The organism is Anaerobacillus sp. ABD4_527 (assembly GCF_056160805.1).
Map to the genome: position 1 here is coordinate 1 of NZ_JBSWXZ010000004.1, position 57,671 is coordinate 57,671.

A 57,671-nucleotide genomic window follows, 5' to 3' on the forward strand; every position below is an offset into this window, starting at 1 on the left:
ATTCGGAGATCTATGAGGATCCAGCATCGCGCAGCTGACGAAGAAGTTCGCCGCTTATCGCGCCCCGTATGAGAACACGGAAGTTAAGCTCTTCAGCGCCGATGGTAGTTGGGGGCTCTCCCCCTGCAAGAGTAGGACGTCGCTAGGCAAATGAGAAGTCAGAGCATTGAGCTCTGGCTTTTTTGTTTTGTCTGAATGCGGGGTTGAGTTATCAGGGTTCTTGAAAAAGTGGTTTCGCGGATATAATCTCAGAATCGCGGATAAATGGCTCGGTTTCGCGGATATAAATCGAAAAGCGCGGATATATCATGATTATCGCGGATATAATGGAAATTTCGCGGATATCCACCGGATCGCTCGCCCTCAGAAGGTTTTATCTAAATGTGCTTTTAACAAATCAATCGTTACAAACAACGCTTCGCTGATAAAAACGTAAAAGCGCCGATAAAAGTGCCTTTTTCGCTGATATAATTCTCGATTTCGATGATATCTGCTCAGTAATCGCCGATATATCAGCAATTTAGCCGATAGCAGGCCAAAAAGCAGCTCCCCAAGCACCCAACAGTACCTGAACTAATCCCAAACCCACCCCAACCCTCAAAAAACCACTAAAAAAACAGCTACCGCCCCAACAAACGATAGCCGCTCTCCTTCTATTCTTCACCCGCCTCAGCATCTTTGATCTTCAGACGCTTCTTATCTTCCTTGGAATCGATCAAGCGGTGAAGGTGAATCATCAGAATACCTCGCTTATACGTCGCATCGATCGGCTTCTCTCTTACTGGGAAAGGCAGCTCGACTATTCGTTCAAATGGTCCGTGCTTATACTCTTCCTGTACATTTCGGTACCCTTTCAGAACCATCTTCGTCTGGCCTTTTACTTTAAGGGTCCGGTAATGGATATAGACATCCACATCCTCAATGTTCGAAACACCAGGGAGATAAACGGTACAGATCAATTCATTACCCGATTCGTACAGGTTCACAAGGGGTCCATTTGATACGAACATATCCTGAAAATCCGTCCAGAAATCATCTCCCATGAATTTGTTCATCTTGTTTTTCCAATCGTACATCTGACTCCAGTAGTCTCCCATGACGTTCCCTCCTGGGCTTTTTGACAGTATATGCTTCTTCGGAAACTTTGTTAAAACGAGGGTCGTTTAGAAAATAGAAAAAAGTGAATGGAATAGAAAGGACGGATAAAATCAAGCTTGGAAAATTTTTTAAGGAAATTCAAAAAAGAACGCATGCGGTTTTATTATTCGACGTGTTATGCTAGGTAAAGTTGAAGTTTTATGATATTGAAAGATGAAGGAGGATCAGTATGTTAGAAAATGGGTTAGTGATGGTAGCCATAATTTTTCTCATTAATATTGTTTATGTATCATTTCTTACGATGCGAACAATACTCACTTTAAAAGGACAGCGTTATTTAGCTGCAGCAGCAGGAACAATGGAGATTGCGATCTACGTTATCGGGCTTGGACTTGTACTAGATAACCTTGGTGAAATACAAAATATAATCGCTTATGCACTTGGTTTTGGTGTCGGTATCATCGTTGGAATGAAGATCGAGGAGTATCTTGCGCTCGGGTATATTACGGTCAATGCCATTACGACGAAGCTCGAGGAAGACATTCCAAATAAGCTAAGAGATGTTGGATATGGCGTTACGCATTACCTTGCCCACGGAAGACAAGGGGAGCGTCTCGTGATGCAGATTCTAACATCAAGAAAGTCAGAACGAAAGCTGTATCAAGCCATTGAAGAACTTGATCCGAAAGCATTCGTTATCTCGTATGAGCCGCGTACCTTCCATGGAGGGTTCTGGGTTAGAAAAATTCGGAGGTAGTGTATGGAGAAAAAGCCAAAGAAAAAGAAATTTGAAGTTATGGAAGACGAGTCTTTATCGGATTGCCTGAAGAGAATGGACGATGAAGGGTATATGCCGGTAAGACGTACGGAAGAACCTGTTTTTATCGAACGAAAAGGTGCAAAAGAACCAGAATTATATGGAAGAAAAACAGTGTTCGAAGGGAAATTGAAGTAAAAGACGAACGTTATAATTGAATACAAACGCATCGTTCGATTTTTCGTTGACATTTGAATAATCCTCTTGTTACTATGAAAGAGGATAACAAATCGATACCTCATATAATCTTGGGAATATGGCCCATAAGTTTCTACCCGACGACCTTAAATCGTTGGACTATGAGGGTGAAGTCGTATTCTGTTCATTTCTGTGTTTACAGAGTTGGATGATGATTTTTCGCCCGGGTAGAAGCTTCTTCTAAAGGTTATAGGAGAATTCTATTCGGGCTTCTTTTTTGTTTAAATAAATCGAAAACGAACCTTCCAATAAGGAGGATATAGCATGCAGGCACAAATTGGCGTGATCATGGGGAGCACATCTGATTGGGAAACGATGAAACACACGTGTGATGTTTTGGATGAATTACAACTACCGTATGAGAAGAAGGTCGTTTCTGCTCACCGTACACCGGAATTAATGTTTGAGTACGCGGAAGATGCGAGGGGCAGAGGGTTAAAAGTCATCATTGCTGGTGCAGGAGGCGCAGCTCACCTACCAGGAATGGTCGCAGCGAAAACGACACTTCCTGTCATTGGCGTTCCGGTTCAATCGAGAACGTTGAACGGATTAGATTCCCTTCTTTCGATTGTACAAATGCCAGGTGGTGTACCGGTAGCAACAGTCGCGATCGGAAAAGCTGGTGCGAAGAATGCTGGCTTATTAGCAGCTCAAATTCTAAGCACGTTCGATGAAGGTGTTGCATCTCGTCTTGAGGACTATCGTTTGAACATGAAAGAATCGGTACTAGAAAGTAGTGAGACACTATGAGCAAAACGATTTTACCAGGAAGTACAATCGGAATTCTAGGCGGCGGTCAGCTTGGAAGAATGATGGCACTGAAAGCGAGAGAGATGGGCTACCGAATTGCGGTTCTTGAACCGAAGAGTGGGTCGCCTTGCGGTCAAGTTGCAGACGTTGAAGTCGTGTCAGGGTATGATGATCTAGACGGTGCGAGAAAACTTGCTGAAGTGAGCGATGTGATTACATATGAATTTGAAAACATTGCCCATGAAACGGCGAAGTGGCTTGAGGAGAATGCGTATATGCCTCAAGGCGGCGAATTGCTTCGAACGACACAGGATCGCTTTGTAGAGAAAACATCGATTCAAAACGCGGGACTTGAGGTTGCTCCTTTTCAGAAAGTGGATTCGAAAGAAGAGCTTGTCCGTGCATGTGAAGAGATCGGTTTTCCAGCAGTCTTAAAAACACGTACTGGTGGTTATGACGGCAAAGGACAATGGGTCATCAAAGAGAGTGGCGATATCGAAGGAATTGCGTTTCCTGACGCAGCCTGTATCGTTGAAAGCTGGGTTCCATTCCAAAAAGAGCTATCCGTTGTTGTGACGCGTAGCATAACTGGCGAGATGACTACATTCCCCGTTGGAGAGAATATTCACGTGAACAACATCCTTCATCAAACGATCGTACCTGCTCGTATCGATGAATCGATTCAGCAAAAAGCGAGCGAAATCGGAAAGAAGCTGGCTGAAGATATCGACCTTGTTGGGACGCTTGCGGTCGAGCTTTTCCTTGAAGGAAACGAATTGTATGTGAATGAGCTTGCACCAAGACCTCATAACTCTGGTCATTATACAATGGAAGCCTGTGAAACATCACAGTTTGAGCAACATATCAGAGCGATCTGTGGTTTACCTCTAGGGGCGACGGAGTTATTGAAGCCGGTCGTGATGGGTAACATACTCGGCCAGCATGTTCAGCCTCTTATGGAGAGCATGAGTGAGCTCAAAAGTGCTAAACTTCATTTGTACGGCAAAGATGAAGCGAAACAGAATCGAAAGATGGGTCATATTAATTTTCTAGCTTCAACGACTGAGGAAGCAGAAAAACGAATGGCGCAATGGAAATTATGGCAGTAGGACAATTGACTAGGAGGATTTAACATGATTGAACGTTATACTCGCCCTGAGATGGGTGCGATTTGGACAGAGGAAAACAGATATAAAGCGTGGCTTGAAGTAGAGATCTTAGCATGTGAAGCGTGGGCAGAGCTTGGAATCATTCCGAAAGAAGACGTACAGAAAATTAGAGAGAACGCTGACTTCGACGTAGCGCGTATTCATGAGATCGAAGCAGAGACACGTCATGACGTTGTTGCGTTCACACGAGCTGTTTCAGAAACACTTGGTGAAGAGCGCAAGTGGGTTCATTACGGATTAACGTCGACTGACGTTGTTGATACGGCTCTTTCTTATCAGCTGAATCAGGCGAACGATCTATTGATGAACGATATTGAGAAGTTTATCGATGTCTTGAAAGAGAAAGCGCAAGAACATAAATACACAGTGATGATGGGAAGAACTCACGGAGTACATGCTGAACCAACAACATTCGGTTTAAAGATGGCGCTGTGGTATGAAGAAATGAAGCGTAACTTGGAGCGTTTCAAACATGCTGCTGATGGCGTTCGCTTCGGTAAGCTTTCAGGGGCTGTCGGAACATATGCAAATATCGATCCGTTCATTGAACAGTATGTATGTGAAAAGTTAGGGCTGCAGCCTGCACCGATCTCGACTCAAACGCTTCAGCGTGATCGTCACGCACACTATATGTCGGCTCTAGCATTGATCGCGACTTCGATTGAAAAGTTCGCAGTTGAAATCAGAGGCCTTCAAAAAAGCGAAACGCGTGAAGTTGAGGAGTTCTTTGCGAAAGGGCAAAAAGGCTCGTCAGCAATGCCGCATAAGCGTAATCCAATCGGATCTGAGAACATGACGGGAATGGCGAGAGTGATCCGCGGATACATGACAACAGCATATGAGAACGTACCACTCTGGCACGAGCGTGATATTTCACACTCCTCAGCTGAGCGTGTCATTCTTCCTGACGCAACGATTGCTCTGAACTATATGCTTAACCGCTTCTCAGGTATCGTTTCGAAGTTAACCGTGTTCCCTGAGAACATGAAGCGTAATATGACGAGAACATATGGATTGATCTACAGTCAGCGCGTGTTATTGTCTCTTATCGACAAAGGCATGACTCGTGAAGAAGCCTATGACCTTGTTCAGCCGAAAGCGATGGATGCATGGGAGCGCGGCATTCAGTTTAGAGAATTAGTTGAAGCTGATCCAAAGATCACGAACCAGCTGTCTGCTTCAGAGATCGAGGATTGCTTTGATTACAATTACCATCTGAAGCCAGTCGATATGATTTTCGAACGTCTAGGGTTATAAATCACACGTATCGGAGGAGATCACCATGGGGAAACAGGAGTTGTTGTACGAAGGAAAGGCAAAGAAGATTTATGCGACAGAACATCCTGAGGTCGTTCATGTGGAATATAAAGATTCCGCGACGGCTTTTAACGGAGAGAAGAAAGCGACTATTACAGGTAAAGGGCGACTGAACAACGAAATTACGAGCCTGTTGTTTGATTATTTGAAAGAAGCTGGGATCGAAAGTCATTTTATCGAGAAAGTTTCTGAAACGGAGCAGCTTGTAAAGCGTGTGACGATCGTTCCACTTGAAGTGGTCGTCCGAAATGTCGCAGCAGGGAGCTTTTCTAGAAGAACTGGAGTAGACGAAGGAAAGCTGTTGAAGCAGCCGATCGTTGAATTCTATTACAAAAACGACGACCTTGGTGATCCTCTCCTTACGGTTGATCACGTGCTTGAGCTTGAACTTGCCGATGAAGAGACGGTTCAAGACTTAAAAGAACGTGCACTGCTTGTGAATGACCGCCTAAGAAGCTATTTCCTTGAGCGGGACGTAACGCTTGTTGATTTCAAGCTTGAGTTCGGCGTTACACCGTCTGGTGAATTGATGCTTGCAGATGAAATTTCACCAGATACTTGTAGACTATGGGACCGGAAAACGAATGAAAAGTTAGATAAAGATGTGTTTCGAAGAGATATAGGAAATTTGACCGAAGCTTATGAAAAAATCTTAACTCGTTTAGGGGGATCCGCATCATGTACAAAGTAAAAGTTTATGTAACGTTAAAAGAGAGTGTGCTAGACCCGCAAGGTAGTGCTGTGAAGAATTCACTTCATAGCCTTTCTTATAGTGAAGTAGAAGATGTACGTATCGGTAAGTATATGGAGCTTACGTTGAATGAGACGGCGAATGTAGATGAGCGCATTAAAGAAATGTGTGAGAAGCTGCTTGCGAATACGGTGATCGAGGACTACACGTATGAAGTCGAGGAGGTCGTCGGGCAGTGAAATTTGCGGTGATCGTGTTTCCAGGTTCGAATTGCGATGTAGACATGTACCATGCGATTCAAGATGAGCTTGGCGAAGAAGCTACTTATGTCCGATACGATGAACAGAGTCTAGCAAACTATGATGCGATCCTTTTACCGGGTGGTTTTTCTTATGGTGACTATTTAAGGAGCGGCTCGATCGCCCGTTTTGCTCCGATCATGAGCGAAGTGGTAAAAGCTGCTGAAGAAGGAAAGCCAGTGCTTGGTGTATGCAACGGATTTCAGATTTTATTAGAAGCTGGCCTTCTTCCTGGAGCGATGAAACGAAACAAGAACTTGAAGTTCATGTGTCGTCCTGTAACGCTTGTTGTTCAGAATAATGCGACCATGTTTACGTCAGCTTATGAAAATAGTGAAGAAATTACGATTCCGATTGCACATGGAGAAGGAAACTACTATTGTGATGATGCGACTTTAGAAGAGTTACAAACATCTGGAAGAATCGTTTTTACCTATAAAGATAATCCAAACGGCTCGATCGATGATATCGCAGGAATCATCAATGAGAAGGGCAATGTCCTCGGGATGATGCCTCACCCTGAGCGTGCGGTCGATCACTTGTTAGGAAGTGAAGATGGCTTGAAGATGTTCAAATCACTACTACGTAACTGGAGGGAATCCCATGTCACACATGCATGAACCAACACCTGAGATGATTAAAGACCAGAAGCTTTATAGCCAGATGGGTTTAACAGATGAAGAGTTCGGCATGGTGGAAGAGATTCTTGGCCGTACCCCTAACTATACGGAAACGGGTTTGTTTTCAGTAATGTGGTCTGAGCACTGTAGCTATAAGAACTCTAAGCCTGTTCTTAAAAAGTTTCCTGTTACTGGTGAGCGCGTTCTTCAAGGTCCTGGTGAAGGAGCGGGAATCGTTGATATCGGTGACGAGCAGGCGGTTGTGTTTAAGATTGAAAGTCATAACCATCCATCTGCAATCGAGCCTTATCAAGGAGCGGCAACAGGTGTAGGTGGAATCATTAGAGACGTGTTCTCGATGGGCGCACGTCCAATCGCTCTATTAAACTCGTTACGTTTCGGAGAGTTAAGCAATCCGAAAGTGAAATATTTGTTTGAAGAAGTGGTTGCAGGAATCGCTGGGTACGGAAACTGTATCGGTATTCCTACAGTAGGTGGAGAAGTTCAGTTCGATTCTTCATACGATGGAAATCCTCTTGTGAACGCGATGTGTGTTGGGTTGATTGATCATAAAGACATCCAGAAAGGTGTCGCGTCTGGCGCTGGAAACACCGTGATGTATGTTGGTGCAAGCACAGGACGAGACGGCATCCACGGTGCAACCTTCGCATCTGAAGAATTGACAGATGCTTCTGACGAAAAGCGACCTGCCGTACAAGTAGGTGATCCGTTTATGGAAAAACTTCTTCTTGAAGCATGTCTCGAGCTTGTGAAAAGTGATGCGCTCGTCGGCATTCAGGACATGGGAGCGGCGGGTCTTACGTCTTCTGCTTCAGAAATGGCGAGTAAAGCAGGCATGGGAATCGAGATGAACCTTGATGAAGTCCCGCAGCGTGAAAAAGGCATGACGCCATACGAGATGATGCTATCTGAATCACAGGAGCGTATGCTCGTTGTTGTGAAGAAAGGTAGAGAAGCTGAGATCAAAGAAATTTTTGATCGTTGGGGTCTTTTATCGAAGGAAGTCGGTGTCGTAACAGACGATAAGAAGTTCCGTCTTCTTCATAAAGGCGAGATGGTCGCTGAAGTGCCAGTCGACGCTCTTGCTGAGGAAGCACCGGTCTATCATAAACCATCGCGCATTCCAGAGTATTTTATTCAAAACCAGCAGCTTCATAAGCCGATTCCAGGGGTAGAAGATCCGAAAGAAATGCTGTATACATTGCTAGGTCAGCCTACGATTTCAAGCAAAGAGTGGGTCTTTGATCAGTACGATTATATGGTTCGAACGAATACCGTCGTAACTCCAGGATCAGACGCAGCCGTTGTGCGTGTAAGAGGTACACGAAAAGCGCTAGCGATGACAACAGATTGTAATTCCCGATACCTGTACCTTGATCCTGAAGTTGGTGGGAAGATTGCTGTTGCTGAAGCAGCACGTAACATCGTTTGCTCAGGTGGTGAGCCACTTGCGATCACGGACTGCTTAAACTTTGGGAATCCTGAAAAGCCTGAGATCTTCTGGCAGATTGAAAAAGCAACGGACGGTATGAGTGAAGCGTGTCGTATGTTAAACTCGCCCGTTATCGGTGGTAACGTATCCCTTTACAATGAGACGAATGGCGTAGCGGTTTATCCGACGCCAGTTGTTGGAATGGTAGGACTAGTTCATGACCTTGATCATGTTACGACTCAGCAGTTTAAAGAAGAAGGAAACTTGATCTACTTACTTGGTGAAACAGGCGAGGACTTCGGAGGAAGCGAGCTTCAGAAGGTTATGGATGGGAAGATCTCGGGGCAAGCGCCTTCGCTGAATCTTGAAGTGGAAAGAGAACTTCAGCAACAGGTTCTTTCAGCCATTCAAGATGGACTCGTTCAATCGGCGCATGATGTTTCTGAGGGTGGCTTGAGTGTTGCGCTTAGTGAATCGTTGATCGGAACAGATCTTGGAGCGATCGTTCGAATCGAAGGCGATGTGACGACGTCGCTGTTCAGTGAGTCTCAATCTCGTTTCCTCATCACGATCAAGGGTGAACACCAGCAGGTCTTCGAGCAGAGAACCGGAGCGAAGCTCATCGGTGAAGTAACCGGTACTGGCATCTTGACGATGATGCATGAAGAAGAAAATCATCTATTTGATGCACCGGTCAGTGAGCTCGAAGCGGCCTGGAAAGGAGCAATTCCATGTTTGGTGAAATCAAAGGCTTAAACGAAGAGTGTGGTGTGTTTGGTATCTGGGGTCACCCAGATGCCGCTACGCTCACGTATTACGGGCTTCATAGTCTTCAACATCGCGGTCAGGAAGGTACTGGGATCGTCACGACTGATGGCACGAGACTTAACCTTCATAAAGGGCTTGGGCTCGTGAACGATGTCTATGGAGCGGACGATTTAAAGGCACTCGATGGCAATGCAGCGATTGGTCATGTTCGATACTCAACGGCAGGAGGAGGAGGCTATGAAAACGTTCAGCCTCTTTTGTTTCGCTCACAGAATGGTGGATTGGCGCTCGCGCATAATGGGAACCTTGTGAACGCGAATGCGTTGAAGCATCAGCTCGAAGGTCAAGGGAGTATTTTTCAAACGACTTCAGACACAGAAGTGCTTGCTCACTTGATCAAGAGAAGCGGGTATTTGAACCTTAGAGAAAAGGTAAAGAACGCTCTTACGATGGTAAAAGGGGCCTACGCTTTTCTAATGATGACAGAAAACGAAATGATGGTTGCTCTCGATCCGCATGGCCTGCGACCACTTTCTTTAGGTCGACTAGGAGAAGGATATGTAGTTGCCTCTGAAACCTGTGCGTTCGATCTCATCGGAGCGGAATATATTCGTGATGTGGAGCCAGGTGAACTTCTTATCATCAATGACGCAGGCATCGAATCGGACCGTTTTTCTTCCCCGATGTCGCGTGCGATCTGCAGTATGGAGTACATTTATTTCTCAAGACCCGATAGCAATATCGAAAACATCAATGTTCACACGGCTAGAAAGAACCTCGGTAAACAGCTCGCGCAAGAAGCTCCGATCGAAGCAGATATCGTGACGGGTGTTCCGGATTCTAGTATATCTGCTGCGATCGGATATGCAGAGGAATCGGGTATTCCGTATGAGATGGGTCTGATCAAGAATAGATATGTAGGCAGAACGTTTATTCAACCTTCACAGGAGCTAAGAGAACAAGGTGTGAAGATGAAGCTTTCGCCTGTTCGAGGCGTTGTTGAAGGAAAGCGGGTCGTTATTGTGGATGATTCGATCGTGCGTGGAACGACGAGTAGAAGAATCGTGAAGATGTTAAGAGAAGCAGGTGCAAAAGAGGTTCATGTTCGCATAAGTGCACCTCCGATCGTTAGTCCTTGTTACTATGGGATTGATACGTCCAATTCTGGTGAGTTAATCGCAGCGAAGATGAGCGTTGATGAGATTTGTGAAGAAATCGGTGCAGATACGCTAAGTTTCCTATCAACAGATGGAATGACAGAAGCAATCGGTAGAGACGATGCAAGCAGCTCGTGCGGACAATGTCTAGGCTGTTTTACAGGGTCGTATCCGACTGAGATTTATCCTGATACCGTACATCCATACGAAAAAGTCTAACTGGGGGTTCATTATGGCGGATGCTTATAGAAGTGCTGGAGTAGATATTGAAGCTGGTTATGAAGCAGTTAACCGAATGGAAACGCACGTAAACAAAACCGTTCGACCGGGCGTTATGGGAGGTCTAGGTGGTTTCGGAGGGATGTTTGATCTATCTGAACTTCCTTATGAAAAGCCAGTTCTCATCTCAGGAACCGACGGCGTGGGTACGAAGCTCATGCTTGCGATTCAGATGGATAAGCACGATACGATCGGAATCGATTGTGTCGCTATGTGTGTGAATGACGTAGTCGCTCAAGGTGCTGAACCTCTTTACTTTTTAGATTACATCGCGACAGGTAAACTCAAACCTGAGAGGGTTGAAGAAATCGTAAAAGGCGTTGCCGATGGTTGTTCGACTGCTGGGTGTGCCTTGATTGGCGGTGAAACAGCAGAAATGCCTGATATGTATCAGGAAAATGATTATGATCTTGCTGGATTTACGGTTGGGGCTGTCGAAAAGTCTAAACTGATTCAACCGACTGATGTGATGGAAGGGGACGTTTTAGTTGGCCTTGCATCAAACGGTATTCATAGCAATGGCTTCTCCCTTGTTAGGAAAGTAGTAAAAGAGAGCAACATGGATCTTAATCAAACGTTTGATCAACTCGGTACGACGCTTGGAGAAGCCTTGTTAGCTCCTACTCGTATCTACGTAAAGCCGGTCTTGAACGTACTGGAATCTTATCCTGTTCATGGGGTTGCACACATTACAGGTGGTGGCTTCGAAGAGAACATTCCTCGTATGCTACCTGAAGGCCTCACAGCTCAAATCGATTATGGCTCTTGGCCGGTACCACCGATCTTTGACCTGATTGAAAAGAAGGGGAACTTATCTCGACGAGAGATGTTCACCACGTTCAACATGGGCATCGGAATGGTTCTAAGCGTCCCTGCTTCTGAAGCTGTTAACGTGATCAAACAGCTTGAAAAAGACGGTGAGCAAGCATTTGTGATCGGTCGAGTAACAAAAGGTGATCAAATCAATTTTGGCGGTGGTGATCTATCGTGAAGTTAGCAGTTTTTGCATCTGGGAGTGGATCGAATTTCGAAGCGATCGCATCTGAAATCGAAAAGGGTGCACTCGATGCCAAAATCGCATTAGTGGTCTGTGATCGCCCTGGTGCCAAAGTAGAAGAAAGGGCAGAACGCTTCGGCATTCCTGTCCTTTCCTTTTATCCTAAATCCTATAACTCAAAAGCAGAGTTTGAAGCCTTCATTCTTCAGCAGCTGAACGATGCAGGCGTCGAATTAATCGTTCTTGCTGGATACATGAGGCTGATCGGATCAACGCTTCTTCGTGCGTATGAAGGGAGAATCATCAACATCCATCCATCTCTTCTTCCTTCTTTTCCTGGAAAAGATGCGATCGGTCAAGCCCTAGAAGCAAAAGTGAAAGTCAGTGGTGTGACGGTGCATTATGTCGATGAAGGGATGGACACGGGGCCGATCATTGATCAAGAAACGATTCGCATCTCAATAGAAGATACGAGAGAAGAAGTTGAGAAAAAGATACAGGCTGTTGAACATCAGTTATATCCAGCCGTTATTAGAACGCTTCTTAAAAACAAAACAATTGGTAGCAGGAGGTAAGACGATGACGATCAAACGTGCACTAATCAGCGTATCAGATAAAACAAATATTACCGAGTTTGCAAAGGGATTATCAGAAAAAGGGGTCGAGATCATTTCGACTGGAGGCACAAAACGTGCTCTTGAGGAAGCGGGCATCGATGTTATAGGAATCTCAGATGTTACGGGCTTTCCTGAAATATTAGACGGACGTGTAAAAACCCTCCATCCGAATGTACATAGTGGTCTTCTAGCTGTTAGAGATAACGACGACCATCAAAAGCAACTAGAGGAGCATAACATCACACCGATCGACATGGTTGTTGTGAACCTATATCCATTCCAAGAAACCGTCGCAAATCCTGATGTAGCTTACAGTGACGCGATCGAGAATATCGATATCGGCGGACCAACGATGTTAAGGTCAGCTGCTAAGAATCATAAAGACGTGACGGTTGTCGTTCATCCTTCTGACTATGAGCGTGTGCTTCTTCAAGTCCAGGAGAATGGGGATACAACAGGCATACTCCGTCAGGAACTTGCAGCAAAAGTATTTCGTCATACCGCTTCCTACGATGCGATTATTTCAGAGTACTTAACGGGAAAATCTGGAGAAGAAGAGCCAGAGTCGCTTACTGTAACGTTTGAGAGAAAGCAAACCCTTAGATACGGAGAAAATCCGCATCAGAAGGCTGTATTTTATAAAAAACCTCTATCGAAAAATGCATCGATCGCATCTGCAAAACAACTGAACGGTAAAGAGCTTTCTTATAACAATATTAACGATGCGAACGCGGCTCTTAATATCGTTAGGGAATTTGAAAAACCTGCTGTTGTTGCGGTTAAACATATGAACCCTTGTGGAGTTGGTACGGGTGAAACGATTGTAGAGGCGTATCAAAAGGCATACGAAGCAGACTCTACATCGATCTTCGGCGGTATCGTCGCATTGAATCGTGAAGTCGATGAGGAAACGGCACTGAAGTTGAAGGAAATTTTTCTAGAGATCATTATGGCACCTTCTTTCACTGAAGAAGCACTTGCTGTTTTGACTAAGAAGAAAAACCTTAGACTATTAACATTGGATGTTCAGGCGTCTGGCGGAGTGGAGCATCAGCTTACATCTGTTAACGGCGGGCTGTTGCTGCAGGAACAAGATCAATACGGAATCGATGAAGCAGATTTAACCGTACCAACCGATCGAAAACCTACGGATGAAGAGTGGGATGCGCTGAAACTTGCTTGGAAAGTAGTTAAACACGTGAAATCGAATGCGATCGTACTCACGAACAAAGATCAAACGGTTGGCGTTGGAGCTGGACAGATGAATCGCGTTGGTGCTGCTAAGATCGCGATCGAGCAAGCGGGTGAGAAGGTGAAAGGTTCTGTCATGGGATCAGATGCGTTCTTCCCAATGGATGACACTGTTGAAGCTGCTGGAAAAGCGGGCATCACAGCGATCATCCAGCCTGGAGGATCGATTCGTGATGAAGATTCGATCAAGAAAGCGAATGAATATGGTATCACGATGGTGTTCACAGGCATCCGACACTTTAAACATTAAGAGGGAGGGAATTCGATGAAGGTATTGATAATCGGACGAGGCGGTCGAGAGCACGCGATGGCTTGGAAAGCGGCAGAGAGCGCTTCTGTGGATCAAGTATACGTTGCACCAGGGAACGCAGGCATGGAAGCTGTTAGTCAGCTCGTGCCGATCGATGAAGGCAATCACGATGGGCTTATTGCTTTCGCAAAAAAAGAAGGCATTACACTCACTTTAGTCGGTCCAGAGCAGCCGTTGTTAGATGGAATTGTAAATCGATTTGAGGAAGCGGGTCTTCGCGTATTCGGTCCTACGAAAGAAGCTGCGTTAATCGAAGGAAGCAAAACGTTCGCGAAAGAGTTGATGGCAACAAACGGTATCCCGACCGCAGATTCACAATCCTTCACGGATTACCAGGAAGCTCGAAAGTATGTTGAAAAGGTCGGTGCACCGATCGTACTGAAAGCGGATGGACTTGCAGCCGGAAAGGGTGTCGTCGTTGCGATGACGTTGGATGAAGCACTCGATAGTCTTCATAATATGATGGTCAACAATCAGTTTGGAGAAGCTAGTGAACAAGTTGTTGTAGAGGAGTTTCTTGAAGGTGAAGAGTTTTCGCTCATGGCATTGGTGAATGGGGAAGATGTTCATCCTCTCGTTATTTCACAAGATCATAAGCGAGCATTCGATGGAGATAAAGGTCCGAATACGGGTGGAATGGGCGCATACTCACCAGTTCCCCAAATCGCTGAGTCAGTGGTAGAAGAAGCGATTCAATCGATTTTACTTCCAGCTGCAAAAGGGATGAAGAAAGCAGGTAGGACGTTTACTGGCGTTCTGTATGCCGGGTTAATCCTGACGAAAAACGGTCCTAAAGTCATTGAGTTCAATGCAAGGTTCGGGGATCCTGAAACACAGGTCGTCCTGCCTCGTCTCACATCAGACTTCATCGAAGCCATTCAAAGCGTATTAGACGGTAAAGAGCTTGAGCTCAAATGGAGTGAGAAAGCTGTGATGGGAGTTGTCATTGCGTCAGGAGGGTACCCTGGTGATTATGAAAAAGGGAAGACCATCACAGGTTTGAACGATGTGACTTCACTTGTGTTTCATGCAGGTACCGACAAGAAAGGCGATCAGTTTGTAACGAATGGTGGGCGCGTGTTACTGCTATCGGCTTCAGGAGAAACTCTCCAAGAAGCTAGTGCTTCAGTTTACGAAGATCTTCAGAACGTGCAGGTAGAGGATGGATTTTATAGAACAGATATCGGACATCGAGCTATTTCACACGTTTCTTCTTGATGTAAGCAAACGATATAGCAATAATACTACCGATCAATAATGTGTAGATGACCCAAGTGTCTGTAATGTATTCAAGCACAACGTTACCTCCTTTTGTTATGTTACGAAAACTTCCCTGGAATCAGGGAAGTTTTTTTATAGCCATGGTTAAGAGGGGTTAATCACTTTTTCAAGGGCTGTTTCATCAGGATCCCGATTTTCTTCTTGGTTCATCAGGTCGACGATCGGGCAGTATCGCGTATGACCTTCTGCGATCTTCAACGCTCCTGCTGCTGCAAGCAAAAGCGACGTTGAGACGTTTTCGTTTTTACAAAGTTTTGCGGTAGACCAGGAGAGGAGTGTAAATCCTGCAGTTAAACGAATAAATGCATTCATCATGCTGATGTTCGGTTTCATTTTAAAAACTCCCTTCAGTGGTTTAAAACAGCACTATCAACTTTTCTAAATTATGTTAAAATAGAGAAAACTTATTGAAACGAGGGTTGGACATGCCTAAGCGAAACTATTTATGGACGAAGCAGCAATTGAGACAACAAGTACAGGTTGTGTCCGGTGAACTGCCTCCATCAATCGTCTTAACAAATGCAACGTATTTAAACAACGCATTAAAAAAATGGATCACCTCACATATATGGATCTATAAAGATCGAATTGTATACGTAGGAGATGAATTGCCTGAAAAACATTCAGCAACAGAATGGATCGATTGTGAGGGATCGTATCTTGTACCAGGATACATTGAACCCCACGCCCATCCGTTTCAACTTTATAATCCCCTATCACTTGCGCGCTATGCATCTAACAGGGGAACCACCACCATGATCAATGACAACTTGTTTTTTCTATTAGGATTGCCACAAAAGAAAGCGCTTACAATGTTAGATGAGTTGGATAAGTTTCCGGTCTCGATGTTTTGGTGGGCAAGGTACGATTCTCAAACGCAGCTGTTGAATGCAGAAACCATCACGAATAAGAAAATTAAGGAATGGCTCGCCCATCCGCTCGTTATTCAAGGTGGTGAACTTACTGCGTGGCCTGACGTTATTGCAGGAGACGATGAGATACTGGAATGGATGCAAGAGACACATAGGTTGGGTAAACCGGTAGAAGGCCATCTCCCTGGCGCTTCGTTGAAGACATTAACGAAGATGGGACTTTATGGTGTTTCCTGTGATCACGAAGCGATGACTGGAGAAGAGGCTCTCCGTAGACTTGAGATGGGCATGATGACGTCTCTACGGTATTCTTCCATACGTCCTGATTTGCCAGTCATCCTCGAATCGCTGATTGAAAAAGGGGTAGATTGTTTTGATCGAGTGATGATGAACACCGATGGATCAACGCCTTCTTTCCTTGAGCAAGGGTTCACGGATAAGCTCATATCCATCGCCCTGGAAAAAGGAGTACCGGTAGAAGATGCTTATGCGATGGTGTCATATAATGTCGCAAACCACTACGGTATAACGGATACACATGGTATGATAGCACCTGGAAGGCTTGCGCACCTCAACTTTTTGGAATCAAAGCACAATCCAACACCAGTCTCTGTTCTCGCTCGAGGAGAATGGATTAAGAAGGATGGCGAAGAAGTATATGACGAGTGGTCATTCGATTGGGAAGACCATGGTCTTGTTCTAAACGAACAGAACTGGGGGTTAGAGGAAGACGATTTAACTTTCTCAGGTCCAGCTGGAATCGAAATGATCAACGCCGTTATCACAAAACCATATAACCTTTCATACGAAACGGCGGTGGATGAACTCCCTACAGATCACGATGAGAGCTTTATGATGCTTCTTAGTAAGGAAGGCAAGTGGCGAGTGAATACCATTGTGAAGGGTTTTGCCAATAAGGTAAAAGGCTTTGCGAGTAGCTTCTCGAATTCTGGTGATTTTATATTGATCGGTAAAAAAAAATCAGACATGGTTGCTGCTCTAGAGCGAGTGCGGTCGATCGGTGGTGGAATAGTCCTCGTTGAGGATGGTGAAGTCGTTGTTGAAATTGAACTGCCTTTGATGGGCAAAATGTCACCGTTACCACTTGAAGACGTAATCGAACAAGAGAAGAAGATGGTGACTGAATTAAAAGAACGTGGCTATCCATTTGGCGATCCTGTTTATAGTTTGTTGTTCTTTTCTTCCACACATCTTCCGTTCGTAAGGTTGACTCAACAAGGAATTTATGATGTAAAGAGAAAGACGGTACTTTTTCCTGCGATAATGCGGTAAAATATAAAAGGGAAGACTTTATAAGCGAAGGGGGCGTGAAGACGTGGGGAAATTGCGCGTCTCACTGGCAGTTATTTTGTCTGTAGGATTACTCGCTGGCTGTTCACAAAAAGATACCGCTCAGAAATCTGGAGCAGAATCAGCCGGTGTTGAAGAATCGTCCATGAATAAAGAAGTTGATCAAATTCAAGGGGAAAAAGCTCCTCTTACCGGGGTGGCTACTGAAAATAGCGATCAGCGTGTCATCAGTATCGTTGTGAATAATCACCCGAAAGCAAGGCCGCAGTCTGGACTTCATAAAGCAGATATCGTATACGAAATGCTTGTAGAAGGTAAGATCACAAGATTGTTAGCGATTTACCAAAGTGATTATCCAGACATTGTAGGACCAGTTCGGAGTGCGAGAGATTATTTTATTGAATTAAGCGCAGGCTTTAATGGGATTTTCGTAGCACATGGTTATTCGCCTTCTGCTCAAGCGATTTTGAATTCAGGCGCAGTCGATCACCTGAATGGCATGCAGTATGACGGAACGCTGTTTGAACGAGCTTCATTCAGGAAAGCGCCACACAATTCATATATTACGACTGATAGTATAAAAAAAGGTGCAACTGAGAATGGGTATGAACTCATGCAGATTGTTGAACCACTTACATTCGGCGATAAAGAACTAATTTCAGAAGAAAAGTCATCAGTAGCAATCGGTTACAGCAATACGTATCGCGTAGCGTATCGATACAACGATGGAGTATACAAGCGATTCGTGAACGACGAATTGATGGAAGACCGAGAGACAAAAGATCCGATCGCATTGGAAAATGTACTGATCGTTGAAGCAAATCATCACATCATCGATGATTATGGCAGAAGAGCGATCGATATAGAATCTGGCGGAGAAGCCATTTTATTACAAGAAGGTGTAAAAAAGGAATTAAAGTGGAAAAATGAAAATGGACGCATTACCGCGGTGAAAGACGGAAGTCCTGTTCCACTTGTTCCAGGAAGAACTTGGGTAAATATCGTACCTGATCTAACTATGATTACTAGTAATCAGTAAGGAGAGTGCAAATCTATGCAAATTGACAAACTACGAGGGAAAACACTCGATCAACTTTTTGAAGCGATTCTTTCATTAAAAGATTTAGAAGAATGCTATCTATTTTTTGATGACCTTGCAACAGTGAACGAAATTCAGTCGCTTGCACAGCGTTTAGAAGTTGCTAGAATGCTTCGCGAAGGCTATACGTATCATAAGATCGAGACAGAAACTGGTGCAAGCACAGCGACGATTTCTCGTGTGAAACGTTGCTTGAACTATGGAAATGATGGTTATCAAATGACGCTCGATCGCGTGCATAATAAAGATTAATTGCTTTATGAAAGATGGGCCGGTTTACGGCTCATTTTTTTGTTTTCGGGGAGAGGATGAATGGCGTGTTCATGTGATGCAATTGAGACATAAATCGTCTCACTCCCAAGGGCTCCAACGCCCTGCGGATTTAAACGGGCCCACTTCCGCTTTTCGAGTGTCTAGCTGCAGTGGGCAGGCTCTCGATCGCTTCACCTTTCAACCTGAACACAAAAAGCGTGTTCAATTTGAAAGGCTCCAGCGCTTGTCGAGCCTAACCGCCCACTTCCGCTTTTCGGTGATCCAGCTCCAGTGGGCAGGTCCTCGGGTCGCTTCAGCTTTTCAAATGAACACAAAAAGCGTGTTCCCTTGAAAAGCTTCCAGCGCCTTTCGGACCTAAGCGCCCACTTCCGCTTTTCGGTGTTCCTCTGATATAATCCAACTTATGAGGAAAAGTAGGAGGAGCGGTTTGATGTTTGATTATAGTAGTTGGAAGCATGTGTTTAAGCTTGATCCTAATAAGGTGATTGAAGATCATGATCTGGAGTTGATTTGTGAGTCGGGTACGGATGCGGTGATCGTTGGCGGGTCTGATGGTGTGACGTTAGACCTTACGCTTGATCTGCTTGCGAGAATTCGTCGGTATGCTGTGCCTTGTGCGCTTGAGGTGTCTTCAGTAGAAGCGGTTACGCCGGGATTCGATTTTTATTTCATTCCGACCGTGATGAACACAAAGGACAGTCGATGGGTCACTGGATTGCATCATGAAGCAGTGAAAGAATTTGGTGAGGTCATGAATTGGGATGAAATCGTTATGGAGGGCTATTGCATCCTTAACGGTGATTCGAAGGTGGCTGCATTAACGTCTGCTGAAACGGACCTTGCTACTGATGATGTTCTGGCATATGCTCGGATGGCAGAGAAAATGTTTAAGCTGCCGATTTTTTACGTGGAGTACAGCGGCACTTACGGAGACGTTGAACTTGTTGAAAAAGTGAGCGATGTGCTAAATGACACACAGCTTTTCTATGGAGGCGGGATCGATTCTCCTGAGAAAGCTAAAGAGATGGCTGCTCATGCTGATACGGTGATTGTTGGGAATAGTATATATGACGATGTGAAGAAGGCATTGAAAACAGTAGCTGCTGTTAAAGGAAATTGATTCTCTCCTATTGGTCGGGTAAAATAGGGATTAGAACATATGTTTGTAAGGGGTGCGGAACATGCAACGATTAGTTGATAAATTATTAAACGGATTGAATCCTGAACAGCAGGAGGCGGTCAAGCATACGGATGGCCCGCTATTGATCATGGCTGGAGCGGGAAGTGGGAAGACACGGGTTCTTACGCATCGTATTGCGTATCTACTCGTAGAAAAACAAGTTGCGCCTTGGAATATTCTCGCGATTACGTTCACGAACAAAGCTGCAAGAGAAATGAAGGATCGTGTTCATTCGATTGCTGGTCCAGTGGCAGAAGACATCTGGATTTCAACATTCCACTCGATGTGCGTACGAATATTGAGAAGAGACGGCGATCGCATTGGAATCAATCGTAACTTCACGATTTTGGATTCTGGTGACCAGCTAACGGTTATAAAGAAAATCCTTAAAGATCAAAATATAGATCCAAAGAAGTTTGATCCTAGAAGTATTCTAGGAAATATCAGCTCAGCAAAGAATGAACTTTTAACACCTGAAGAGTATAAAACGAAAGCGAAAGGTCCTTTTGAAGAAATCGCTGCAGATGTGTATGAACAATATCAGAAGCAGCTTCGTAAAAACCAGGCGCTAGATTTTGATGATCTCATTATGCGTACCATCACACTATTTAAGAAAGTACCTGAAGTCCTTCAATACTATCAGCGAAAGTTTCAATATATCCATGTGGATGAGTACCAAGATACGAACAAAGCGCAGTATGTACTCGTTAAATTGATGGCAGAGAAATATCAAAACCTTTGTGTTGTAGGAGATTCTGACCAGTCGATCTATCGTTGGCGTGGTGCGGATATCCAGAACATCCTCTCATTTGAAAAAGATTATCCGAGCGCACGCGTGATTCTATTGGAACAAAATTATCGTTCAACGAAGAAGATTCTTCAAGCGGCAAACGTTGTGATCGACAACAATATGAATCGTAAACCTAAGAAGCTATGGACGGATAATCAAGATGGGCCATCGATCACATACTATCAAGGGAACGATGAACATGATGAAAGCAGGTTCGTAACAGGAAAGATTCTTGATATGGTGAAGAGTGGCAAGCGCACAAATTCAGAGATCGCCATTCTTTATCGTACGAACGCCCAGTCGCGTGTTATTGAGGAAATACTCAACAAATCCAACATCACGTACAATATCATCGGGGGAACAAAGTTCTATGATCGTAAAGAGATCAAAGACTTGCTTGCGTACTTACGTTTGATCGCAAACCCAGACGATGATATCAGTTTGCTTCGAATTGTGAACGTACCGAAGCGAGGGGTAGGTGCTTCTACGATGGACAAAGTTGCACGTTACGCTGCTGATCAAGATATCTCTATTTTCACGGCTCTACAAGAAGTAGAACAGATGGGACTTAGCGCGCGTTTTACAAAAGCACTTGGAAGCTTTGGAAGCTTGATCGCAAACTGGACGCAGATGCAAGAGTACCTTGCTGTGTCAGAGTTAGTTGAGGAAGTTCTCGATAAGTCTGGATACCGCGATTCACTTAGAAACGAAAACACGATCGAAGCGCAGTCTCGATTAGAGAATATAAATGAATTCCTTTCTGTTACTCAGGAATTTGAAAAAGCGAGCGAAGATAAAAGCTTGATCGCGTTCTTAACGGATCTAGCTCTCGTAGCGGATATCGATAAGCTCGATGAAGACGAAACGGAACAAAAAGAAGCGGTTACGCTCATGACCCTTCACTCTGCAAAAGGACTTGAATTCCCTGCAGTGTTCCTAATTGGTATGGAAGAAGGGGTTTTTCCTCATAGTCGTTCACTTTTTGAAGAAGAAGAGATGGAAGAGGAACGTCGCCTTGCGTATGTAGGGATAACGAGAGCGGAAGAAGAGCTCTACTTAACAAATGCTCGGATGCGTACGTTATATGGTAAAACAACTACGAATCCAGTTTCTCGTTTTATTGGAGAAATTCCTGAAGAACTGTTGGAAAAAGAGGGACAAGAAAAGCCTACACCGTTCGGATCTAGTACAAACTCCCGTTCAAGTAGACCTGCTGCGCCTAAGAAACCTCGTCGTCCACAGCTTACGTCAACCGGTGGAGAGGCGCTTGCATGGAAAGTGGGTGACCAGGCGAGCCATCGTAAATGGGGTGTTGGAACGGTCGTCAGCGTTAAAGGTGAAGGAGATTCAACCGAGCTTGATATAGCGTTTCCTGCTCCAGTAGGCATCAAGCGACTACTCGCTAAGTTCGCCCCTATCGAGAAAGAATAGCGATCCTGAAAGGTGAGGGTTTCATAGTGGAAAATGAGAATGCCAGTAAGCGTATTGAAGAACTTAGAGAACTACTAAATAAATACAATTATGAGTACCACGTGTTGGATAATCCAACTGTGCCTGACGCTGAGTACGACAGAATGATGGATGAGCTCTTGAAGCTAGAGGAAGAGCACCCTGATCTACGTACTGAAGATTCCCCTACACAGCGAGTCGGGGGTCCACCATTAGAAGGATTTCAAAAGGTTGAGCACCGAGTCCCGATGCTTAGCCTTGGAAATGCTTTTGGTGAAGAAGACTTACGGGATTTCGACCGACGTGTACGTGACCGTATAGGCGAAAACTTTTCATATGTATGTGAACTGAAAATCGATGGACTTGCTGTGTCGCTAATTTATGAAGATGGTAGGTTTGTTCGTGGTGCAACCCGAGGTGATGGCACGATTGGTGAAGACATCACACAAAACTTGAAGACCATCCCTGCTATACCTCTTCGTCTTAGTGAACAGGTAAGCATGGAAGTACGTGGCGAAGCGTACATGCCGAAGCCTTCTTTCGTGAAGCTAAATGAAGAGCGTGAAAAGAATGAACAAGATTTATTCGCTAACCCAAGGAATGCGGCTGCAGGGTCACTTCGTCAGCTAGACCCGAAGATTGCAGCTAGTCGGAATCTATCGATCTTCGTATATGGAGTAGGCACCGTAGATGGAAAAGAAATCGACTCCCATTCGGATGGACTCGATTATCTTAGTGACCTTGGATTCAAAACGAATCCTGAATGGAAACGTTGTGATACGATTGATGCTGTTATCGACTATATTGAGGGCTGGTCTGAACGAAGACCTGACCTATCCTATGAGATCGATGGGATCGTTGTAAAAGTCGATTCACTCGAACAGCAAGAAGAGCTTGGTTTCACCGCTAAAAGTCCTAGATGGGCGATCGCATATAAGTTTCCTGCAGAAGAAGTTGTCACGAAGTTGCTTGATATCGAGCTTAACGTAGGGAGGACGGGTGTTGTAACTCCAACAGCGCTGCTTGAACCAGTTTTAGTTGCTGGTACGACTGTACAACGTGCTTCTCTTCACAACGAAGATCTCATTAAAGAAAAAGATATTAAAATCGGTGATTATGTTGTTGTGAAAAAAGCCGGCGATATCATTCCAGAGGTCGTCTCAGTGCTTGAAGAGCGTCGAACTGGAGAAGAGCAAGGGTTTGCGATGCCTGAAACGTGTCCAGAGTGTGAGAGTGATCTCGTGCGTCTTGAGGAAGAAGTGGCACTTAGGTGTATTAACCCAAAATGTCCTGCCCAGCTTCGTGAAGGATTGATTCACTTTGTGTCAAGAAACGCAATGAACATCGACGGTCTTGGAGAGCGTGTGATTACGCAACTTTTCAGAGAAGAACTCATTCATGATGTGGCAGATATTTATCAGCTAACGCATGAACAACTGATCGAACTAGAACGAATGGGCGAGAAGTCTGTAGCCAACTTATTAGAAGCCATCGCTGTTTCAAAAGATAATTCGCTAGAGAAGCTATTGTTTGGCCTTGGCATCCGACATGTCGGGTCGAAGGCAGCAAAGACACTTGCACAGCAATTCGGTACGATGGACAGCATGATGGAAGCTACTGTAGAAGACCTTGAAGCGATCAATGAAGTCGGTCAGAAGATGGCAGACTCTGTTGTGAGATATTTCCAGAACGAAGAAGTTCATGAACTTGTTGATGAGCTTAAAGCTGCTGGGGTCAACATGACGTATAAAGGGCCAAAGCCTGTTTCTGTAGAAGACATCGATTCCGTATTCGCGGGAAAAACCATCGTTTTAACAGGTAAGCTCTCGCAAATGAGTCGTGGGGATGCAAAGAAGAAGCTTGAAGAACAAGGAGCAAAGGTAACGGGCAGTGTAAGTAAAAGCACTGATTTACTCATTGCTGGGGAAGATGCTGGTTCCAAGCTTGAAAAAGCTGAATCGTTAAATATAGAAATATGGGATGAAAACAAATTCGTCGAAGAGTTAGCAAAATGAGGAGAGGGAATTAATGCGAAAGATGCGAGCGATCATCGGTAGTATGATGGCTCTTTCGCTGGTTTTATCAGGCTGTGTTCCTAGTTTCATGAAGGACGAGCAGGATGACACAGTGGAAGTGCCTAATTCTAAGGATGAAGAAAGTGAAGAAATGATCGTCAGTGAAGATATTAAAACATCTGAAAAGTATTACCGTTCCGTACTTGAGAAAAAGGGAGATAAGAACTCTCTAGATGCTTCAGAAGTAAGAGGGCTTATTACAGCTGGAGTAGATAACAGACTCGATGTGGATTCTCTTGAGATGGGCCTGATCCGTCTTTCTCAAGAACATTTTGATCCAGAGAAGTACTTTTTTAAAGAAGGTCAGCTATTTGACTCTGAGCAGATTCACAATTGGCTGTATCGAAAAAAGGGAGACAGCGAGGGACTTAACCCTGCTTTAGGAGTAGAGGATGACCCTAGTCAGCACGAGAAAGTCATTCAGGCTGAGAAAAACAACCCTAAATTCCTATCCTTTATTCATGAACAAGACTACTATGTTCAAAACAAAGATGATGAACTCCAACTAGGTGGTATTTCGATTGCCTTATCCTTATATTCTGAGTATCCCTATTCGGTGTTAGATGAAGAAGGGTTGAAGTACACTGGTAACGTTAAATTAAATCGTGAAAAAGTTATTCAGCAGGGTAAAGAAGCGATCAAGCCGATCATAAAGAAAATCCGTGAAGAACATGATGTTCCTGTTATGTTTACGCTCTTTATTGAAGAGCCGAGACAATCGGTCGTTCCTGGAAACTTTGTTGCTAGCACAATCGTTGAAGAAGGAAAAGCGAGTGCAAGTTCTTGGAAAGATTTAAACGAGGAATACGTGGCATTTCCATCTGACAAAGCAGAGAATGAGTTTCCAGCTGATGCTGAAAAGTTTGCAGACTTTACTCGTGAAGTTCAGGATTTCTTCCCTAACTTTGTAGGAGTGATCGGTGCTGGCTTTTATAAGCAGGATGAACTTCGACAGTTGAAGGTGGAAATTCCTATTCAGTTTTATAGTAAAGCTGAAGTAATTTCATTTACGCAGTTTGTTACTGGGCTTGTTAAAAAGCGAAACGATACGTTCCAGCAGAATTTACCGGTATCGATTTACATCACGAGTAATGGAAAGCCGGAGAGTATCATCGTAAAAGACCCGAATCAAGAAGAACCGTTCGTTCATATCTACAGCTAATGAAAAAGGCTTCTACGGAATTTCCGTAGAAGCCTTTTCGTGTTATTCGCTCAGTGCTTTCTCTAGTGTTTCAATATTCTTCTTCATGAGAGAAAGGTAAGTTTCTTCATTCTTGATATCATCTTCCGAGAGTACAGATAGGTTATGGATGCGAAGTGTTTCTAGGCCTAGTTCTTTCTGTACCGTTTTTGCAGGCTTAGGGGTAACGTTTTGCTCGAAAATCATATATTCCAAGTTAAACTGTTTCGCGGTCTCAATAATTTCTTCCAACTGCTGTTGCGTTGGTTCTTGTGATGGAGAAAGGCCTGTAACGCTCAATTGTTCGAGCCCGTAGCGCTTTTCCCAATAGCCATAAGCATCATGGGAAATGAGAAATTCTTTTTTACCTGCATTACTTACCAGCGCTTTGAATGATTCATCTAACTCAAGTAAATCATTTTCAAGCTCTGTAAAATTCGCTTCAAACGCTTCTTTTTGGTCGGGTTTTAATTCGACTAGAGCATCTTTAATGTTTCTTGCTTGCTCAATCGCAAAAATAGGATCGATCCACACATGAGGGTCTACATTACCATGGTCATGATCGTGGTGCCCTTCATTTCCTTCATCATGGCCTTCGTGGTCCTCGTGTTCATCTTCATGGTCGGCATGCTCTTCGTGACTTTCTTCTGTTTCAGCAAGATCAATCCCTTTTGAAGCTTCAAGGGTTGTTACGCCTTCATTCTCTAAAATATCTTTAGCTGTATCTGCAAAACCTTCTAGACCTGCACCATTGAAGATAAAGAGGTCAGATTCTGCTAGCTCAGTCATTGTTCTAGTTGTAGGGTCGAAACTATGAGCATCGCTTCCTGGAGGGAGGATCGACTCAGCTTTAACTGCATCGCCCCCGATTCGCTCAGCGAAGTATTGAGTTGGATATAACGTTGTATAAATCGTAAGCTTACCTTCAGCTTGTTCAGTGTCATCAGTCGCACAACCAACTAACAGCATCATAGATAAAGTTAGCAGGAAAGCTATTGAAACAAATTTTTTCATAATAAACTCCTTTTTCCCGTTTACTGTTAACTGTAGTTCATTATATAGGAAAATAGTCTACTTGCAAATAGTAATGTTTCCGATTTGTGGCTTAAAAAAATGAGACTAAAATCAGGGGTTTAGTAGAAAGTGATTTAGGATACATCCAATATATAGCAATAAAAAACATACGATTCTATCAAAAATTGTGGCAATATTTTCTTTGTTTGAAGAATTGTGTTATCACATGATAGAATGGTAGATGTGAAAACGTTTTAATCGACAAGGAGGCTGGATTTACATGGTAGTACCTTACAAACATGAGCCATTTACAGACTTTACGGTAGATGAGAACCGTAAAGCGTTCGAGGCAGCGCTTAAGCAAGTTGAAGGCGAACTTGGAAAAGATCACGATCTTCTCGTAGACGGTGAAAGAATTAGCACCGAGGATAAGATCGTTTCTATTAACCCTGCGAACAAGGAAGAAGTCGTAGGGAGAGTTTCTAAAGCGAATCAAGATATCGCGGAAAAAGCGATTCAAGCTGCTGACAAAGCTCTTGAAGGCTGGAGAAAATGGTCCGCTCGTGCTCGTGCGGATTTACTATTCCGTGCTGCAGCGATCGTACGCCGTCGTAAGCATGAATTTTCGGCGTATCTAGTAAAAGAAGCTGGTAAGCCATGGAAGGAAGCAGATGCTGATACAGCTGAAGCGATCGACTTCATGGAATACTATGCACGCCAGATGATTGATCTTGGCGAAGGGAAACCAATAAACAGTCGCCCGAATGAACATAACCGTTATGTTTATACTCCGGCTGGTGTGTCTGTCGTTATCCCACCTTGGAACTTTGCGTTTGCGATTATGGCTGGAACAGCAGTAGCTCCACTCGTAACGGGTAACACCGTTCTACTGAAGCCTGCAAGTGCGACACCTGTAATCGCTGCTAAATTCGTAGAAGTGCTTGAAGAAGCAGGACTACCTAAAGGTGTACTTAACTTTGTACCAGGAAGCGGAAAAGAAGTAGGTGACTATCTTGTAGATCATCCTAAGACTGCATTGATTTCATTTACTGGTTCCCTTGAAGTAGGAACACGCATTTATGAGCGTGCTGCAAAAGTTCAACCTGGGCAAAAGCACCTGAAAAAGGTAATCGCTGAGATGGGTGGTAAAGATACAGTAGTCGTTGATGATACTGCTGATCTTGAACTTGCTGCTGAAGCGATCGTAGTTTCAGCATTCGGATTCTCTGGACAGAAATGTTCAGCTGGTTCCCGTGCCGTTATCCATCAAGATGTATATGACGAAGTACTCGATCGTGTCGTGAAGCTTACGAATGAGCTTTCTGTAGGCGAAACGAAGAAGCCTGATGTGTATATGGGACCAGTGATCGATCAAGGTGCTTATGACAAGATTATGAGCTACATCGAGATCGGTAAAGAAGAAGGCCGTCTCGTTGCTGGTGGTACTGGAGATGACTCGAAAGGGTTCTTCATTCAACCAACTGTATTCGCAGACTTACACCCTGAATCTCGAATGCAACAAGAAGAGATCTTTGGGCCAGTTGTCTGCTTAACGAAAGCAACAGACTTTGATAACGCTCTTGAAATCGCCAATAACACTGAATATGGACTTACGGGTGCTGTGATTACAAACAACCGTGAGCACATCGAGCGCGCGAAGGAAGATTTCCATGTAGGTAACCTTTACTTCAACCGTAATTGTACTGGCGCAATCGTTGGATACCATCCATTCGGTGGGTTCAAAATGTCAGGTACTGACTCCAAAGCGGGTGGCCCTGATTACTTGATCCTTCATATGCAGGCGAAAACAATTTCTGAAATGTACTAGGATATATGAGATTAAATAAGCACTCTCGCAATGTTCGAGAGTGCTTTTCTTTTTTTGTTTTTACGTTTTGCATGTATTGAATTAAAACGGGATATTATAAAAATGCTTAAATCACTAAAGAATATTTCAGAAACAAGATTAACATTTCAAAATGGTGGGTAAATGTTACTAGAGTGTGTCTTATCATTACATATTTCTCAATTAATTTTAATTAATTTAACTGAATACTTATTCTAGATCGTTCTATATGGGAGTGTATGGAAGGGTAATTATGAATAATTATTCATAAAAAGGTTTATGATATAAGATTTTCATTGTTCTGAAAAATATTTTATGATATAGTAATCATTGGTTTGTAAAAGGACTTATGGTCTATATCGAAAATTTAAATTCTCAGGAAAATGCATACCTGTGAATAATGACTTAAAGGAGGTGAAAGTGTGGAATACACCTTAACAACAGCAACTTGGTTCTGGCTGCTTATACCGATGCCTTTATTAGTCATACTATCCATAATTACATTTTTTACCGAAAGGAGAGAATAGTACTAGATGAGTATTGAAACGCCTACGTTAGTCACATTTATAGTATATCTTGTCGGAATGCTTGCAATCGGTCTAATATCTTACCGACTAACAAGCAACTTATCAGATTATGTTCTTGGAGGAAGAAGATTAGGTGGATCTGTTGCAGCACTTAGTGCGGGTGCATCAGATATGAGTAGTTGGCTCTTACTCGGACTGCCTGGTGCAATGTACGCAGGTGGTATGAGCCAGATTTGGATCGGGATTGGGCTCGCGGTCGGAGCTTACCTGAACTGGCAATTCGTTGCAACACGTCTTCGTCGTTACACTGAGGTAGCAAATGATTCCATTACGGTTCCAGATTACCTTGAAAATCGTTTCCGTGATAAATCAAAAGCTCTTCGTGTTATCTCAGCAATTGTCATTCTTGTATTCTTTACATTCTATACGTCTTCAGGTCTAGTTGGGGGCGCAATCCTGTTTGAAAGCTCGTTTGGCATGAGCTACGAAAGTGCTTTGTGGATCGGTGCAATCGTAATTATTTCTTATACGTTCCTCGGCGGTTTCTTAGCAGTTAGCTGGACGGACTTCTTCCAAGGAATCTTGATGTTCCTAGCTCTAGTTGTTGTACCAATCGTTGCGATCTTTGAAATGGGCGGTTGGGGTGAAACAGTGAATCAAGTTGGTGAGATCGATACAACTTACCTTGATATCTTCACTGGCATGAGCTTCATGGGTATCATTTCCCTTCTTGCTTGGGGACTTGGTTACTTTGGACAACCTCACATCATTACACGTTTTATGGCAGTTAAATCTTCAAAAGAAATTCCTAAAGCTCGCCTAGTTGGTATGACGTGGATGGTTGTTTCTCTATTCGGTGCGATCTTCACAGGTTTCATCGGTATCGCATTCTTCTCAGGTGGTCTTGAGAACTCTGAGACGGTATTTATCGAATTTACTCAAGTTCTATTTAACCCTTGGGTATCAGGATTCTTGCTTGCAGCAATCCTATCTGCAATCATGAGTACGATTGACTCTCAGCTTCTTGTATCTTCAAGTGCTGTTGCAGAGGATTTCTATAAAGCAATTCTACGTAAGAATGCTAGTCAAACTGAGCTAGTATGGGTAGGTCGTATTGCTGTACTTGGAATTGCATTGCTAGCAATCCTTCTAGCTTATAACCCGGAAAGCTCTGTACTTGGTCTTGTAAGTTATGCTTGGGCAGGATTTGGTGCTGCATTTGGACCAGTAATCATTCTAAGCTTGTTCTGGAAACGTATGACTCGTAACGGTGCACTTGCAGGTATCCTTGTAGGTGCTGCGACAGTTATCATTTGGAAGCAGCTTTCAGGTGGTCTGTTCGACCTTTACGAAATCGTACCAGGTTTCATTCTTTGCTGGATCGCTGTATTGGTATTCAGCTATGTTGGTAAAGAACCTGGAGAAGAAATTGAAGCAGAATTTGATGAAGCGAAATCTTCTCAAGTTTAATTGTTACACTGGGACTCACTCCAATTGGAGTGGGTCTTTTTTTGTTCTTATACAAGTACTTCGAACAGTGAGGGCAATATAAGGTGTGTTAAACAAACGTTTGATTGAATCTGCTTAATATTGACAAAACGGCATTCTGTTGCTTAATGAAGTCTGTTTTTGGTATCATCTATATATTGCAGGTTGTTCGAATTTTACGGAGGTGAAAGAGATGTCCAGAATTACAAATGAACAGGTTAAGCATGTTGCGAACCTGGCGAGACTTGAAATGGAAGAATCAGAAGTCGAAAAGTTTACAACTCAGCTCGATGACATCATTTCGATGGCAGAGCAGCTGAATGAACTAGATACAGAAAATGTTGAACCAACTACTCACGTTCTCGATCTGAAGAATGTTCTTCGTGAAGACAAGGTACAGCCGTGGCTTTCACGTGAAGATGCACTTAAAAACGCACCAGATCAAGAAAACGGACAAGTGAAGGTTCCATCAATTTTAGAGTAAGGGAGGTACGAGATACCGATGTTTGATAAAAGTATAAGCGAGCTTCATAGCTTGCTACACAAGAAAGAACTATCCGTTAGTGAACTTGTTCAAAGTTCATTTGATCGTATTAACTCGGTTGAAAACAAAGTAAAAGCATTCATGACCTTGAATGAAGAAGGGGCTATGCAGGCTGCAAAATCCCTTGATGATAAGCTTGGAACGGAAGATGCAAGGGGTCTACTTTTCGGACTGCCGATCGGGGTAAAGGATAACATCGTCACGAAAGGTCTTCGTACAACAGCTGCGAGTCAGCTATTAGGAAATTTTGAACCATTACATAATGCAACTGTCGTTGAGCGTTTGCAAGCAGCTGAAACGGTTACAGTTGGAAAGTTAAATATGGATGAGTTCGCAATGGGTTCTTCAAACGAGAATTCTGGTTTCTATGCGACGCGTAACCCATGGAATACAGACTATGTACCTGGTGGCTCAAGCGGTGGCTCTGCTGCATCTGTAGCAGCTGGAGAAGTATTCTTCTCACTTGGTTCTGACACTGGGGGATCGATTCGCCAGCCGGCAGCGTTTTGCGGTGTAGTTGGGTTGAAACCAACATATGGTCGTGTTTCTCGTTTCGGATTGATCGCATTCGCATCATCTCTCGACCAAATTGGTCCGATCACAAATACTGTAGAAGACAACGCATATCTTCTTCAGACGCTTGCTGGGCACGACAAGATGGACTCTACTTCAGCGAACGTTGATGTTCCTGATTATCTTACAAGTCTTACTGGAGACGTGAAGGGTCTGCGTATTGCGGTTCCAAAGGAATACCTTGCTGAAGGTGTAGATGAAGATGTGAAGAACAAAGTTCTTGCAGCATTGAAGAAGCTTGAAGAACTTGGTGCGACATGGGAAGAAGTTTCCTTACCTCACTCAAAGTATGCTGTTGCAACGTACTATCTGCTTTCTTCTTCTGAAGCATCAGCAAACCTTGCTCGTTTTGATGGCGTAAGATATGGCGTACGTGCAGAAGCAGATAACCTTCTTGATATATATAAGAAAACTAGAAGTGAAGGCTTCGGTGAAGAAGTGAAGCGTCGGATTATGCTTGGAACGTTTGCACTAAGCTCAGGTTATTATGATGCTTACTATAAAAAAGCGCAAAAAGTTCGTACGCTAATCAAGAACGACTTTGAAAAAGTGTTTGAAGACTACGATGTCATAATTGGACCTACAACTCCGACACCTGCATTTAAAGTGGGCGAGAAGATCGATAATCCACTAACGATGTATGCAAACGACATTCTGACGATTCCGGTTAACTTAGCTGGCGTACCTGCTATCTCTGTACCTTGTGGATTGTCGAATGGCCTACCTGTCGGATTACAAATAATCGGAAAGCATTTTGATGAGAAAACTGTTTATCGTGTAGCTCATGCTTACGAACAAGCAACTGATCATCATAAAGCTAAACCAGAGCTGTAAGGGGTGACGACTGAAAATGAATTTTGAAACAATCATCGGTCTTGAAGTTCACTCGGAACTAAAGACAAACACGAAGATATTCTGTAACTGTTCAACGAATTTCGGTGCGCCTCCTAACACGAACGTGTGCCCGATTTGTCTAGGACACCCTGGTGTTCTGCCTGTCATGAACGAACAGGCTGTTGATTTCGCAATGCGTGCTGCTATGGCACTAAACTGTGAGATCGCAGAAGACACGAAATTTGACCGTAAAAACTACTTTTATCCTGATAACCCGAAAGCGTATCAGATCTCTCAATATGATAAGCCGATCGGTGAAAATGGCTGGATCGATATTGAAGTAGACGGGAAGACAAAGCGAATTGGGATTACGCGTCTCCACCTAGAGGAAGATGCAGGTAAACTGACTCACGTTGATGGGGAGAATCATTCTCTCGTTGACTTTAACCGTCAAGGTACACCTCTTGTTGAGATCGTATCTGAGCCGGATATCCGTACACCTGAAGAAGCGTATGCTTATCTCGAGAAGTTGAAGTCTATTCTTCAATACACAGAAGTATCTGATTGTAAGATGGAAGAAGGCTCACTTCGTTGTGATGCGAACTTGTCACTTCGTCCATACGGGCAAGAAGAGTTTGGAACGAAGACAGAACTTAAGAACTTGAACTCATTCGCTAACGTTCAAAAAGGTCTTCAGTACGAAGAAGTACGTCAGGAGAAAGAACTTCTTGCTGGAAACGTAATCGGACAGGAAACGCGCCGTTATGATGAAGCGGGTAAGAAAACGATCCTGATGCGTGTGAAGGAAGGGTCAGACGACTACCGTTACTTCCCTGAGCCGGATCTTGTTCGTCTTTCGATCGACAAAGAGTGGATGGACCGCGTTCGTGGAGATATTCCTGAGCTTCCAGATGCGCGACGTGAGCGCTATGTAAACAAGTACGATCTTCCTGAGTACGATGCGAAGGTTCTTACTCAGTCTAAGAAGATGTCCGATTTCTTTGAAGTCGCAATCGAACAAGGCGCAGATCCAAAGCAAGCTTCTAACTGGTTGATGGGTGAAGTGTCTGCCTACTTGAACGCGAACTATAAAGAAATTGACGAAGTGGCTCTTACACCAGAAGGTCTTGGCAAACTGATTGCATTGATCGAAAAAGGTACCATTTCATCTAAGATCGCGAAGAAAGTCTTCAAAGATCTTATTGAAAAAGGTGGCGATCCTGAACAAATCGTTAAGGACAAAGGCCTCGTTCAGATTTCTGACGAAGGCGAGCTACGCGGAATCGTTACAGGTATTCTTGATGAGAACGAGCAATCGATCGAAGACTACAAGAATGGTAAAGACCGTGCGCTTGGTTTCCTAGTTGGACAAGTGATGAAAGCAACAAAAGGTAAAGCGAATCCTCCAATGGTTAACAAGTTAATCGTTGAAGAAATGGATAAGCGATAGAGTGATTTCGAAAGCCCTCCTTGATTGGAGGGCTTTTTTATTTGAAAGGCTCCAGCGCTTGTCGGGTCTAATCGCCCATCTCCGCTTTTCGATGTCCAGCTGCGACTCGCAGAAACTGCGATATTTCACTCTTTCAACAGAACACAAAAAGCGTGTTCTATTTCAAGAGTTCCAATATCTCCGTTTCTAAACGCTCGTCTTCGCTTTTCGATGTCTAGCTGCAGTAGTCAGGTCCTCGATCGCTTCACCTTTTAATCCGAACACAAAAAGCGTGTTCAAATTGAAAGGCTCCAGCGCTTGTCGGACCTAAACGGCTACTTCCGCTTTTCACATGTCCAGCTGCGGTGGGCAGAAACTGCGATATTTCACTCTTTCACCTGAACACAAAAATCGTGTTCAAGTTCAAGAGTTCCAATATCTCCGTTTCTAAACGCCCACCTCCGCTTTTCATTGCTTTTTCCACCTTAAACGAATATAATCATATCTGAGGTTAATAGGGTTGAGACGGTCACGGTGATGTGGGCGTTTTTTGTTTGTTAGACATTTTTTATTAGTTTTTTCGTTCGAATTTGTCGAGCGGATGAGGCTTTTCAAATAATATAAAAGAGACTATTATTGGGTTATAATGGTAGCATAGAATAGAGATATAGAAGATAGGATGATGAAGGATGAAACGTGCTAGACTGATCTATAATCCCACGTCCGGAAGAGAACAGGTGAAGCGTTCGTTACCATATATATTAGAGCGTCTTGAAATAAACGGATATGAAACATCTGCACATGCGACGACTTGTGAGGGAGACGCGACAAAAGCGGCTCGTATCGCAGTTGAGAGAAGGTTTGACCTTGTCATCGCAGCTGGCGGAGATGGTACGATTTATGAAGTGATCAATGGAATTGCTGAGCAGCCGTACAGGCCGAAACTCGGTATTATCCCTGTTGGGACAACGAATGACTTTGCTCGTGCGATCGGAGTACCTAGGACGGTTGAAGGTGCAATGGATGTGCTATGCGAAGGTCTTGAAATGCCGATCGATATCGGTCGCGTAAACGATCATTATTTCATTAATATTGCCGGTGGTGGACGTTTAACGGAATTAACATATGAAGTGCCTAGTAAGCTGAAAACGATGCTAGGTCAGCTTGCTTATTATATGAAGGGTATCGAGATGCTTCCATCGATCCGTCCGACGAAGACTAGAATCGAGTATGACGGAAAATTATTCGAAGATGAAATCATGCTCTTCCTCGTATCGAACTCGAACTCGATCGGCGGTTTTGAGAAACTAGCGCCTCATGCGTCTCTTAATGATGGTCTATTCGATCTAATGATCTTGAAGAAAACCAATATCGCAGAGTTTATTAGAATCGCAAGCAGCGCATTACGAGGAGATCATATCAATGATCCGAACGTTGTTTATAAAAAAGCGAGCCGTATTAAAGTAGAAGCCGTTGATAAAATGCAGCTTAATCTTGATGGGGAATACGGTGGACCACTCCCTGCGGAGTTTACAAACCTCTATCGTCATATCACGATGATCGTTCCATCAAAAACGAACAAGAAACATTCTACAGATGAAGAAGCGATGAGAAACACCTTACCTGAGGAGGAGAAGTCAGAGAGTTGATCTCTGGCTTTTTTACTTGGTGCAAAACTACCCAATTTCTATATCGATTCACACTGTGGTACAATTTTTGTACATGACATTGAACGGAAAAGGACTGAAAATATGAGTATCCAGGAAACACCCGTAAGAAAAAACGACATAGTCGAAGTTGAGTTTAAGGATCTTTCGCATGATGGCGCTGGTGTTGCTAAAGTAGAAGGCTATACACTCTTTGTTCCGTATGGCATCCCGGGAGAAAAAGCTAGAGTGAAAGTAGTCAAAACGAAGAAAGGCTACGGATTCGGTAAGATTCTCGACGTATTGGAAGAAAGTGAAGAACGAAACACGCCGCCGTGTCCGATTTTCTATAAGTGTGGAGGATGTCAAACTCAGCATATCACGTATGATAGTCAGTTGAAGTTTAAACATAAACAAGTAAAGGACGTCATGGAGCGTATCGGAAAAATCGACGTTCCTATTCATGATGTGCTCGGAATGGAAGATCCGTGGCGGTACCGAAACAAAGCCCAGGTCCCTGTTGGGGAAGAAGGTGGCAAGATCGTTGCCGGTTTCTATCAGCAGCGCAGCCACAAAATCATCGACATGGATCAGTGTCTGATTCAAGAGCAAGAAAATGATCATGTACTAAAAGTGGTCAAGGGGATTGCTGAAAAATATGGCATCCGTGCTTACGATGAGCGCACGCACCGTGGGACATTACGACATGTTGTTGCAAAGTACGGGAAACAAACGAAGGACGTCATGGTTGTCCTTGTTACAAAACAAAAAGACTTACCGAACCGCAAAAACATCATTCGTGATATCACGAAACAAGTTCCTGGTGTGAAATCAATCGTTCAAAATGTAAATCCAAAGCGTACGAACGTCATCTTTGGTGACGAAACACGGGTTCTTTGGGGAACTGATTACATTTACGATACGATCGGTGATATTAAGTTTGCGATTTCCGCGCGCTCGTTTTATCAGGTGAATCCTGATCAAACGAAGGTACTTTATGATCAAGCGCTCCAGTATGCGGGATTAACTGGAGAAGAAACGGTCATCGATGCGTATTGTGGCATCGGAACGATCTCCTTATTCTTAGCTCAACAAGCAAAAAAAGTGTACGGGGTGGAGATCGTGCCTGAAGCGATTGAAGATGCGAAGCGAAACGCCGAATTGAACGGCATTACGAACGCAGAATTTGAAGTAGGCGAAGCCGAAACCATCTTACCGATGTGGAAAAAGCAAGGCATTGAACCAGATGTTTTTGTCGTAGATCCACCTCGTAAAGGCTGCGATGAGTCTCTATTAGAGACGATTCTTGAAATGAAGCCAAAAAAGGTCGTTTACGTATCGTGTAACCCTGCTACGTTAGCAAGAGACCTTAGAATCCTTGAAGATGGCGGGTATGAGACAAAAGAAGTCCAGCCGGTCGATATGTTTCCGCATACGACGCACGTGGAGTGTGTAACCTGGTTGGAGCAAAAGTAACAGTTTAAGAATGGAATTTTTTAGAGAAAAAAACAGGTGATTTAAAATAGAAAGAGAATGACTACTTAATTGAGAATTCGTAAATTCTCATAATAAGAGTCATTCTCTTTTTTTATATGTACTAAACTCACAATCATACAAACCACTTGAACTTACATAAGGAGAGGTGGGACGGTAAATTTTGATGCGGATCTTAAAGAATGAAGATGGTGGAGTCTTAGTCCTTGTCACTGTGATGATGGTAGTCCTGTTCGCATTTGCTGCTCTTGTTGTAGATGTTGGATTGGTTTATCAAACAAAGGGGAACCTTCAAAATGCTGCAGATGCAGCTGCTTTAGCGGGTGCGCAAGATTTACCTTCAACAACCTCGGCTAACAGTGCAGCTGTTCAATACGCACAACAAAATAATGTGAACGGCTCCAATACTTCGGTTACAACTCCATTTGACGGAGACGAAACAAAAATCGAGGTGGTAACAACAAAGACCGTTCCATTTATGTTCGCTAAAGTGTTAGGATTTACTGAGACTGAGGTTAGTGCACGAGCTGTTGCCAAGAAAACTTCTCAGCTTGGAGGATTTGCTGTTTTTCAAGGGGGGAAAAAAGAGCTTATTTTTAACGGAGGCGGTATCTCTGTGAATGGCTCAGTTCACACGAATGGTACCTTCAAAGCAAACGGTGAGGGGATCAGCGTGAGCGATATTGCGCAAGCTGTAGGCAGTATCATCATAGATGGTAGTCCTATCACAATTACTAACCAAGTAAAAGGTGCAGATCATCAACCTTTATCTGATTATGTACAGAGCATTGGGCTTCATCCTGGGTTGGTTAATTCTGAGTTAGGATCAGCAGTGACTGTTTCAGGAGACAAGGAGATCAGCTCAAATCCTAGTCAAAACATCTATGCTAAAGGAAAAGTTGAGATTAAGAAAAGCGGTTTGCATCTTACACATTCCATTATTGCAGATGGGGATATCTACATCGACGCAGAAAACCTCGTACTGGATAGTCCGATTATCTACTCAAAGAATGGAAAAATCGAAGTGAAAAAAGGAAACGTTGTCATCAATGGAACGTTGTATTCACCAAAGAGTGAAATTATAGTAAATAACAGTGGAGCACCGGTAACTGTTAATGGAAGCATCATTGGAGACTTTATCAGATTAAATGGACCAGGAATTAGTGTTAATCGTAAAGCCTCGTCTACAAATGGAGTAGTTCGTTTAATACAGTAAGTAGTTCACATAAAATATAAAGAGCACTTCATTAAAATGAGTGCTCTTCGTTTATTTTATCTTGCTAAGGCGTCTCGGTCTGCTGCCATGGGAGGCTGTTCAAGCCATCGTTTTTCAATGAGCAGCTTAACGCCATCATCTGAGAAGTTCGCAATCTCTGTCACAAGTCTCGCAATGTCTAAGCCGATATCGTGTCTGAATGAAGATCCTAAGCCTAATGCGTAATTTAGTAAACTCCCAGCATTCGCGAATGCGACATGAAATAGCATTAATCTTTCAGAGAAAGGTGCAACTTTGGATTCTAATACCTCAGGGTCCCAGAGCTGAGGCGCTGGTAAGTGATCTTTGTTGAGAAGATCCTGCAAAATCTTAATATTTTTGTGAGAAAGGTCTCTTCCGCGAATCATGTATTTCTTTATTTCTTCGCATGTCACTGTCTGACTAAAAGCCATCATAAGCGATTTGCCGAGCTGATTAGAATCTAAGTTTACATACATCGCTGTTATTTCTGTAGCGGTCATCGGTCGCTGTTTTCCAATCAATTTATGTAAAAAGTCTTTAGACTCTACAAACTTTACTTCTTGAGGAATTGGAATAAAAGGTGCTCGAATAATAAAGCCTTTTGCTAACAAGCAATTCATTGCATCTTGATAAAGCTCACTACTATCATCGATACATTCGTCGAAGTATGTTCGGATGTCTTCTCGAAACGAGACTGTTAATGCGTTAGCGAATTGTACCAAATTTATCCGCGTCGTTTCTTTAAGATAAAAAAGATAGAACTTATCAGTGAAAATGGCCGGTGCATCTTTGACATCATTTTCTCCAAAGCCATTCGGAATTGCAAAATTCTCTTTCTTAAAGATTTCTGTTAGTTGTTTTATATGTTTTTGAGTAATTGTTTGTGCTTTCTGCAGTAATTCTTCTATTCGCTTGTCGTTCACATTCGTTAAATAGTGTGTGTAGACGCAGTCTAACAGTGTTTCTCCGATATAGTTTTTCCACAGCTCACCTAGTTCCGTAGAAGTTAAGGTGATAGATCTACCGTCTTGAGTATCCAATTAAATCACTCTCCTTCCTGCTTAGTTTTTCCATCAAAAGTAAGGTTATGCTTTTTATATTCCTAAGTAGATGCTGCTCTTTTTGAAGGTTTTTCTTACGATGAATAGTAGAAAAAAAGCCGATATCCAATTGGATATCGACCATAAAACTATTAACAAATCGGTTTTATTTGTCCGCGGATTTCACCTGCTAAATTCTGCTCAGTGTGCACGTTGACATAAGTTTTACCTTTTTCCATCTTCTTAATAAGATCTCGTACATTTTTTACTCCAACATTATTCCGTTCAATATCATCGTCAGTAATAACCCCTGTCACAGTTCCCTTACGTGTAGAAATGCCATTTTGATCAGCAAGCGTTGCTAGGTCTGCACCAAAAAGAAATGCAAGAACTGGCCCGTTTTTGCCTCTTTCTCCAAAATGAATGTGAGCTTGTACAAAATTTTCGATGTTTTCTACTTCTAAAAAAAACCTAAGCTCAGTTTGTCGCCTATTTGAAACAAATTTAGCAACTCCCCTAGCGTTTGATCTTACTGGAGGTACTTCATTTCGTCCTCTTAGCATTGCAAAGAATCGATTTCTCACCTTATCACCTCCTTTTGGAGGATTACCACATTATATTCCGTTCATATAAATGTGTATAGGTGAGGGACTAGCGTTTAAATGATTGTGTTTAAAGGATGAAAACGATTAGTATTATCTTTCTTTTCTTTGCAGCTTTTTAAGGAAAAACTCATACCCATACATAGCAGCAATCAAGATTGCCCCTCCCAAACAATACCCACCAATGACATCAGTGAAATAATGCTCTTCTGTAATCAGACGACTTAATCCGATGACTACGACTAAGATGAGTGCGACGATCAAACTGATTTTCTTAAATGTTGAACGCTTCACATATTGAAAAAGGAAGTAGACGATTAATCCGTATAAGATGACGCCCATCGTGACGTGTCCGCTCGGAAAGCTATATCCTTCCGCAACTGCACCTTCCACTGAGGGGCGATCTCTTTGAATAAGGACCTTAACGTACTTATAAGAGTAGTTACCGATGACCACAGCAAAGGTTACTGTGATCAAGCCTAGGATGTTCTTTTTAAACGCTAACACGATTACAAATAAAACTAATAGAGTCACGATAAAAGGTTTAGAGGCGATGTGGGAGACAGCTTCTAAAATTTCAACGGTAGTACTTGGTGATTTTGCGAAAATGTTAGCAACACCTTCATCGATTGCTGGAGTGCGATTGTTTGAGACGATGAATGCTAGAATGATTCCGATGCTGATCAAGCTGATGAAAAGGACCGGATATAGAAGTTTTCTTTCCATGTGTTCCTCCTAGATGATGTAGCACTTTTAACAGTTAATCAAACGTTTGTTTGAAAAGAAAGTAGGGGGCTACTTCCTTTTCATAACGTGATTGGTCTGAAGTTTGGAAACGGTTGATTCGCTTCCTTAAGTGACGAGAGGGTGGTCATTTCTGCGACATCCATGAACCTTTCCCATACTTCCATCACGACATCTGATTGATGAGCCTCATCTTTAGCAGCGATGGATTTCCATTGAAATATTTCTAGAATGGTTCCATCGTTTGCTTGTAAGTGAAGAGGTGTTTGCTCTGTAATGAGACCTTCTCTTCGTAATGTTGGTAAGTGATCTTTTACTACCTTTTGTAGATCCTCTTCTTTACCCGGATGAGGGCGATAGAGTGCGATAGAAACTGTTGGTTCAGACATTCTTTAGCCTCCCTTAATCGTTGTATACAATAGCTCAACTTCTTCCATTACCATTTCCCATGCTAGAGATGTTGGATCTGTCAGCATAAAATGTTCAGCTTGAGGTAGTTCTACTAATTTCACAAAGTCTCCTGCTTCCTGAGCTTCTCTATGATACTGACTACTGATTCCGATTGGCACGTGGATATCCAGCGCACCATGGACGAGTACTTGATGAACATCCAAAGGAAGAAGTTCGATAGGAGACGCATCTTTGTATCGTTCAGGGAATTCCTTCGGGGATCCTCCTATTAAGTCAGCTGTAGGGTTGTTCGGCTCGAGTGATAACGTTTCATCGCGGTATTCATGAACTTCGTGCATCAGTTCGAGGTCAGTCACACCTGCAAGACTGATGACGCCGGCGATTGGTAAAGGCTTGTCCGTATGTAGCGGGCTTTCGCTTCTGATCTTATGCCTAGCAGCTAACCAGGTCGCAAGGTGACCTCCGGCAGAATGACCGATCGTAATAACATTGCTTAGATCCAGCGGATGTTTTTCCTTAAGAGCATAGAGGTGGTCAGCTGCTTTCGAGACATCAGTTAACGTTTCTGGCCATGTTTCACCACGTTCTGATACTCTGCGGTATTCAATGTTCCAAGTTGCGATTCCTTTTTCGGTCAACGCTTCAGCAACGCCTGTCATTAAATCCAGCTTGAATGGCTCCCGCCAAAACCCGCCGTGAATAACGATCGCAACCGGGTGAGGGCCATCGCCTTCAGGTATGCGTAGTTCTCCAAACTGGTTTTCATCGTTTCCATAAAATAATTTCTCCATCATGTCACCTCGTTATGTTTGTTCTCCTATTATTATCTCATATCGGTGCCAATCGGTTCACGATAAAACTCCCCAACCGTATCTCGATTGAGGAGCTCTGATTTAAGGTTAAAAAATATAGATGAGGCTATTTACATTTAATAGTAATACTGATGAAGTTATTTATAATCATAAATGAACCCGTGTTGCCTCCGCCTGAGCCAGAGACTGTTTTACTAGCAGAGATCGGGGAAATGGTATGAGCGCATTGGACAACGGTACCACTGTTGTTCTCAATGATAACTGGTCCTTTAATTATACAAGGCATGGTCTCACTCTCCTGGTTTATCTATAATAGTATATGGACAAACAGTGAGAGTGCTTGGACAAGAGACCTATTGTGATCGCCTAAATTAAGCGAAATACTACATACAGGAAGGAAAGCGTTTATGTTATATAACTTTAACCCGTTTCCAATATTACATTCCGACCGTCTATGTCTTAGAAAGTTATCGATGAACGATGTCGATGGGATTTATGAGTACCATCGCACGAAACAACATTTTCCATACGTGGACATGCCTGAACACCAAAGCGTTGAAGACAGCCGTCACTATATCAACAAGATGAACAAAGGTGTTGATGAGAATAAATGGGTGATCTGGGCAATAACAGAAGCTTCTACGAATAGCATCATCGGTACGATTTCCTTATGGAACCTTTCAAAAGATGGCCGAAAGGGAGAGCTAGGCTATGGGTTACATCCAGGTCATACTGGAAAAGGACTTATGGTAGAAGCTCTTGAAGAAGTGCTTCATTATGGATTTCATACGATGGGGCTCGAAACGATCGAGGCGTATACGAATAAAGATCATCAGCGTTCGATCTCATTATTATAAAAGAGTGGCTTTTCGAAGATAAAAACAATCTCTGAAAAAGGGCCGAGTGGGGAGTATCTCCAGCTTGCGGTTTTTGAGAAAACTTCTGATAATGGTTAAAACGCTCAGTCGCTGAGCGTTTTTTTATGTCACTCTACCAATAATGAAACGGATTAAAAGAAATATCCTCGATCGTTGTAAAAGGAATTGAGATCAAGGCAGCCCCAAGAAAGAAGTAGCTCGTATCTTCTTCTTCTTTTTGCTTACTACCAAGAGGGCGTAGATAAACGTGTGTTTCATCTACTTGGTCAATATAGCCATGATAAACATAATCATCGTAACAGAGGATCTTTACACATTTTCCAATGTTGTTTGTGAACACATCATAATAGGACATGCTTCTCCTCATTTCTAATAGAGGTTGAAAAGCAGGGAGAGCACTACTTCCCACTGTACGATTAGAATATGAAAGGAATAGGGAAAGCGTTCAATTTGGGGTGAAAGGTAATCAATTTTTAAACGAAAAGGAGCCAGGCATATGCCTGTGCTCCTTTCACTAAAGTATTCCGATTAAAGCTAATCCGAACAAAAAGATACTAGCCAGAACAATTTTTCCTACGAGAGGAAGGGTTTCCTTACCGTTCGTATTAATTCGTTCTTCCTCTTCATTAACAGTTTCTCTATATTTAGGATCGCAGCATCCCACTAAGCAACACTGTCCCAGCCTGTGATGTCTTCTTCTAAAGGAATGTTTGCTGCACGTTGCTTACGAGCGGCGAAGAAGAAGCTGATGATTACACCGATCGTGATGATCGTTGCACCGATATAGGCAATGTTAATCGGTAGACTAAAGCCAATCGGGGCATACAAAATATACGTTGTTGTTGCCATCGTGATGAATACTGCCGGAATCATCGCGATCCAGTAGTTTTTCTTAGCGATGAAGAGGTACATCGCCCCTACCCACAATGCGATCATAGCGGTGGATTGGTTTGCCCATGAGAAATAGCGCCAGAGCAACGTGAAATCGATTCTAGTTAAAGCAAATGCCACAGCGAATAATGGTAGTGCAATCCATAGGCGATTCGTAATTTTTTTCTGAGAATACTTGAAGTAGTCTGCGATAATCATACGAGCGCTTCGGAATGCTGTATCACCAGAGGTAATCGGTAGCACGATTACACCGAGTACTGCCAGTGTTCCACCGATCGCGCCAAGCATCAGTGTTGAAGCTTCACTTACGATAGCAGCTGGTCCACCACTTGCAAGTAGTTCGTTTAATCCAACTGGCCCATTAAATAGACTCATAGCAGCAGCAGCCCAAATCATCGCGATGATTCCTTCTGCGATCATCATCCCGTAGAAGATTCGACGTCCTTGCTTTTCGTTTTGAGTCGTTCTTGAAATAATCGGAGTCTGCGTCGCATGGAAACCTGATAGAGCACCACAAGAAATCGTTAAGAATAGAAGTGGGAATATCGGTGCGCTGTCAGGGTGTAAGTTTGTAAGACTGATTTCTGGAATTGGAGCGCCAGTAAAGACTAGACCTGCGCCAACTCCTAGGGCACTGATCAATAGTAGTGCACCAAAGATCGGGTAAAAGCGCCCGATGACTTTATCGATCGGCAATAGAGTTGCGATAATATAATAGATGAAGATTGCTCCAAGGATGAGTCCCATCGTGACCCAGCCGTTCATCATGTTGTTTAGTAGTCCTGCAGGTGCGGTAACGAATACTGTACCCGTCAGTAAGAGAAGGAGTACAGCAAAAGCGTTTACGACATGTTTCATGACTTTTCCTAGAAACTTCCCTGCGAGCTCTGGTAAGTGAGCGCCGCGGTTTCGTATCGAAATCATTCCAGTTAAATAGTCATGAACGGCTCCTGCAAAAATACACCCAAACACGATCCAAAGAAATGCCACTGGACCATAAAGAGCGCCTAGAATCGGTCCGAAAATTGGACCTACTCCTGCGATGTTCAAGAGTTGGATGAGTGAGTTTTTAGGTGTGTTCATCGGAAGGTAATCGACACCGTCTTGATGCGTGTATGCCGGTGTGTGTCGCGTGCTGTTCACACCGAACGTTTTTTCAACGAATTTACCGTAAGTAAAGTAGCCTATTACGAGAAGTACGATTCCTACTAAAAATGTAATCATGATAACTCCTACCTTTCCGTTCTTTGTATGCGTTTACATAAATTATAGGAAAGATAGGACGAAAGTGGGGAAGATTTGAACAAGATGTAGAAAAAAGCGGGTGACATGTATGTGAAAGCGTTTAACATGCAATCTATAATTCGAGACGTGATCGAAGAGACTTCACATAATTCCGACTGACAGCAAGCTTTTCTTCTACACCTTCTAATTCGAGTTGGTAAGCGCCGTTAAACCATGGTGTTAGCCTTGTAACATACATCAGGTTAACGATATAGCTTTTGTGAATGCGAAAGAATGGGTGTGTAGATAATCGGTTTTCTAATTCTTTCAGTGTCGTTTTGACTTCGAAGGCATTGTGCTCAAGATAAATTCTGGACACGCGGTCGTCACGGCAAATGTATAGGATATCGGTCGGATCGATGTAATGGATGTCGCCATCAGTTTCGATGGATAATTTCCCTTTTTTCATTTGTGGTGAAGTCACTTCAGTGTTGGAAGTTACCAGTTTTTCAAGACGCTTGATCGTTTGTTCGAGCTGTTCTTCATCGTAGGGCTTTAACAAATAGTCGACGGCCTCATAACGAAACGCTTCAGCTGCAAATTCAGGATAAGCAGTCGCAAATACGATGAAAGGAGGTTTCTTAAGCTCAAGAAGTGCTTTAGCGGCGTCCATTCCATTCATCGCTGGCATTTCTACATCTAGAAACACAACATCAGGCTGAAGCTGGATCGCTTTTACGACAGCTTCTTGCCCTGAGTCTGCTTCGCCAGTAATTTCGATCGAATTAAATTCACCAAGAAGGTGAACGAGTTCCTCGCGGCTATATCGCTCGTCATCGACAACTAATGTTTTAATTACATTCATTCGTTATTCCTCCATAGATGGGATCAAAAAACGGACGATTGTTCCGTTGTCTTGTTCACTAGAAATCTGAAGGCTGGCTCGTTCTCCGTAGAGCATGGTAAGACGGCGGTTCACATTATAAAGACCGAGTCCAGTGCCACTCTCTGAGTCCAATGGAGCATTACCGATTTCTTTTATTCTGTGCTGCGGAATTCCTGCTCCGTTATCTTTCACGCTAACAAGGGTTTCGTTCTGTTGGCAGATGATGCTGATTTCAACGATGCAGTTCGAATTTTTGTTTTTAATTCCGTGCTTAATTGCATTTTCAACAATAGGCTGCAGCGTTAGCGGTGGAAGTTTTCGATACAGCGTTTGTTCGTCAATCTCATAGTTTACACGAAGTCTGTCTACGAAACGTGCTTCTTCAACCTCAAGGTATGCTTTTACATGTTTCAATTCCTGGTTGAGGGTGGTCATATCAGCCGTTGTCCCTGATAAGTTTTGTCTAAGAAAATGAGATAGCGATAGTAAGAGTTTTCGAGCCTTTGCTGGTTCAGTTCTAACTAATGAAACGATGGTGTTCAGTGAATTAAATAAAAAATGAGGACTAATTTGAGCTTGCAGCGCTTTGATCTCTGCTTCTTTTGCAAGCTGGTAGGCATTGTCCGCTTCAGCTATTTCGAGCTGGTTACTTAATAGAACGCTAAGGCCTGTAACGAGTTCAGTGATGACATTCGTGATCTCTTTTTCAGATTGAAAATAAAACTTTAGTGTTCCGATCGTCTCGCCCCGTTGCTTCAATGGAGCTACAATCGCCGCGCCAAGGGGACAATTTTCATCGGCACAATGGATTGTGCGGTCGTTTGCGATCATCATGTCGCCATCTTGAATCACGTCTCTCGTAATACTCGTTTGAATCGTGTTTCCTGCTTGGTGATGATCGTCTCCCATCCCAACATGGCTTAAGATATGGGTTTTGTCCGTAATGGCTACAGCGCTCCCCTCGACTTCTCGATGAAGAATTCGGCAAACTTCTGTTGCGGAGACCGTTGTAAGCCCTTTTCGCAGATGGCCGAGCGTTTGATCTGCGATACGAAGCGTTTTTTGGGCTTGAAGCGCACCAGCCTTTTCTTCTTCGTTCACGACGTTCTTGATGATCAGTAAGAAGAGGGCGCAGCCGATACCGTTCGCTAAGATCATTGGGAGGCCGATGACTTCTACTAGCGCTAATGCGTTCTCAAATGGCTTAGATAGTCCGAGGATGATGAGCATCTGAACTGCTTCTGCACCAGCACCGATCATAAAGGCAGACTGAAGTTTGACGTGACGATTTCGTTTATGAAGAGCTCCTGAGATTAACCCCGCTATGATAGCTGCTAATCCGCATGCAAGAGCTGTAAAGCCTCCGAGGAAGTACCGGTGCGCACCTGCGATAATACCAGCACCAATTCCGACGCGATAACCTCCTAGTAGTCCTGCGAGCACAACGCCGATGACCCTTGAATTCGCGATGGCTTCATCTGAAGAGACATCGAGCGGCCATGCATTGAATTGGAAGGACTCTGTATTGAACGTAAGTCCAGTATATGTACCGATGATGCCAAAGAAACCAAAGAAGCCGATCGCAACATACTGCTGTCTTCTAGCAAGACGCTCACTGTAGATCATGTCTCTAAAGAAGCGAAAGCGAGTCAACACAAATGCGATCGTTACGATTATACCGAGGCGCTCAAGCATCGTTAATAGCAGTTCAAACATCTGGCTACTCCTTTCTGGTGCCTGTCACCACCCGTATTGGCTCGAAGAATGTCGAATAATAGAGCGGTTTCTTTTCATTATACTGGTTTTTACGGGTGAGGGAAAACAGGCGTTAAACAGCATCCTAAATTTAACAATTATGATAAAGTGAGAATTGTAGTCTAGTAAGAATATCGAGGAGTGATTCGATGGCGATTAAATACAACGTTTGCCTTCAATGTGGTGCGAAACCAGCAGCAAAAATCATATATGGAATGCCAACGCATGATGTGAAACCTAAGGTAGAGAGGGGAGAAGTTGTACTGGGCGGATGCTCTCTCCCTGAATCGAGCAAGGATTACCACTGTAAGAGCTGTGGATTCGAATGGTCGAGAGAAGAAGCGGTGGATCACGCTTACCAGAAGATTACTAGCATCAAAGCAAACGTTGGTGGCTTCTTCGGGAATAGCTATGAAATCGACTGGCATATACGAACAGGCGAGGTAACGCATTTACAATGGGAGAATTCAAGAGAAGAAGAGCCCATCAGATCGAACACAAACTGTGATCCATCCATAAATGCTCTTCAATCTACAAACCTCCTAAGATGGAAACGTAACTACCAACCAGAAGAAATGGTGTTAGACGGCACCTCCTGGAGTGTGGAGATCAGAACAGAGGATAAGGTCATCAGGAAGCACGGCTCCAATGCCTATCCAGAAACGTGGGAAGAGTTTTGTGGGTTTATGGAACAGGTGTCAGGGAAAACGTTCAGATGAGCCAATAAGTCGATGAGCATACATATAAAGCAGGCCATTGGCCTGCTTCAGCGTTAAGTATTATCCGCATAATTCTGCGAGAATTTTTTGTACATTGTAGATGCTGTCATCCTTCTTAAACTGCTTTGAGATCGTAGGAGCTTGCGATCCTGATATCCATATTTTCAGTTCTGCATCGAGATCAAAGTGTCCAGCCGTTTCAATTGAAAAGTGTGAGATGCTCTTATAAAGGACGGAATGGTACTCGATTTTCTTTCCTGTCATGCCTTGTTTATCAACAAACAGTAGTCGCTTGTCTGTGAAAACAATCAAGTCACGTACAAGTTTGAATGCCGCATTAACTTCTTCTGACTCTGCAAGGATGTTTGATAGTTCTTTTTTTACCTCACCTTTGTCCATCGTCGATGCATTACCCATGAATCCGCTGAGAATACCCATTGCTATTCCTCCTTTCAATCGTATTTTATCAAACGTGGTGACAGGTACCACTCGATTGGTGTCGAAAGGAATAGAGAATGTTTTAAACAATACGAGCGTATTGTGTTAAGTGAATCCAATCTATGTGAGAGTGTGTAAGGAGGGAGAAGCTATGGCATTCCTAAAGCTTGAAGACGGCGTTGAGCTTTACTACGAAGATGTTGGAATGGGAGACCCGATTCTCTTTATTCATGGCGTCTGGATGAGCAGTCGTTTTTTTAAGAAACAGCTTCCATACTTCAGACAGAAGTACCGAGCAATATCGATCGACTTAAGAGGACATGGGCAATCGTCCCATGCAGATTCTGGTCACACAGTCGCCACCTATGCGAAGGACTTGAGGGAATTTATCAAAAAGCTCGATCTCAGAGACGTGACGCTAGTCGGCTGGTCGATGGGAGCGTTTGTTATTTGGGAATACATCCATCAGTTTGGTGAAGATGGAATAAAAGGAACTGTGATTGTAGATGAGCTCGCCTCAGACTTTAAATGGCCAGATTTCGAAATCGGTGCGTTCGATCTCCCTGCATTATCAGGAATGATGCAGCAAATTCAAACTGACCAGAGAGGATTGCTACAAGGATTCTTACCGCTAATGTTCAAAGAGGAAGTTTCAGAAGAAGAGTTAGAGTGGATGCTTGAGGAAACAACGAAGCTACCAGCGTCAATCGCTAGCGCCATCTTATTCGATCAATCGATTGTGGATTGTCGTCCTTATCTTACTGAAATAACAAAGCCGACGCTGTTATGCTTCGGTAAGGAAGAGAAGTTAATACCTGTTGCAGCAGGAGAACATTTAAATAAAGAAATCAAACAGTCTAAATTAGAAATATTTGAGGATAGCTGTCACTGTCCTTTCTTGGAAGAACCTGAGCGGTTTAATGAAGTTGTAGATCAATTTATAAGATCACTTAAATAATGATCTTCATACGTGATGAGGAGAGGCACCTTTTAAGGATGCCTTTTCTCATTGGAAAAAAGTATTCAAAATATTCTCTGAAAAAGTGTTGCTATGTCATATTAGGTAATATATAATAACTTCAACGAAAGCGCTTTCGATAAAGAGGAGATAACCATGATAACAATCTATGACCTTGCGAAAAAGACTGGATTTTCTTATACGACGGTCTCTAAAGCTTTAAATAATTATCCTGATGTTAGTCAAAAAACAAGACAAGCTATACTACAAACCGCAGCTGATTTGGGATACTTACCTAATGCACATGCGCAATCTCTCTCTACGAAAAAATCCTGGACAATCGGTGTGATGTTCTCAGAAGCAAATGAAGTTGGCATGAAGCATCCGTTCTTTAGTGCAGTGATTGAGAGTTTTCGAAAGCATGCTGAGAAAGAGGGCTATGATTTGATCCTCGCTTCTAGGAATCTGAGGAACAGAGACACGAGTTACCTAGAACATTTTCTCTACCGTGGAGTCGATGGCATTGTTGTCATAAGCTCTGATCCTAACGATGAACAAGTTCAAGAAATGATTAACAATCATATCCCGATCGTCGTAATCGATATGACGAACGAAAATTGCAGCGTAATCCTATCAGATGATCTATCTGGAGGAAAACTTGCCATCAACTACCTTCACTCATTAGGACACACGAAGATTGCTCATATTTCAGGTGACCCTACAATTCATGCAGGGAAAGAAAGAATTGAAGGATACAAGAAAGCAATGAGTCAATTGGGATTACCTGTCCCTAATTACTATCTTGTGAATGGCGGCCTTTTTTCCATTAAAGAGGGAAGCGAAGCCATGTCGAAGCTACTGGATCTACCTGATCCGCCAACAGCGGTTTTCGTAGCTGGTGACCATATGGCAATCGGTGCTATGGAGCTTGCCAAATCGAGGGGAGTTAGAATTCCTGAAGACATCTCGATCATTGGATATGATGATATAGAAATGGCTAGCTATGTAACTCCAAAACTCACAACGATACGACAGGATACAGATGTTCTAGGCGTTAGAGCAGCACAGATATTAATCAAACAGATGATTCAGAAAAAGAAGATCGTGACAGAAGAAATCATTCCAGTACAGTTGATTGAGAGAGAGTCCTGTCTACCATTAAAAAAATAAAACAAATTTTTTTAACCCAAAACGAAACCGCTTTCGAAACGAAACATCTTTTTATTTTATGGTAATCGAAACCGCTTTCGAATATTTTTAAATCTATTTCGAAACCGCTTTCGAAAAACAATAAACTTAAACCTTAGGGGGAAAAAAGCATGAAGAAATTTGTCGGTCTGCTGATGTCGCTTGTTCTGGTGCTTGGAGTCATTGCAGGTTGTTCTAATTCAGAGTCATCGGGTGAAGCGAAAGAAGGAAAGAAGAAAGCTGACTTAAAGGTCTGGTCGTTCACAGATGAATTGAAGAAACCAATTACAAAGTTTGAAGAAAAGAATGGGGTTACAGTCGAACTCACAATCGTTCCGATCGCTGACTACCCTACTAAATTAAAGCCGGTACTAGAAAGTGGAGTAGGAGCACCTGACGTTTTCACTGGTGAAATTGCATTCCTAAAGCAATGGGTAAATGCTGGCTACTGGGAAAACCTTTCGGAAGAACCTTATAGCGTAGATGAGCTAGCTGATAACTACGTTCCATATGTATTCGATCTTGGAAAAGACCAGGATGGAAATGTTCGTGCACTATCTTGGCAAACAACGCCAGGTGGACTCTTCTACAAGCGTAGTATCGCAAAAGAAGTGCTTGGAACTGACGACCCAACAGAAGTTGGCGAGATGCTTACTTCAATGGACAAAGTATTCGAAGTTTCTGAGAAGCTGAAAGAAGCTGGCTATCGTATGTTCCCTGATGAAGGTTCGATTCGCTGGTTCTCTCAAGGTGACAACCCGCAGCCATGGGTGAGTAAAGATGGTGAGTTGAAGCTTACAGAACAGAAGATCGAGTTCATGGATTATGCAAAGGAACTTCGCGAAAACAGCTACACGGCTCTTGCACCAGAATGGTCTCCTTCTTGGTTTGAAGCGATGGAGAAGCCAATTAAAGTAAAAGAAAATGGTAAAGAGACTGAAACAGAAGTATTCTCTTACGTTCTTCCAACGTGGGGTCTTCACAGCGTACTTAAGACAAATGTAAAAGAACCAAATGGTGACTGGGCAGTTACGAGTGGTCCTAGCCCTTACTTCTGGGGTGGTACATGGTTAGGTGTTTACAACAAGTCTGAAAACAAAGAACTTGCATATGACTTCGTAAAAATGATGACGCAAGACGATGAGTTCTTAACTGACTGGGCGAAAGAAACGGGTGACGTTCTTTCTTACCTTCCTGTAACGAATGAAATCAAAGATGACTTTAGTGATGAGTTCCTTGGCGGACAAAATAACTATCAGTTCTTCCTTGAGCAAGCAAAGAGTATTGAACCAGGAATCGTAACGAAGTATGATCAGCAGCTAGATACGTTTTATGGAAATGCTGTTTCAGAATATGTTGATGGAAAGAAAACAAAAGAACAAGCGATTAATGAATTCTATCGTAAAGCACAGAATGCTTACCCAGAATTACAAGTACCTAAAAACTAGTAACCATTTATAAGCGGTATAACATTCTTATACCGCTTATCTTAATTTTGAAAGGAGTGCGATGAAATGAAGAACCTAAACCGGTATGGCTATATCTTCATTGCCCCGTTTTGGATCATCTTTCTCGTTTTTAATATATATCCTGTCGCTCTAACGTTTTACTACAGCTTTACGAATTACAGTGGAAGTGGAGTAGCTGAAGTAGTTGGCCTTGCGAATTATCAACGTTTGATCACAGATACCTTCTTTGTTGAAGCGTTCTTCAACACCTGGAAGATCTGGGGGATTAACTTCGCACTCCAAATTGCAATCGCGCTCGTACTAGCAGCGATCTTCTCAGATATGCGTGTGAAAATGAAAGGGCTAGCATTCTTTCGTTCGATCTTTTACTTGCCAAACTTAATTACGGTTAGTTCAGTAGCATTGTTATTTGGAATTCTACTAGATTGGCAGCATGGATCGTTAAACATGGTTCTCATGAACCTCGGTCTTATCTCTGAACCGATCAACTGGTTGAACCAGCCAGCGACGGCTCAATTATCCGTATCTCTTATCTTAACATGGATGTGGTTCGGTCACTCCTTCATCGTTGTGATGGCGGGTGTTTCAGGAATTTCAAACGATTATTACGAAGCTGCTCTTATCGATGGAGCGAATCGTGCGCAGACGTTCTTTAAGATTACGCTGCCGTTGTTAAAACCGATTCTTTTATACATCATGATCACGTCATTAATCGGTGGTCTTCAGCTCTTTGATTTACCGATGCTGTTAACAGATGGAATTGGTTCTCCTGATGGCTCGTTAAATACGATGGTTCTTTATTTATACAACCAGGCGTTCAAGTATAACAACTATGGATATGCAGCAGCTGTTGCGTATGGACTATTTATTATCACCATTATCTTCTCAGCAATCGTATTTAAATCGATGTACCGAAACGAACGTAAACAAGCGAGGCAGGTGTAAACGATGATAGACAGAACTGAAATTGAAAAAGGTGTCCCTCAGGAGAAATTGCCAGAGAAAACGCTTCTACCTCATGAAGCGAAAATCAAGAAACGCCGAGCGCTCGTTAAAGGAATTATTTACACGCTCCTGATTTTGATGGCAATCGTCTGTTTTATTCCTTTCTTAATGATGCTTGTAAACGCTACTCGCTCGAACGATGCAATCTTAACAGGCTTCACATTAATACCTGGTAGTTCATTATTAGAAAACTACAGAACGATGATGGAGTACGTGAATATTTGGAACGGTTTTAAAAACAGTCTGATCATCTCTGTCCTTGTAACTGTGCTGACTGGATATTTCTCTGCACTGACTGCATACGGATTTGCTTTCTATGAGTTCAAAGGTAAAAATTTTCTCTTCGTTTTCATGCTGGTCATGATGATGGTGCCTGGACAGCTAGGACTCATCGGATTCTACGAGCTTAGCAAAACGCTTGGGATTCTGGATACGTTTATTCCACTTATCGTCCCTGCGATTGCGAGCCCATTCGTCGTGTTCTTCTTACGTCAATACATCAAAACAACGCTGCATCCGAGTTTGATTGAAGCAGCTCGAATCGATGGAGCAAGTGAATGGAGAATCTTCCATACGGTAGCGATTCCAATCATGATGCCAGCTGTTGCAACGATGTCAATCTTTACGTTCATCGGATCTTGGAATAACTACATCATGCCGCTCGTTATCTTGTTCTCACCAGAGAAATATACGTTGCCTGTACTGATGGGCTTCTTAAAAGGATCTCAGGTAGCGCAGAATCTTGGTTCTATGTACCTTGGAATTGCGATTTCAGTTGTTCCGATCATGATCGCATTCTTATTCTTATCGAAATACATCATTAATAGCATCTCTGCTGGAGCTGTTAAGGAATAGAGGAGTGAATAGTTATGAAATTTGATAAACACTTTACATTCGGTACGGCAACATCATCCTATCAGATCGAAGGAGCACACCAAGAAGGGGGAAGAACACCTTCTATCTGGGATATGTTTTGTGATATTCCAGGAAAAGTACATGAAGGTCACAATGGAAACGTAGCCTGTGATCACTACAACCGTTACGAAGAAGATATCAAGATTATTAAAGATCTTGGCGTTGACTCTTATCGATTTTCTATCGCATGGCCGCGAATCTTCCCAGCAAAAGGCGAGTATAACGAAGAGGGAATGGCATTTTATAAGACGCTAGCAAAGCGTTTGCGAGAAGAAGGGATTAAGCCAGCTGTCACGCTTTACCATTGGGACCTGCCAATGTGGGCCCACGAAGAAGGCGGATGGGTAAATCGAGATTCGGAACAGTGGTTTCTTGATTATGCTGAAGTCTGCTTCCGTGAACTCGATGAGTTAGTAGATTCATGGATTACACATAACGAGCCTTGGTGTGCAGGATTCCTTGGCTATCACCTCGGTGTTCATGCCCCTGGCCACAGAAATCTTGATGAAGCGGTTCGTGCTGTTCACCATATGCTTTTGTCTCACGGGGAAGCTGTGAATATGTTGAAACAACGTTTTGGTTCAAAAACATCGATCGGAATCACGTTGAACCTCTCACCTGTCTACCCGAAAACAGACTCTGTGAATGATCGCCTTGCTGCGAACAATTCCGATGGCTACTCCAACCGTTGGTTCCTTGATCCTGTATTTAAGGGCAGCTATCCGAGTGATATGATGAATCTCTTTTCTAAGTATGTTCATTCATACGATTTCATTAAAGATGGAGATATGGAGAAGATCTCTACTTCTTGCGATTTCTTCGGAATCAACTACTACAGTCGTGGGTTAGTTGAGTTTAACGCGGCAAACGATTTTCTAACAGCAGGCGCACACTCTGATTATGAAAAGACAGGAATGGGCTGGGACATTGCACCTGAAGAGTTTAAAGATCTTATTAGAAGATTGCGCAGTGAGTATACGAATCTACCGATCTATATTACTGAAAATGGAGCTGCGTACGATGATAAGCTTGAGAACGGCCGTGTTCACGATCAGAAGCGAATCGATTATGTGAATAAGCATCTCCAAGCAGTGTCTGATTTAAATGAAGAGGGCATGAATATTCAAGGCTACTTCTTATGGTCATTGCTCGATAACTTCGAGTGGAGCTTCGGATATGATAAGCGATTCGGAATCATCTATGTAGATTACAAGACGCAAGAGAGAATTTGGAAGGACAGTGCACTTTGGTACGCAGACATTGTTAAGAACAGAGGAACAGTCCTACCGTTAAACGCTTAATGTAAAAGGAGTCGATCGGTGTGAAGACAAAGACGATAACGCATGTTCAAACGGCAAGAGATACAGGAGATCGCCTGCAGGTAAAGGAACCCGTTTCCTTTTCCTCAGCAGTCTCACCAAATGCTGTCGACATTTCAATTAATCCAGACAAAACGTTTCAAACAATCTTGGGATTTGGCGGTGCTTTTACAGAAGCAGCCGCTTATTCTCTTTCTTTGATCAGTAAAGAAAAGAGACAAGAAATCCTTCACAACTATTTTGATCCGGAAGAGGGCCTTGGCTATCGACTTGGTCGAACTCATATCAATAGCTGTGACTTTTCCTTAGAAAATTATACGTATGTTGAAGAGGGAGATACATCGCTCGAAAGTTTTTCGATCGATAGAGAAAAAGAGCTTGTCATTCCACTCATTAAAGATGCAGCAAAAATCGCGGGTGAAAACATAACGATTGTTTCCTCTCCATGGAGCCCTCCGCACTGGATGAAGAGTAACAAAGAAATGAATCACGGTGGGTCACTTCTCAAAGAATATATGCCTGTTTGGGCTGAGTATTACGTGAAGTACATAGAGGCGATGGAAGATGAAGGGATTCCAATCTGGGGAATCACAATCCAAAATGAGCCTGAAGCGAGGCAGGTTTGGGATTCATGTCTCTACACAGCTGAAGATGAGCGCGATTTTATTAAAGATCATCTTGGACCAACGCTACAAAAGCACGGGAAAAGCGATCTCAAGGTCATCATCTGGGATCACAATCGTGACGTCGTTTATGAAAGAGCAAAGACGGTTCTTTCCGATCCGGAAGCAGCGAAGTACGTCTGGGGAACAGGTCTTCATTGGTACGTGTCTGAGGAGTTTGAGAACCTTTCAAAGGTACACCATGCGTTTCCTAATAAGCACCTTATTTTCACAGAAGGGTGTATCGAAGGCGGCGTCCAGCTAGGAGCTTGGCATACTGGCGAGCGCTATGCCCGTAATATTATGGGAGACATCAATAATTACCTAGAAGCATGGATCGATTGGAACATCGTGCTGAATGAAGAAGGTGGACCAAATCATGTCGGGAACTACTGTGATGCTCCCGTCATCGTGGATACGAAGAAAGATGAAGTTCACTATAATAGCTCGTTTTACTACATCGGGCACTTTAGCAAATATGTAAAGCCTGGAGCAGTGAGAATTGATCATACAAAATCAAGTAATCTTATCCAGTCGTCAACCTTCCGCAATCCATCCGGTGAAATTGTAGTAGTCATGATGAATGAGGGAGACGAGTCAGTAGCTGTAAACATTGACTTGAATAGTGAGAAGGTTAGTGTGGAAATGCCGCGTCATTCTATCTCAACGTTCATAATTTAATTGTAAAAGCACAAAACAGCCTCTCTACTATTGTAGAGAGGCTGTTTTGTGCTTCATAGATTACTTGTTGTCTTTCACTTCTCCAGCTCGTTCTTGGTATTCACCTTTTGATTTATCGCGTTTGCCTTCTTCTTGCATCTTAGGGTCGTTTTTTGCATTGCCTACTTGATCTTTAAGCTCACCTTTTGTTTTGGAAACGGCACCTTTTACTTTGTCACTCAAGCCTTTATTATTACTCATCTTGTAGCACGCTCCTTCCAAAGTTAACTTACAATCAAAAATACCCTCTGAAGGGATTGGCTAAACTGCCAAACTCCTCAGAGGGTATAGTGTGTATTAGTTAGATTTATCTTCAACTGGCTTATCTGTCCAAATGTCAGATTCTAACCCTTTGATCGTATCTTTGTAGAACTGAGGGTCCAAACCAGCTTTTCGCTGTTCTCGATAATCTTGTAGGGCAGTGAATGCAATTTTACCAATAATCGCGATGACGATTAAGTTAAGAAGTGCCATGAGTCCCATAGATAAATCGGCCATGCTCCAAACAATTCCGAATCCGGCATTTGCTCCGAACATTACCATGCCGAGAACGGCAAGACGATAGATGAATTTGGCTGTTGGACTAGATTTAATGAATTCGATATTCGTTTCACCATAATAGTAGTTCCCGATAATCGAACTAAAGGCAAATAATAGAACAGCAATGGCTACAAAGATACCCGCACCACCACCGAGGTGTTGGTTCATTGCTTCCTGAGTTAGCTGAACACCATCAAGTTTAGAATCAACATATCCGTCAGACATTAGAATCATAAATGCAGTAGCAGTCGCGATTAGGAGTGTATCGACGAATACGCCTAACGCTTGAATAAGACCTTGTTTAACAGGGTGGGAGACATCTGCAGTTGCGGCAGCGTTTGGCGCACTACCCATACCGGCTTCGTTCGAGAAGAGTCCACGTTTGATTCCGAGCATCATAGCAGCACCAACTCCACCACCAGTCACTTCCTTAAAACCAAAAGCATGCTGGAAGATAAGCGCGAACATGTCAGGAACCTGTGCAAAGTTTACGATCAATACGTACAGCGCAACGATAACATAGATACCTGCCATGATCGGAACGATGATTTGAGAAACGACA

55 protein-coding genes and 1 riboswitch (1 of these 56 running past the window's edge) are annotated in these 57,671 nt (G+C 43.2%); of the genes, 38 read left to right on the forward strand and 17 right to left on the reverse strand.

Annotation, left to right across the window (positions count from 1 at the left end):
• Positions 1–653 precede the first annotated feature (653 nt).
• Positions 654–1,097, reverse strand: coding sequence for an Hsp20/alpha crystallin family protein (locus tag ACXAHI_RS17970; RefSeq protein WP_474850214.1), 444 nt, complete (start codon positions 1,095–1,097; stop codon positions 654–656).
• 230 nt (positions 1,098–1,327) lie between these two features.
• On the opposite strand from ACXAHI_RS17970, the gene ACXAHI_RS17975 reads away from it, so the two are divergent.
• From ACXAHI_RS17975 to purD, 14 genes are all read left to right on the forward strand, one after another.
• The gene (locus ACXAHI_RS17975; protein WP_270182742.1) at positions 1,328–1,855 is read left to right on the forward strand and encodes a DUF2179 domain-containing protein; all 528 of its coding nucleotides are present in this window, start codon (positions 1,328–1,330) and stop codon (positions 1,853–1,855) included.
• A gap of 3 nt (positions 1,856–1,858) precedes the next feature.
• A complete protein-coding gene (locus ACXAHI_RS17980) occupies positions 1,859–2,053 on the forward strand; it encodes an NETI motif-containing protein (RefSeq protein ID WP_270182741.1) in 195 nt (64 codons plus the stop codon).
• A gap of 80 nt (positions 2,054–2,133) precedes the next feature.
• A riboswitch (purine riboswitch) is annotated at positions 2,134–2,235 on the forward strand.
• Between the two features lie 142 nt (positions 2,236–2,377).
• Entirely contained in the window at positions 2,378–2,863 is a 486-nt protein-coding gene (gene purE, locus ACXAHI_RS17985; RefSeq protein WP_474850216.1) for a 5-(carboxyamino)imidazole ribonucleotide mutase, read from the forward strand.
• A complete protein-coding gene (gene purK / locus ACXAHI_RS17990; RefSeq protein WP_474850218.1) occupies positions 2,860–3,972 on the forward strand; it encodes a 5-(carboxyamino)imidazole ribonucleotide synthase in 1,113 nt (370 codons plus the stop codon). Before purE ends, purK begins: the two co-directional genes overlap by 4 nt.
• A 24-nt stretch (positions 3,973–3,996) precedes the next feature.
• Positions 3,997–5,289, forward strand: a complete 1,293-nt coding sequence (gene purB, locus ACXAHI_RS17995; RefSeq protein WP_474850220.1) for an adenylosuccinate lyase — start codon at positions 3,997–3,999, stop codon at positions 5,287–5,289.
• Between the two features lie 25 nt (positions 5,290–5,314).
• Positions 5,315–6,040: a phosphoribosylaminoimidazolesuccinocarboxamide synthase gene (gene purC / locus ACXAHI_RS18000; protein ID WP_474850222.1), complete on the forward strand. Its 726-nt coding sequence runs from the start codon at positions 5,315–5,317 to the stop codon at positions 6,038–6,040.
• Positions 6,028–6,279, forward strand: a complete 252-nt coding sequence (purS, locus tag ACXAHI_RS18005) for a phosphoribosylformylglycinamidine synthase subunit PurS (protein ID WP_474850224.1) — start codon at positions 6,028–6,030, stop codon at positions 6,277–6,279. The genes purC and purS overlap by 13 nt, the downstream gene beginning before the upstream one ends.
• The gene (purQ, locus tag ACXAHI_RS18010; RefSeq protein WP_474850226.1) at positions 6,276–6,959 is read left to right on the forward strand and encodes a phosphoribosylformylglycinamidine synthase subunit PurQ; all 684 of its coding nucleotides are present in this window, start codon (positions 6,276–6,278) and stop codon (positions 6,957–6,959) included. Before purS ends, purQ begins: the two co-directional genes overlap by 4 nt.
• Entirely contained in the window at positions 6,943–9,168 is a 2,226-nt protein-coding gene (gene purL, locus ACXAHI_RS18015) for a phosphoribosylformylglycinamidine synthase subunit PurL (RefSeq protein WP_474850228.1), read from the forward strand. Before purQ ends, purL begins: the two co-directional genes overlap by 17 nt.
• Positions 9,144–10,556: an amidophosphoribosyltransferase gene (gene purF, locus ACXAHI_RS18020; protein ID WP_474850230.1), complete on the forward strand. Its 1,413-nt coding sequence runs from the start codon at positions 9,144–9,146 to the stop codon at positions 10,554–10,556. Before purL ends, purF begins: the two co-directional genes overlap by 25 nt.
• A gap of 13 nt (positions 10,557–10,569) precedes the next feature.
• A complete protein-coding gene (gene purM / locus ACXAHI_RS18025; RefSeq protein WP_474850232.1) occupies positions 10,570–11,607 on the forward strand; it encodes a phosphoribosylformylglycinamidine cyclo-ligase in 1,038 nt (345 codons plus the stop codon).
• The gene (purN, locus tag ACXAHI_RS18030; protein WP_474850437.1) at positions 11,601–12,188 is read left to right on the forward strand and encodes a phosphoribosylglycinamide formyltransferase; all 588 of its coding nucleotides are present in this window, start codon (positions 11,601–11,603) and stop codon (positions 12,186–12,188) included. Before purM ends, purN begins: the two co-directional genes overlap by 7 nt.
• 4 nt (positions 12,189–12,192) lie before the next feature.
• A complete protein-coding gene (purH, locus tag ACXAHI_RS18035) occupies positions 12,193–13,731 on the forward strand; it encodes a bifunctional phosphoribosylaminoimidazolecarboxamide formyltransferase/IMP cyclohydrolase (RefSeq protein ID WP_474850234.1) in 1,539 nt (512 codons plus the stop codon).
• 15 nt (positions 13,732–13,746) lie between these two features.
• A complete protein-coding gene (purD, locus tag ACXAHI_RS18040; protein ID WP_474850236.1) occupies positions 13,747–15,009 on the forward strand; it encodes a phosphoribosylamine--glycine ligase in 1,263 nt (420 codons plus the stop codon).
• On the opposite strand, the gene ACXAHI_RS18045 is transcribed toward purD, so the two are convergent.
• Positions 14,987–15,088, reverse strand: a complete 102-nt coding sequence (locus ACXAHI_RS18045; protein WP_333489753.1) for an EYxxD motif small membrane protein — start codon at positions 15,086–15,088, stop codon at positions 14,987–14,989. The genes purD and ACXAHI_RS18045 overlap by 23 nt on opposite strands.
• A gap of 68 nt (positions 15,089–15,156) precedes the next feature.
• Complete coding sequence (locus ACXAHI_RS18050; protein WP_474850239.1) at positions 15,157–15,405, reverse strand: YgaP-like transmembrane domain; 249 nt, start codon at positions 15,403–15,405, stop codon at positions 15,157–15,159.
• A 92-nt stretch (positions 15,406–15,497) separates the two neighbouring features.
• Between ACXAHI_RS18050 and ACXAHI_RS18055 the strand changes: the two genes are divergently transcribed.
• The 7 genes from ACXAHI_RS18055 to ACXAHI_RS18085 all read left to right on the forward strand — a co-directional run bounded on the left by ACXAHI_RS18055 (position 15,498) and on the right by ACXAHI_RS18085 (position 25,283).
• Entirely contained in the window at positions 15,498–17,237 is a 1,740-nt protein-coding gene (locus tag ACXAHI_RS18055) for an adenine deaminase C-terminal domain-containing protein (protein WP_474850241.1), read from the forward strand.
• A gap of 43 nt (positions 17,238–17,280) precedes the next feature.
• Positions 17,281–18,294, forward strand: coding sequence for a DUF3048 domain-containing protein (locus ACXAHI_RS18060; protein WP_474850243.1), 1,014 nt, complete (start codon positions 17,281–17,283; stop codon positions 18,292–18,294).
• A gap of 15 nt (positions 18,295–18,309) precedes the next feature.
• Positions 18,310–18,606 (forward strand): YerC/YecD family TrpR-related protein, encoded by a 297-nt coding sequence (locus ACXAHI_RS18065; protein WP_270182726.1) that lies wholly within the window; start codon positions 18,310–18,312, stop codon positions 18,604–18,606.
• Positions 18,607–19,057: 451 nt separating this feature from the next.
• Positions 19,058–19,747, forward strand: a complete 690-nt coding sequence (gene pcrB / locus ACXAHI_RS18070; protein WP_270182725.1) for a heptaprenylglyceryl phosphate synthase — start codon at positions 19,058–19,060, stop codon at positions 19,745–19,747.
• A gap of 61 nt (positions 19,748–19,808) precedes the next feature.
• Positions 19,809–22,028 (forward strand): DNA helicase PcrA, encoded by a 2,220-nt coding sequence (gene pcrA / locus ACXAHI_RS18075; protein WP_474850245.1) that lies wholly within the window; start codon positions 19,809–19,811, stop codon positions 22,026–22,028.
• A 26-nt stretch (positions 22,029–22,054) separates the two neighbouring features.
• Complete coding sequence (gene ligA / locus ACXAHI_RS18080) at positions 22,055–24,061, forward strand: NAD-dependent DNA ligase LigA (protein ID WP_474850247.1); 2,007 nt, start codon at positions 22,055–22,057, stop codon at positions 24,059–24,061.
• Between the two features lie 13 nt (positions 24,062–24,074).
• The gene (locus ACXAHI_RS18085) at positions 24,075–25,283 is read left to right on the forward strand and encodes a CamS family sex pheromone protein (RefSeq protein ID WP_474850249.1); all 1,209 of its coding nucleotides are present in this window, start codon (positions 24,075–24,077) and stop codon (positions 25,281–25,283) included.
• A 42-nt stretch (positions 25,284–25,325) separates the two neighbouring features.
• Here ACXAHI_RS18085 and ACXAHI_RS18090 read toward each other — a convergent pair whose 3' ends face one another.
• Positions 25,326–26,315, reverse strand: coding sequence for a metal ABC transporter solute-binding protein, Zn/Mn family (locus ACXAHI_RS18090; protein ID WP_474850251.1), 990 nt, complete (start codon positions 26,313–26,315; stop codon positions 25,326–25,328).
• A 280-nt stretch (positions 26,316–26,595) separates the two neighbouring features.
• Here ACXAHI_RS18090 and pruA point away from each other — a divergent pair, with 280 nt between their 5' ends.
• From pruA to ACXAHI_RS18130, 8 genes are all read left to right on the forward strand, one after another.
• Positions 26,596–28,143, forward strand: a complete 1,548-nt coding sequence (gene pruA / locus ACXAHI_RS18095; protein WP_474850253.1) for an L-glutamate gamma-semialdehyde dehydrogenase — start codon at positions 26,596–26,598, stop codon at positions 28,141–28,143.
• Positions 28,144–28,694: 551 nt separating this feature from the next.
• Positions 28,695–30,158: a sodium/proline symporter PutP gene (gene putP, locus ACXAHI_RS18100; protein WP_474850255.1), complete on the forward strand. Its 1,464-nt coding sequence runs from the start codon at positions 28,695–28,697 to the stop codon at positions 30,156–30,158.
• Positions 30,159–30,369: 211 nt separating this feature from the next.
• A complete protein-coding gene (gene gatC, locus ACXAHI_RS18105) occupies positions 30,370–30,660 on the forward strand; it encodes an Asp-tRNA(Asn)/Glu-tRNA(Gln) amidotransferase subunit GatC (RefSeq protein WP_474850257.1) in 291 nt (96 codons plus the stop codon).
• 12 nt (positions 30,661–30,672) lie between these two features.
• The gene (gene gatA / locus ACXAHI_RS18110) at positions 30,673–32,127 is read left to right on the forward strand and encodes an Asp-tRNA(Asn)/Glu-tRNA(Gln) amidotransferase subunit GatA (RefSeq protein WP_474850439.1); all 1,455 of its coding nucleotides are present in this window, start codon (positions 30,673–30,675) and stop codon (positions 32,125–32,127) included.
• Positions 32,128–32,143: 16 nt separating this feature from the next.
• Positions 32,144–33,577 (forward strand): Asp-tRNA(Asn)/Glu-tRNA(Gln) amidotransferase subunit GatB, encoded by a 1,434-nt coding sequence (gatB, locus tag ACXAHI_RS18115; protein ID WP_474850259.1) that lies wholly within the window; start codon positions 32,144–32,146, stop codon positions 33,575–33,577.
• A gap of 668 nt (positions 33,578–34,245) precedes the next feature.
• Positions 34,246–35,205: a diacylglycerol kinase gene (locus ACXAHI_RS18120; protein ID WP_270182716.1), complete on the forward strand. Its 960-nt coding sequence runs from the start codon at positions 34,246–34,248 to the stop codon at positions 35,203–35,205.
• A 102-nt stretch (positions 35,206–35,307) separates the two neighbouring features.
• Positions 35,308–36,678, forward strand: a complete 1,371-nt coding sequence (gene rlmD / locus ACXAHI_RS18125) for a 23S rRNA (uracil(1939)-C(5))-methyltransferase RlmD (protein WP_474850261.1) — start codon at positions 35,308–35,310, stop codon at positions 36,676–36,678.
• A 184-nt stretch (positions 36,679–36,862) separates the two neighbouring features.
• Positions 36,863–37,912 (forward strand): pilus assembly protein TadG-related protein, encoded by a 1,050-nt coding sequence (locus ACXAHI_RS18130; protein WP_474850441.1) that lies wholly within the window; start codon positions 36,863–36,865, stop codon positions 37,910–37,912.
• A 56-nt stretch (positions 37,913–37,968) separates the two neighbouring features.
• Here ACXAHI_RS18130 and ACXAHI_RS18135 read toward each other — a convergent pair whose 3' ends face one another.
• From ACXAHI_RS18135 to ACXAHI_RS18160, 6 genes are all read right to left on the reverse strand, one after another.
• Positions 37,969–38,973 carry a DUF3231 family protein gene (locus tag ACXAHI_RS18135; RefSeq protein WP_474850263.1) on the reverse strand — a complete coding sequence of 335 codons (1,005 nt, stop codon included), beginning with the start codon at positions 38,971–38,973 and terminating at the stop codon, positions 37,969–37,971.
• Between the two features lie 152 nt (positions 38,974–39,125).
• The gene (locus ACXAHI_RS18140) at positions 39,126–39,557 is read right to left on the reverse strand and encodes a CHRD domain-containing protein (RefSeq protein WP_474850265.1); all 432 of its coding nucleotides are present in this window, start codon (positions 39,555–39,557) and stop codon (positions 39,126–39,128) included.
• Between the two features lie 111 nt (positions 39,558–39,668).
• Positions 39,669–40,301 carry a phosphatase PAP2 family protein gene (locus ACXAHI_RS18145; RefSeq protein ID WP_474850267.1) on the reverse strand — a complete coding sequence of 211 codons (633 nt, stop codon included), beginning with the start codon at positions 40,299–40,301 and terminating at the stop codon, positions 39,669–39,671.
• A gap of 80 nt (positions 40,302–40,381) precedes the next feature.
• The gene (locus ACXAHI_RS18150) at positions 40,382–40,708 is read right to left on the reverse strand and encodes a hypothetical protein (protein WP_474850269.1); all 327 of its coding nucleotides are present in this window, start codon (positions 40,706–40,708) and stop codon (positions 40,382–40,384) included.
• Positions 40,709–40,711: 3 nt separating this feature from the next.
• A complete protein-coding gene (locus ACXAHI_RS18155) occupies positions 40,712–41,521 on the reverse strand; it encodes an alpha/beta hydrolase family protein (protein WP_474850271.1) in 810 nt (269 codons plus the stop codon).
• Between the two features lie 127 nt (positions 41,522–41,648).
• Entirely contained in the window at positions 41,649–41,828 is a 180-nt protein-coding gene (locus ACXAHI_RS18160; protein WP_270182711.1) for a spore germination protein, read from the reverse strand.
• 121 nt (positions 41,829–41,949) lie between these two features.
• Between ACXAHI_RS18160 and ACXAHI_RS18165 the strand changes: the two genes are divergently transcribed.
• Positions 41,950–42,399: a GNAT family N-acetyltransferase gene (locus ACXAHI_RS18165; protein ID WP_474850273.1), complete on the forward strand. Its 450-nt coding sequence runs from the start codon at positions 41,950–41,952 to the stop codon at positions 42,397–42,399.
• Between the two features lie 133 nt (positions 42,400–42,532).
• On the opposite strand, the gene ACXAHI_RS18170 is transcribed toward ACXAHI_RS18165, so the two are convergent.
• The 4 genes from ACXAHI_RS18170 to ACXAHI_RS18185 form a co-directional block, all read right to left on the reverse strand.
• Positions 42,533–42,775 carry a hypothetical protein gene (locus ACXAHI_RS18170; protein ID WP_270182709.1) on the reverse strand — a complete coding sequence of 81 codons (243 nt, stop codon included), beginning with the start codon at positions 42,773–42,775 and terminating at the stop codon, positions 42,533–42,535.
• Between the two features lie 308 nt (positions 42,776–43,083).
• Positions 43,084–44,535, reverse strand: coding sequence for a carbon starvation CstA family protein (locus ACXAHI_RS18175; protein ID WP_270182708.1), 1,452 nt, complete (start codon positions 44,533–44,535; stop codon positions 43,084–43,086).
• Between the two features lie 133 nt (positions 44,536–44,668).
• Positions 44,669–45,400: a LytR/AlgR family response regulator transcription factor gene (locus ACXAHI_RS18180; RefSeq protein ID WP_474850275.1), complete on the reverse strand. Its 732-nt coding sequence runs from the start codon at positions 45,398–45,400 to the stop codon at positions 44,669–44,671.
• Positions 45,401–45,403: 3 nt separating this feature from the next.
• Positions 45,404–47,137, reverse strand: a complete 1,734-nt coding sequence (locus ACXAHI_RS18185) for a LytS/YhcK type 5TM receptor domain-containing protein (protein ID WP_474850277.1) — start codon at positions 47,135–47,137, stop codon at positions 45,404–45,406.
• A gap of 188 nt (positions 47,138–47,325) precedes the next feature.
• Here ACXAHI_RS18185 and ACXAHI_RS18190 point away from each other — a divergent pair, with 188 nt between their 5' ends.
• Entirely contained in the window at positions 47,326–47,895 is a 570-nt protein-coding gene (locus ACXAHI_RS18190; protein WP_474850279.1) for a hypothetical protein, read from the forward strand.
• A 60-nt stretch (positions 47,896–47,955) separates the two neighbouring features.
• Here ACXAHI_RS18190 and ACXAHI_RS18195 read toward each other — a convergent pair whose 3' ends face one another.
• Positions 47,956–48,333 (reverse strand): PH domain-containing protein, encoded by a 378-nt coding sequence (locus ACXAHI_RS18195; protein ID WP_474850281.1) that lies wholly within the window; start codon positions 48,331–48,333, stop codon positions 47,956–47,958.
• 151 nt (positions 48,334–48,484) lie between these two features.
• On the opposite strand from ACXAHI_RS18195, the gene ACXAHI_RS18200 reads away from it, so the two are divergent.
• The 7 genes from ACXAHI_RS18200 (at position 48,485) to ACXAHI_RS18230 (ending at position 56,530) form a co-directional block, all read left to right on the forward strand.
• Positions 48,485–49,291: an alpha/beta fold hydrolase gene (locus ACXAHI_RS18200; RefSeq protein ID WP_474850283.1), complete on the forward strand. Its 807-nt coding sequence runs from the start codon at positions 48,485–48,487 to the stop codon at positions 49,289–49,291.
• Positions 49,292–49,447: 156 nt separating this feature from the next.
• On the forward strand, positions 49,448–50,461 hold the full coding sequence (locus tag ACXAHI_RS18205) for a LacI family DNA-binding transcriptional regulator (protein WP_474850285.1): 1,014 nt from the start codon (positions 49,448–49,450) through the stop codon (positions 50,459–50,461).
• Positions 50,462–50,610: 149 nt separating this feature from the next.
• Positions 50,611–51,927 (forward strand): ABC transporter substrate-binding protein, encoded by a 1,317-nt coding sequence (locus ACXAHI_RS18210; RefSeq protein ID WP_474850287.1) that lies wholly within the window; start codon positions 50,611–50,613, stop codon positions 51,925–51,927.
• A gap of 66 nt (positions 51,928–51,993) precedes the next feature.
• Complete coding sequence (locus ACXAHI_RS18215; protein WP_474850289.1) at positions 51,994–52,893, forward strand: carbohydrate ABC transporter permease; 900 nt, start codon at positions 51,994–51,996, stop codon at positions 52,891–52,893.
• Positions 52,894–53,031: 138 nt separating this feature from the next.
• A complete protein-coding gene (locus ACXAHI_RS18220) occupies positions 53,032–53,808 on the forward strand; it encodes a carbohydrate ABC transporter permease (RefSeq protein ID WP_270182755.1) in 777 nt (258 codons plus the stop codon).
• Between the two features lie 14 nt (positions 53,809–53,822).
• Complete coding sequence (locus ACXAHI_RS18225) at positions 53,823–55,169, forward strand: GH1 family beta-glucosidase (RefSeq protein WP_474850291.1); 1,347 nt, start codon at positions 53,823–53,825, stop codon at positions 55,167–55,169.
• Positions 55,170–55,189: 20 nt separating this feature from the next.
• Positions 55,190–56,530 carry a glycoside hydrolase family 30 protein gene (locus ACXAHI_RS18230; RefSeq protein ID WP_474850293.1) on the forward strand — a complete coding sequence of 447 codons (1,341 nt, stop codon included), beginning with the start codon at positions 55,190–55,192 and terminating at the stop codon, positions 56,528–56,530.
• A gap of 60 nt (positions 56,531–56,590) precedes the next feature.
• Here the strand turns inward: ACXAHI_RS18230 and ACXAHI_RS18235 are convergent, their stop codons facing one another.
• A complete protein-coding gene (locus tag ACXAHI_RS18235) occupies positions 56,591–56,770 on the reverse strand; it encodes a CsbD family protein (protein ID WP_474850295.1) in 180 nt (59 codons plus the stop codon).
• Positions 56,771–56,866: 96 nt separating this feature from the next.
• Positions 56,867–57,671, reverse strand: the 3' portion of a protein-coding gene (locus ACXAHI_RS18240) for an alanine/glycine:cation symporter family protein (RefSeq protein ID WP_474850297.1). It continues 614 nt past the right edge of the window; the window shows 805 of its 1,419 coding nt (coding positions 615–1,419); its start codon lies off the right edge, out of view; it ends in the stop codon at positions 56,867–56,869.

Bases quoted from the DNA above. Each gene is read 5' to 3' on its own strand.
- ACXAHI_RS17970 (WP_474850214.1), bottom strand. From the start codon at position 1,097: ATGGGAGACTACTGGAGTCAGATGTACGATTGGAAAAACAAGATGAAC.
- ACXAHI_RS17975 (WP_270182742.1), top strand. From the start codon at position 1,328: ATGTTAGAAAATGGGTTAGTGATGGTAGCCATAATTTTTCTCATTAAT.
- ACXAHI_RS17980 (WP_270182741.1), top strand. From the start codon at position 1,859: ATGGAGAAAAAGCCAAAGAAAAAGAAATTTGAAGTTATGGAAGACGAG.
- purE (WP_474850216.1), top strand. From the start codon at position 2,378: ATGCAGGCACAAATTGGCGTGATCATGGGGAGCACATCTGATTGGGAA.
- purK (WP_474850218.1), top strand. From the start codon at position 2,860: ATGAGCAAAACGATTTTACCAGGAAGTACAATCGGAATTCTAGGCGGC.
- purB (WP_474850220.1), top strand. From the start codon at position 3,997: ATGATTGAACGTTATACTCGCCCTGAGATGGGTGCGATTTGGACAGAG.
- purC (WP_474850222.1), top strand. From the start codon at position 5,315: ATGGGGAAACAGGAGTTGTTGTACGAAGGAAAGGCAAAGAAGATTTAT.
- purS (WP_474850224.1), top strand. From the start codon at position 6,028: ATGTACAAAGTAAAAGTTTATGTAACGTTAAAAGAGAGTGTGCTAGAC.
- purL (WP_474850228.1), top strand. From the start codon at position 6,943: ATGTCACACATGCATGAACCAACACCTGAGATGATTAAAGACCAGAAG.
- purF (WP_474850230.1), top strand. From the start codon at position 9,144: ATGTTTGGTGAAATCAAAGGCTTAAACGAAGAGTGTGGTGTGTTTGGT.
- purM (WP_474850232.1), top strand. From the start codon at position 10,570: ATGGCGGATGCTTATAGAAGTGCTGGAGTAGATATTGAAGCTGGTTAT.
- purH (WP_474850234.1), top strand. From the start codon at position 12,193: ATGACGATCAAACGTGCACTAATCAGCGTATCAGATAAAACAAATATT.
- purD (WP_474850236.1), top strand. From the start codon at position 13,747: ATGAAGGTATTGATAATCGGACGAGGCGGTCGAGAGCACGCGATGGCT.
- ACXAHI_RS18050 (WP_474850239.1), bottom strand. From the start codon at position 15,405: ATGAAACCGAACATCAGCATGATGAATGCATTTATTCGTTTAACTGCA.
- ACXAHI_RS18055 (WP_474850241.1), top strand. From the start codon at position 15,498: ATGCCTAAGCGAAACTATTTATGGACGAAGCAGCAATTGAGACAACAA.
- ACXAHI_RS18065 (WP_270182726.1), top strand. From the start codon at position 18,310: ATGCAAATTGACAAACTACGAGGGAAAACACTCGATCAACTTTTTGAA.
- pcrB (WP_270182725.1), top strand. From the start codon at position 19,058: ATGTTTGATTATAGTAGTTGGAAGCATGTGTTTAAGCTTGATCCTAAT.
- pcrA (WP_474850245.1), top strand. From the start codon at position 19,809: ATGCAACGATTAGTTGATAAATTATTAAACGGATTGAATCCTGAACAG.
- ACXAHI_RS18085 (WP_474850249.1), top strand. From the start codon at position 24,075: ATGCGAAAGATGCGAGCGATCATCGGTAGTATGATGGCTCTTTCGCTG.
- ACXAHI_RS18090 (WP_474850251.1), bottom strand. From the start codon at position 26,315: ATGAAAAAATTTGTTTCAATAGCTTTCCTGCTAACTTTATCTATGATG.
- pruA (WP_474850253.1), top strand. From the start codon at position 26,596: ATGGTAGTACCTTACAAACATGAGCCATTTACAGACTTTACGGTAGAT.
- putP (WP_474850255.1), top strand. From the start codon at position 28,695: ATGAGTATTGAAACGCCTACGTTAGTCACATTTATAGTATATCTTGTC.
- gatC (WP_474850257.1), top strand. From the start codon at position 30,370: ATGTCCAGAATTACAAATGAACAGGTTAAGCATGTTGCGAACCTGGCG.
- gatB (WP_474850259.1), top strand. From the start codon at position 32,144: ATGAATTTTGAAACAATCATCGGTCTTGAAGTTCACTCGGAACTAAAG.
- ACXAHI_RS18120 (WP_270182716.1), top strand. From the start codon at position 34,246: ATGAAACGTGCTAGACTGATCTATAATCCCACGTCCGGAAGAGAACAG.
- rlmD (WP_474850261.1), top strand. From the start codon at position 35,308: ATGAGTATCCAGGAAACACCCGTAAGAAAAAACGACATAGTCGAAGTT.
- ACXAHI_RS18130 (WP_474850441.1), top strand. From the start codon at position 36,863: ATGCGGATCTTAAAGAATGAAGATGGTGGAGTCTTAGTCCTTGTCACT.
- ACXAHI_RS18145 (WP_474850267.1), bottom strand. From the start codon at position 40,301: ATGGAAAGAAAACTTCTATATCCGGTCCTTTTCATCAGCTTGATCAGC.
- ACXAHI_RS18150 (WP_474850269.1), bottom strand. From the start codon at position 40,708: ATGTCTGAACCAACAGTTTCTATCGCACTCTATCGCCCTCATCCGGGT.
- ACXAHI_RS18155 (WP_474850271.1), bottom strand. From the start codon at position 41,521: ATGGAGAAATTATTTTATGGAAACGATGAAAACCAGTTTGGAGAACTA.
- ACXAHI_RS18160 (WP_270182711.1), bottom strand. From the start codon at position 41,828: ATGCCTTGTATAATTAAAGGACCAGTTATCATTGAGAACAACAGTGGT.
- ACXAHI_RS18165 (WP_474850273.1), top strand. From the start codon at position 41,950: ATGTTATATAACTTTAACCCGTTTCCAATATTACATTCCGACCGTCTA.
- ACXAHI_RS18170 (WP_270182709.1), bottom strand. From the start codon at position 42,775: ATGTCCTATTATGATGTGTTCACAAACAACATTGGAAAATGTGTAAAG.
- ACXAHI_RS18175 (WP_270182708.1), bottom strand. From the start codon at position 44,535: ATGATTACATTTTTAGTAGGAATCGTACTTCTCGTAATAGGCTACTTT.
- ACXAHI_RS18180 (WP_474850275.1), bottom strand. From the start codon at position 45,400: ATGAATGTAATTAAAACATTAGTTGTCGATGACGAGCGATATAGCCGC.
- ACXAHI_RS18185 (WP_474850277.1), bottom strand. From the start codon at position 47,137: ATGTTTGAACTGCTATTAACGATGCTTGAGCGCCTCGGTATAATCGTA.
- ACXAHI_RS18190 (WP_474850279.1), top strand. From the start codon at position 47,326: ATGGCGATTAAATACAACGTTTGCCTTCAATGTGGTGCGAAACCAGCA.
- ACXAHI_RS18195 (WP_474850281.1), bottom strand. From the start codon at position 48,333: ATGGGTATTCTCAGCGGATTCATGGGTAATGCATCGACGATGGACAAA.
- ACXAHI_RS18200 (WP_474850283.1), top strand. From the start codon at position 48,485: ATGGCATTCCTAAAGCTTGAAGACGGCGTTGAGCTTTACTACGAAGAT.
- ACXAHI_RS18205 (WP_474850285.1), top strand. From the start codon at position 49,448: ATGATAACAATCTATGACCTTGCGAAAAAGACTGGATTTTCTTATACG.
- ACXAHI_RS18210 (WP_474850287.1), top strand. From the start codon at position 50,611: ATGAAGAAATTTGTCGGTCTGCTGATGTCGCTTGTTCTGGTGCTTGGA.
- ACXAHI_RS18215 (WP_474850289.1), top strand. From the start codon at position 51,994: ATGAAGAACCTAAACCGGTATGGCTATATCTTCATTGCCCCGTTTTGG.
- ACXAHI_RS18220 (WP_270182755.1), top strand. From the start codon at position 53,032: ATGGCAATCGTCTGTTTTATTCCTTTCTTAATGATGCTTGTAAACGCT.
- ACXAHI_RS18225 (WP_474850291.1), top strand. From the start codon at position 53,823: ATGAAATTTGATAAACACTTTACATTCGGTACGGCAACATCATCCTAT.
- ACXAHI_RS18235 (WP_474850295.1), bottom strand. From the start codon at position 56,770: ATGAGTAATAATAAAGGCTTGAGTGACAAAGTAAAAGGTGCCGTTTCC.